This window comes from Methylobacterium sp. E-066, assembly GCF_022829635.1.
GTDB lineage: Bacteria > Pseudomonadota > Alphaproteobacteria > Rhizobiales > Beijerinckiaceae > Methylobacterium.
The window spans coordinates 1-55,865 of record NZ_JAKSYO010000033.1; the positions used below are offsets into that span (position 1 = coordinate 1).

General features: G+C 69.5%; 52 protein-coding genes, 1 tRNA gene and 1 pseudogene (1 of these 54 running past the window's edge). 21 read left to right on the forward strand and 33 right to left on the reverse strand.

The features are described from left to right. Nucleotides 1–103: 103 nt before the first annotated feature. From MKL20_RS02165 to MKL20_RS02175, 3 genes and pseudogenes are all read right to left on the reverse strand, one after another. Nucleotides 104–640, reverse strand: a pseudogene (locus tag MKL20_RS02165) (polysaccharide biosynthesis/export family protein); the annotation flags it as partial. Nucleotides 641–846: 206 nt separating this feature from the next. After that, the gene (locus MKL20_RS02170) at nt 847–2,340 is read right to left on the reverse strand and encodes an LTA synthase family protein (protein WP_244035294.1); all 1,494 of its coding nucleotides are present in this window, start codon (nt 2,338–2,340) and stop codon (nt 847–849) included. Between the two features lie 209 nt (nt 2,341–2,549). Beyond that, entirely contained in the window at nt 2,550–4,046 is a 1,497-nt protein-coding gene (locus tag MKL20_RS02175) for a capsular biosynthesis protein (protein WP_244035295.1), read from the reverse strand. Between the two features lie 348 nt (nt 4,047–4,394). On the opposite strand from MKL20_RS02175, the gene MKL20_RS02180 reads away from it, so the two are divergent. The 4 genes from MKL20_RS02180 (at nt 4,395) to MKL20_RS02195 (ending at nt 7,927) form a co-directional block, all read left to right on the forward strand. Next, nucleotides 4,395–5,702, forward strand: a complete 1,308-nt coding sequence (locus MKL20_RS02180; RefSeq protein ID WP_244035296.1) for a capsule biosynthesis protein — start codon at nt 4,395–4,397, stop codon at nt 5,700–5,702. Between the two features lie 121 nt (nt 5,703–5,823). Then, complete coding sequence (locus MKL20_RS02185) at nt 5,824–6,591, forward strand: SDR family NAD(P)-dependent oxidoreductase (RefSeq protein WP_243968865.1); 768 nt, start codon at nt 5,824–5,826, stop codon at nt 6,589–6,591. Beyond that, on the forward strand, nt 6,591–7,451 hold the full coding sequence (locus MKL20_RS02190) for a formyltransferase family protein (RefSeq protein WP_244035297.1): 861 nt from the start codon (nt 6,591–6,593) through the stop codon (nt 7,449–7,451). Before MKL20_RS02185 ends, MKL20_RS02190 begins: the two co-directional genes overlap by 1 nt. A gap of 65 nt (nt 7,452–7,516) precedes the next feature. Continuing rightward, nucleotides 7,517–7,927 (forward strand): flagellar biosynthesis protein FlgC, encoded by a 411-nt coding sequence (locus tag MKL20_RS02195; RefSeq protein ID WP_244035298.1) that lies wholly within the window; start codon nt 7,517–7,519, stop codon nt 7,925–7,927. On the opposite strand, the gene MKL20_RS02200 is transcribed toward MKL20_RS02195, so the two are convergent. From MKL20_RS02200 to MKL20_RS02220, 5 genes are all read right to left on the reverse strand, one after another. Further along, nucleotides 7,911–9,314 (reverse strand): amino acid permease, encoded by a 1,404-nt coding sequence (locus MKL20_RS02200; protein ID WP_244035299.1) that lies wholly within the window; start codon nt 9,312–9,314, stop codon nt 7,911–7,913. The two genes, MKL20_RS02195 and MKL20_RS02200, sit on opposite strands and share 17 nt — an antisense overlap. 71 nt (nt 9,315–9,385) lie before the next feature. Continuing rightward, on the reverse strand, nt 9,386–10,921 hold the full coding sequence (locus MKL20_RS02205) for a methyl-accepting chemotaxis protein (RefSeq protein ID WP_244035300.1): 1,536 nt from the start codon (nt 10,919–10,921) through the stop codon (nt 9,386–9,388). Further along, on the reverse strand, nt 10,849–11,256 hold the full coding sequence (locus MKL20_RS02210) for a hypothetical protein (RefSeq protein WP_244035301.1): 408 nt from the start codon (nt 11,254–11,256) through the stop codon (nt 10,849–10,851). Before MKL20_RS02210 ends, MKL20_RS02205 begins: the two co-directional genes overlap by 73 nt. Before the next feature lie 277 nt (nt 11,257–11,533). Beyond that, on the reverse strand, nt 11,534–12,154 hold the full coding sequence (locus tag MKL20_RS02215; protein ID WP_244035302.1) for a hypothetical protein: 621 nt from the start codon (nt 12,152–12,154) through the stop codon (nt 11,534–11,536). After that, complete coding sequence (locus MKL20_RS02220) at nt 12,151–14,160, reverse strand: hypothetical protein (protein ID WP_244035303.1); 2,010 nt, start codon at nt 14,158–14,160, stop codon at nt 12,151–12,153. The genes MKL20_RS02215 and MKL20_RS02220 overlap by 4 nt, the downstream gene beginning before the upstream one ends. A gap of 261 nt (nt 14,161–14,421) precedes the next feature. Here MKL20_RS02220 and rpsO point away from each other — a divergent pair, with 261 nt between their 5' ends. The 3 genes from rpsO to MKL20_RS02235 all read left to right on the forward strand — a co-directional run bounded on the left by rpsO (nt 14,422) and on the right by MKL20_RS02235 (nt 17,656). Next, nucleotides 14,422–14,691, forward strand: a complete 270-nt coding sequence (gene rpsO, locus MKL20_RS02225) for a 30S ribosomal protein S15 (RefSeq protein WP_007560136.1) — start codon at nt 14,422–14,424, stop codon at nt 14,689–14,691. A 208-nt stretch (nt 14,692–14,899) separates the two neighbouring features. Next, the gene (pnp, locus tag MKL20_RS02230; RefSeq protein ID WP_244035304.1) at nt 14,900–17,122 is read left to right on the forward strand and encodes a polyribonucleotide nucleotidyltransferase; all 2,223 of its coding nucleotides are present in this window, start codon (nt 14,900–14,902) and stop codon (nt 17,120–17,122) included. Between the two features lie 312 nt (nt 17,123–17,434). Next, nucleotides 17,435–17,656, forward strand: a complete 222-nt coding sequence (locus MKL20_RS02235) for a YgaP-like transmembrane domain (RefSeq protein WP_243945310.1) — start codon at nt 17,435–17,437, stop codon at nt 17,654–17,656. Nucleotides 17,657–17,745: 89 nt separating this feature from the next. On the opposite strand, the gene MKL20_RS02240 is transcribed toward MKL20_RS02235, so the two are convergent. After that, nucleotides 17,746–18,009, reverse strand: a complete 264-nt coding sequence (locus MKL20_RS02240) for a GlsB/YeaQ/YmgE family stress response membrane protein (RefSeq protein ID WP_243968846.1) — start codon at nt 18,007–18,009, stop codon at nt 17,746–17,748. Between the two features lie 180 nt (nt 18,010–18,189). Between MKL20_RS02240 and MKL20_RS02245 the strand changes: the two genes are divergently transcribed. Both MKL20_RS02245 and MKL20_RS02250 read left to right on the forward strand, forming a co-directional pair. Continuing rightward, nucleotides 18,190–18,546 (forward strand): RidA family protein, encoded by a 357-nt coding sequence (locus tag MKL20_RS02245; protein WP_244035305.1) that lies wholly within the window; start codon nt 18,190–18,192, stop codon nt 18,544–18,546. A 98-nt stretch (nt 18,547–18,644) separates the two neighbouring features. Next, nucleotides 18,645–19,733 (forward strand): polyamine ABC transporter substrate-binding protein, encoded by a 1,089-nt coding sequence (locus MKL20_RS02250; protein WP_244035306.1) that lies wholly within the window; start codon nt 18,645–18,647, stop codon nt 19,731–19,733. 40 nt (nt 19,734–19,773) lie between these two features. Here the strand turns inward: MKL20_RS02250 and MKL20_RS02255 are convergent, their stop codons facing one another. The 4 genes from MKL20_RS02255 to MKL20_RS02270 form a co-directional block, all read right to left on the reverse strand. Continuing rightward, nucleotides 19,774–20,181, reverse strand: coding sequence for a DUF3597 domain-containing protein (locus MKL20_RS02255; protein ID WP_244035307.1), 408 nt, complete (start codon nt 20,179–20,181; stop codon nt 19,774–19,776). A 100-nt stretch (nt 20,182–20,281) separates the two neighbouring features. Beyond that, nucleotides 20,282–20,449: a hypothetical protein gene (locus MKL20_RS02260; RefSeq protein ID WP_244035308.1), complete on the reverse strand. Its 168-nt coding sequence runs from the start codon at nt 20,447–20,449 to the stop codon at nt 20,282–20,284. A 308-nt stretch (nt 20,450–20,757) separates the two neighbouring features. Beyond that, nucleotides 20,758–21,081, reverse strand: a complete 324-nt coding sequence (locus tag MKL20_RS02265) for a hypothetical protein (RefSeq protein ID WP_244035309.1) — start codon at nt 21,079–21,081, stop codon at nt 20,758–20,760. A 26-nt stretch (nt 21,082–21,107) separates the two neighbouring features. Continuing rightward, nucleotides 21,108–22,961, reverse strand: coding sequence for a DEAD/DEAH box helicase (locus MKL20_RS02270; protein ID WP_279594475.1), 1,854 nt, complete (start codon nt 22,959–22,961; stop codon nt 21,108–21,110). 409 nt (nt 22,962–23,370) lie between these two features. Between MKL20_RS02270 and MKL20_RS02275 the strand changes: the two genes are divergently transcribed. Beyond that, nucleotides 23,371–23,454 (forward strand) — tRNA-Tyr (locus tag MKL20_RS02275). Between the two features lie 24 nt (nt 23,455–23,478). On the opposite strand, the gene ruvC is transcribed toward MKL20_RS02275, so the two are convergent. Then, on the reverse strand, nt 23,479–24,102 hold the full coding sequence (ruvC, locus tag MKL20_RS02280) for a crossover junction endodeoxyribonuclease RuvC (protein ID WP_243968833.1): 624 nt from the start codon (nt 24,100–24,102) through the stop codon (nt 23,479–23,481). Nucleotides 24,103–24,237: 135 nt separating this feature from the next. Here ruvC and MKL20_RS02285 point away from each other — a divergent pair, with 135 nt between their 5' ends. Next, entirely contained in the window at nt 24,238–24,813 is a 576-nt protein-coding gene (locus MKL20_RS02285) for a peroxidase-related enzyme (protein WP_244035311.1), read from the forward strand. 7 nt (nt 24,814–24,820) lie between these two features. Here MKL20_RS02285 and MKL20_RS02290 read toward each other — a convergent pair whose 3' ends face one another. Further along, entirely contained in the window at nt 24,821–25,144 is a 324-nt protein-coding gene (locus MKL20_RS02290) for a YnfA family protein (protein ID WP_243968829.1), read from the reverse strand. 184 nt (nt 25,145–25,328) lie between these two features. Here MKL20_RS02290 and MKL20_RS02295 point away from each other — a divergent pair, with 184 nt between their 5' ends. From MKL20_RS02295 to MKL20_RS02305, 3 genes are all read left to right on the forward strand, one after another. Continuing rightward, nucleotides 25,329–26,867, forward strand: coding sequence for a PAS domain-containing protein (locus MKL20_RS02295; RefSeq protein WP_244035312.1), 1,539 nt, complete (start codon nt 25,329–25,331; stop codon nt 26,865–26,867). Between the two features lie 57 nt (nt 26,868–26,924). Beyond that, entirely contained in the window at nt 26,925–27,893 is a 969-nt protein-coding gene (locus MKL20_RS02300; protein ID WP_244035313.1) for a tyrosine recombinase XerC, read from the forward strand. A 145-nt stretch (nt 27,894–28,038) separates the two neighbouring features. Beyond that, nucleotides 28,039–28,902, forward strand: a complete 864-nt coding sequence (locus tag MKL20_RS02305; protein ID WP_244035314.1) for a response regulator — start codon at nt 28,039–28,041, stop codon at nt 28,900–28,902. 21 nt (nt 28,903–28,923) lie between these two features. Here the strand turns inward: MKL20_RS02305 and lpdA are convergent, their stop codons facing one another. The 11 genes from lpdA to gloB form a co-directional block, all read right to left on the reverse strand. After that, entirely contained in the window at nt 28,924–30,324 is a 1,401-nt protein-coding gene (gene lpdA / locus MKL20_RS02310) for a dihydrolipoyl dehydrogenase (RefSeq protein ID WP_244035315.1), read from the reverse strand. 68 nt (nt 30,325–30,392) lie between these two features. Continuing rightward, on the reverse strand, nt 30,393–31,142 hold the full coding sequence (locus MKL20_RS02315) for an SDR family oxidoreductase (protein WP_244035316.1): 750 nt from the start codon (nt 31,140–31,142) through the stop codon (nt 30,393–30,395). An 8-nt stretch (nt 31,143–31,150) separates the two neighbouring features. Further along, nucleotides 31,151–31,465: a DUF2442 domain-containing protein gene (locus tag MKL20_RS02320; RefSeq protein ID WP_244035317.1), complete on the reverse strand. Its 315-nt coding sequence runs from the start codon at nt 31,463–31,465 to the stop codon at nt 31,151–31,153. Continuing rightward, the gene (locus MKL20_RS02325) at nt 31,462–31,716 is read right to left on the reverse strand and encodes a DUF4160 domain-containing protein (RefSeq protein WP_244035318.1); all 255 of its coding nucleotides are present in this window, start codon (nt 31,714–31,716) and stop codon (nt 31,462–31,464) included. Before MKL20_RS02325 ends, MKL20_RS02320 begins: the two co-directional genes overlap by 4 nt. Nucleotides 31,717–31,769: 53 nt before the next feature. After that, entirely contained in the window at nt 31,770–33,104 is a 1,335-nt protein-coding gene (odhB, locus tag MKL20_RS02330) for a 2-oxoglutarate dehydrogenase complex dihydrolipoyllysine-residue succinyltransferase (protein WP_244035319.1), read from the reverse strand. A 93-nt stretch (nt 33,105–33,197) separates the two neighbouring features. Further along, nucleotides 33,198–36,188, reverse strand: coding sequence for a 2-oxoglutarate dehydrogenase E1 component (locus MKL20_RS02335; RefSeq protein WP_244035320.1), 2,991 nt, complete (start codon nt 36,186–36,188; stop codon nt 33,198–33,200). Between the two features lie 158 nt (nt 36,189–36,346). Further along, on the reverse strand, nt 36,347–37,231 hold the full coding sequence (sucD, locus tag MKL20_RS02340; RefSeq protein WP_244035321.1) for a succinate--CoA ligase subunit alpha: 885 nt from the start codon (nt 37,229–37,231) through the stop codon (nt 36,347–36,349). A 2-nt stretch (nt 37,232–37,233) separates the two neighbouring features. Beyond that, nucleotides 37,234–38,430 carry an ADP-forming succinate--CoA ligase subunit beta gene (gene sucC / locus MKL20_RS02345; RefSeq protein WP_092041743.1) on the reverse strand — a complete coding sequence of 399 codons (1,197 nt, stop codon included), beginning with the start codon at nt 38,428–38,430 and terminating at the stop codon, nt 37,234–37,236. 115 nt (nt 38,431–38,545) lie between these two features. Then, nucleotides 38,546–39,508 (reverse strand): malate dehydrogenase, encoded by a 963-nt coding sequence (gene mdh, locus MKL20_RS02350; protein ID WP_244035322.1) that lies wholly within the window; start codon nt 39,506–39,508, stop codon nt 38,546–38,548. A 424-nt stretch (nt 39,509–39,932) separates the two neighbouring features. After that, nucleotides 39,933–40,550 carry a TetR family transcriptional regulator gene (locus MKL20_RS02355; RefSeq protein ID WP_244035323.1) on the reverse strand — a complete coding sequence of 206 codons (618 nt, stop codon included), beginning with the start codon at nt 40,548–40,550 and terminating at the stop codon, nt 39,933–39,935. A gap of 302 nt (nt 40,551–40,852) precedes the next feature. Then, entirely contained in the window at nt 40,853–41,629 is a 777-nt protein-coding gene (gene gloB / locus MKL20_RS02360; protein WP_244035324.1) for a hydroxyacylglutathione hydrolase, read from the reverse strand. 183 nt (nt 41,630–41,812) lie between these two features. Here gloB and MKL20_RS02365 point away from each other — a divergent pair, with 183 nt between their 5' ends. Continuing rightward, nucleotides 41,813–42,547, forward strand: coding sequence for a methyltransferase domain-containing protein (locus tag MKL20_RS02365; RefSeq protein ID WP_244035325.1), 735 nt, complete (start codon nt 41,813–41,815; stop codon nt 42,545–42,547). A gap of 51 nt (nt 42,548–42,598) precedes the next feature. Then, nucleotides 42,599–43,330: a MarC family protein gene (locus MKL20_RS02370; RefSeq protein ID WP_244035326.1), complete on the forward strand. Its 732-nt coding sequence runs from the start codon at nt 42,599–42,601 to the stop codon at nt 43,328–43,330. Between the two features lie 7 nt (nt 43,331–43,337). On the opposite strand, the gene MKL20_RS02375 is transcribed toward MKL20_RS02370, so the two are convergent. Beyond that, the gene (locus MKL20_RS02375; RefSeq protein ID WP_244035327.1) at nt 43,338–44,390 is read right to left on the reverse strand and encodes a hypothetical protein; all 1,053 of its coding nucleotides are present in this window, start codon (nt 44,388–44,390) and stop codon (nt 43,338–43,340) included. A gap of 1,056 nt (nt 44,391–45,446) precedes the next feature. Here MKL20_RS02375 and MKL20_RS02380 point away from each other — a divergent pair. From MKL20_RS02380 to MKL20_RS02395, 4 genes are all read left to right on the forward strand, one after another. Then, the gene (locus MKL20_RS02380) at nt 45,447–46,283 is read left to right on the forward strand and encodes an ArsA-related P-loop ATPase (RefSeq protein ID WP_243968792.1); all 837 of its coding nucleotides are present in this window, start codon (nt 45,447–45,449) and stop codon (nt 46,281–46,283) included. After that, nucleotides 46,280–46,717, forward strand: coding sequence for a hypothetical protein (locus MKL20_RS02385; protein WP_243968790.1), 438 nt, complete (start codon nt 46,280–46,282; stop codon nt 46,715–46,717). The genes MKL20_RS02380 and MKL20_RS02385 overlap by 4 nt, the downstream gene beginning before the upstream one ends. Before the next feature lie 326 nt (nt 46,718–47,043). Next, nucleotides 47,044–48,312 (forward strand): GNAT family N-acetyltransferase, encoded by a 1,269-nt coding sequence (locus tag MKL20_RS02390; protein ID WP_244035328.1) that lies wholly within the window; start codon nt 47,044–47,046, stop codon nt 48,310–48,312. Further along, the gene (locus MKL20_RS02395) at nt 48,309–49,469 is read left to right on the forward strand and encodes a M20 aminoacylase family protein (RefSeq protein WP_244035329.1); all 1,161 of its coding nucleotides are present in this window, start codon (nt 48,309–48,311) and stop codon (nt 49,467–49,469) included. The genes MKL20_RS02390 and MKL20_RS02395 overlap by 4 nt, the downstream gene beginning before the upstream one ends. 9 nt (nt 49,470–49,478) lie before the next feature. On the opposite strand, the gene MKL20_RS02400 is transcribed toward MKL20_RS02395, so the two are convergent. The 4 genes from MKL20_RS02400 to MKL20_RS02415 form a co-directional block, all read right to left on the reverse strand. Then, nucleotides 49,479–50,012: a TetR/AcrR family transcriptional regulator gene (locus MKL20_RS02400; protein ID WP_244035330.1), complete on the reverse strand. Its 534-nt coding sequence runs from the start codon at nt 50,010–50,012 to the stop codon at nt 49,479–49,481. Between the two features lie 26 nt (nt 50,013–50,038). Then, nucleotides 50,039–50,506: a DUF1348 family protein gene (locus MKL20_RS02405; protein ID WP_244035331.1), complete on the reverse strand. Its 468-nt coding sequence runs from the start codon at nt 50,504–50,506 to the stop codon at nt 50,039–50,041. 104 nt (nt 50,507–50,610) lie between these two features. After that, the gene (locus MKL20_RS33115; protein WP_244035332.1) at nt 50,611–51,390 is read right to left on the reverse strand and encodes an AraC family transcriptional regulator; all 780 of its coding nucleotides are present in this window, start codon (nt 51,388–51,390) and stop codon (nt 50,611–50,613) included. A gap of 10 nt (nt 51,391–51,400) precedes the next feature. Further along, nucleotides 51,401–52,300, reverse strand: coding sequence for an alpha/beta hydrolase (locus MKL20_RS02415; protein WP_244035333.1), 900 nt, complete (start codon nt 52,298–52,300; stop codon nt 51,401–51,403). 526 nt (nt 52,301–52,826) lie between these two features. Here MKL20_RS02415 and MKL20_RS02420 point away from each other — a divergent pair. Then, nucleotides 52,827–53,429: a PAS domain-containing protein gene (locus MKL20_RS02420; RefSeq protein WP_244035334.1), complete on the forward strand. Its 603-nt coding sequence runs from the start codon at nt 52,827–52,829 to the stop codon at nt 53,427–53,429. Nucleotides 53,430–53,829: 400 nt separating this feature from the next. Here the strand turns inward: MKL20_RS02420 and MKL20_RS02425 are convergent, their stop codons facing one another. Further along, a complete protein-coding gene (locus tag MKL20_RS02425; protein WP_244035335.1) occupies nt 53,830–55,479 on the reverse strand; it encodes a TadG family pilus assembly protein in 1,650 nt (549 codons plus the stop codon). After that, on the reverse strand, nt 55,476–55,865 hold the 3' portion of the coding sequence (locus tag MKL20_RS02430) for a TadE family protein (RefSeq protein ID WP_244035336.1). It continues 15 nt past the right edge of the window; the window shows 390 of its 405 coding nt (coding positions 16–405); its start codon lies beyond the right edge, outside the window — the gene reads right to left on this strand; its stop codon occupies nt 55,476–55,478. The genes MKL20_RS02425 and MKL20_RS02430 overlap by 4 nt, the downstream gene beginning before the upstream one ends.

Consider the following 55,865-nt stretch of genomic DNA (forward strand, 5'->3'; position numbering starts at 1 on the left):
GTGCGCGGGTGGCCCGCATGAGTAGGAGGGTGTCGTTGCAGACGCCCGAACGCGGAGACAGGGAACGGGCGGCGCTCTTGCCGGGAGGCGGGGCAGCCTAGGGCATCGGCCGGGTGAGCGAGACCAGCGCCTGGGGCTGGATGCCCTTACCGACGAGTTCGTTCTGGATCAGGGCATGGACGTCATGGGGCCGGCGGCCGGCGACCTTGATGCGCGCGGCATAGGGCACCGAGATCGCGCCGTCGCGGCCGACCGGCTGCTCGGGGATGAGGGCGGATTTGGACCCGGCGGAGAACCGGTCGGCGACCAGCGGTCCGGAGAACAGGCCGCCGGATCCGGCCTCCCAGACCGAGACCGAGACCATGTCGCCGACGCCGATGACCGGCTCGGTGGAGGGGCGGTGGTCGCCGAAGGAGGCGAGCAGGCTATCCAGCGGGCGTCCGCGCAGGGCCTCGATCACGGAGGGGGTGACGTCGATGATCTCGTAGCGGGCGAGCGTGCCGCCGTCTGCGGTCGCGACTTCCGCGCCCGCCTCGATCGCGCTCGCCGTCGGCCCCGCCGCGGGCAGGTAGGTGCAGCCGCCGATGGACCCCGCCGCGAGGGCGGCCATCAGCGCGGTGAGCGCCGTCTTACGCAGCATCACAGAGACTTCTCCTCGCCGGCCTCCGCGCCATCGCTGGCTCGGGCCGGGACATCCATGGTGACCGCCAAACGCTGCGATCGCTTTAACGGCCGCGTCGAACGGGCGGGTACCGCGCGGAACCCGCTTCTGGGACAGCCTTCGCTATCCGCCGGCAATGCGACACCAGCGTGGCACGGCCAAGCTCGAACCGATCAAGCTTAGCCTTATCGCGCCCTTGCCGGTGCCTCCGCAAGGGTGCGGGCCAGGGTCGCGCGCAGATCCCGCCCCAGGGCGTCGGCGGTGATGTCCAGGCGGCGCGGTGGGACCGGCGTGCCGCCGAACCGGAACAGCGCGTAATCGGTCGCCTGGCCGCCGAAGCCCGGCTTGCAGGTCGGCAGCGAGGGCGCGTGGTCGCCGAACACGCAGAGCGTGATGGACTGGCCCCGGTCCCGGGCGACGGTCTCGAGTCCCGCCACGAGGGTCTCGATCATCCGGCCGGTATTGACGACGTGATGAAGGTATTGCGCCTCCGGATCGTCGATCCCGGGCAGTCGCCCGGGCTTCCAGGGCCCGTGATTCTCCATGGTCACGCAGAACAGGAACAGCGGCGTGCGCCGCCCCCGGACCTCCTCCAGCAGGCGCTCGCCGAGTGCCACGTCCCCGACATAGGGGCCGACCCGGGGCGCAGCCTCGAACGCCTCGCCCATCACCAGGTCGGTGAAGCCGAAGGCCTGCATCACCTGGGCCCGGCGAAAAAAGTCCCTGTGGAACGGGTGCAGGAACAGGGTCTCGTAGCCCCTGCTGCCGGCCAACCGGGCGAGGCTGGTCGGCTCGTCGCCGCTGCGGGAGGTGTAGGGATCGTACCGGCCGAAGCCGAGGCTGTCGGAGGGCCGGCCGGTGAGCACGGCGTGCTCGCTGCGCATCGTGTAGGCGCCGTGGGCCGGGACCCGTAGGCGGCCGTATTGCGCGGCGTGTGTGTGGAACAGCTCCATCGCCGGCAGCGTCGGACCGCCGAGGCGCTCCGGGTCGATGAACGATTCGAGCTGGATCACCACAACCACGTCGTCGCCCGGGCCGGGCGGTAGGGTCGGCACCTCCGGAACCGGCGCGCTGCCCGCCAGCGCCCGGGCCGTGTAGCCGAGCAGGCTCGCCGGCAGGCCGACCCGAGCTACATCCGCCTCCAGGTCGGGCTCGGGGAACCAGCGCGCGATCAGCCCCGCCAGCGGCGGCCGGGACGCTGCACGGACCAAGAGCCATAGGGCCAGGGGCAGGCCGACGAGGGCGGCGATGCGTGGGATCGGCGCATCCGGCAGGACGCTCGGCTCGGTCCGGTACCAGATCACCGTCGCGATCAGGGTCAGGACCACCGGAACCGAGATGCGCGGATCCCAGAGCGGCGGGATGTAGTAGAGCTGCGGATGGCGCGGCACCTGCGGCAGCAGGACGAAATCGCTGAACAGCAGCGGCTCGCCGATCACCGAGCGCTTGGCCCGGCTGACATAGATCAGCGCCGCGACCGAGACGACGCAGGTCAGCCCGGCGAGCCAGGGGCGCCACGAGAAGACGAACCAGAACAGCAGGATCAGCAGGTAGCCGAGCAGCCGCAGGGCAAGATCGCGCGGCGCCAGGCGCGCCGGGCCGATCGAATCGCCGACGAACACCTCGAGGGCGAGGCAGAGGGCGAGCGCGAGGGCGGCGGCAATGAGGAACGTGGTCACGGTTCAGGAACTCGAAGAGGGGCGAGCGCGCCAGCGGATGGTACGGGATGCGACCCGGCAGGGAAAAACATGGTGAAACAGGGGCTTCGGGGCGTTTCCGGATGCGGATGCCTCGGAACCGAGATTTCGTCCGCCGCGATAGGAATCCGCTCTATCCTCTTGGGATCGTAAAAAGAAACCGGGACAGCGGGTGCCATGGATGCCCCCGCCTAGCGCGGCCCCGTCTCGCGGCCGACGCCGCGGCGGCTGCGGAGCGCCCGCACGATCGGATTGAACAGGCCGTAGCGCGCCCGCATGACGAGATGGGCGGTGCGGCCGATCGAGAGCGCGCTGCGCGGGGCCGCCTCCCGGGCGGCGCTGAGCCGGTCGAGGAGCTGCTCGGGGCTGCACGGCTTCATCGCTACGGGATCGAGGTAGCGCGCATAGAGGATCATCGCCCCGGCGACCAACTCGTCCAGGGTGAGGCTGCGGCCGCGGTCGGCCCCTGGCGCCAGATCCTCCGACAGGCCCCAGCCCGAGTAGAACGGGCGGCCATGGGTCGCCACGCTGAGCCCGCGGATCAGCGCCTCGAAGCCCGCGAGCGAGGTCATGGTCTCGACGTGGTGCACCCGGTCGAGCAGGTCGACGATGCTGATTCCCCCCACGATCCGGTCGGCGAGGGTGAGCGCTTCGGCCTCCGGGATGATACCGGGGCGGAACCCCGCCTCGACATCGGGATGGGGCTTGTAGAGCAGGAAGGCGTCGGGGTTGCGCCGCCGCGCGGCTTCCAGCAGCGCCCGGTTCGAGCGGACCAGCGGCGAGCCGTGCTGCACCGAGGCGTCGTCCTCGACCTGCCCGGGCACCAGCACGATCCGCCGGCCGGTCGGCCAGTCGAGGGCGGCGGCGTCGAGGCCGACATTGTACTTGCTGAGGCGGCGCGCGACGACCTCCTCGCGCAGACGCTTGGCCCGGCTCACCAGCTCGGGCGCGAAATCCGACTCGGCCAGCAGCCGCTGCAGGCGGCTCTCCCGGCGCGGGTCGTAGTAGATGCCGAGGTCGTCGACCACGATGGAGGCGCCGGGCTGCAGGCTCGCGCCGAGGCCGACCGAGCGCAGGAAACCGTCCTCCACCCGGGCGAGCGGCAGGCCGGCCTGGGCGCAGGCGTCTTCCAGCTTGCCCGGGGCACGGGTCGCCCAGGCGAGGATCCGGCCGTGATGACGCTGGCCGGCTTCGACCGCGGCCTCGGCCGTCATGGTGTGGACCGGGCGCCCGGCGGGACCGGTGCCGAGCACGTCGAGGGCCGGCCGCTTCCAGCGCGACATGCCGACATAGACGACGCGCCGGTCGTTCTCGGCGAAGCGCGCGGCGAGCCAGGCGATGTGTTCCGCGCAGGCTTCGCGGTCGATCAGCTGACGGGTCCAGGGATCGAGGTAATGGATCCCGCCCTCCCCGCCGAGCGGCTTGCCGTCGAGGCTGAGCCGCAGGGATGCGAACCCGGTCTCCGGTGTGTCGTACGGGCTGAGCAGCGGACCTGGTGTGACCACGAGCCGGCGGCGCCCGGTCAGCGCGAGCAGGCGCGCAGGCAGGCTTCCCGCCCCCCAGACGGTGCCGACCGCGCCGGGCCGAACCCGGTCGAAGGCGAAGCCCGTCGCGGCCTCGATCTCCGCCCGCAGGCGGCGGATCGTCCGGCCGGTCGCGTAGAGCGACGGGGTCGGTTCAAGGGACATGATGGGGCGCCCGGCTCCGGTCTGCTGACTCGTTCGGGCCGCCTGTAGCGCATTTTCGCCGCGGTGGGATGGCCGGCGCGGAATCACCGGGATCGCGGGGACAACCGTGGCCGATCACGCAAGCGTCACGGCTTGGAAAGGATTTGGACATATCGTCGCCGTGATTGCCCCTTCAATCCGCGTGGTGGCCGCAAACGTGCGACCGTTGCAGACGGGCCACGCCGGAGCGGAAACGCCACCCCGCGACGCGGCCTCGGATTGCCGGGCCGTGTTGCTGCGTGCCAACTCTGGTCACTCTTTCCGGTCCGGATCCGTCCGGCCGAGGGTCAAGGATAGAAGCGCCGCGGAATGCAAAAGACCGCCCCCGACGCCCTCCGCGACCGCCCTGCGACCTTTCTGTTCCTGCAGGGCATCGCCTCTCCGTTCTTTTCCGATCTCGGCAAGGCGCTGCGCGCCCGGGGACACGAAGTCCGCCGCATCAACCTCTGCCCCGGCGACTGGCTGTTCTGGAACGGCAACGCGGACAATTACCGCGGCCGCCGCGAGGCCTGGGGCACGTATCTCGAATCGTATCTCGACCGTGAGGCCGTCACCGACATCGTGCTGTTCGGCGATTGCCGGCCGTTCCACCGGGCAGCCCGGATGATCGCGGAAGTCCGCGGCCTGCGGGTTCACGTGTTCGAGGAAGGCTATATCCGTCCGAACTGGATCACCTGCGAGCTCGGCGGGGTGAACGGCTTCTCGTCCCTGCCGCGCACGGCCGCCGAGGTCCGCGCCTTGGCGCGGCGCCTGCCCCAGCCCGGACGGGCGATGCCCTCCACGGGCGACATGGCCCGGCGCAGCGTCTGGGACGTCGGCTACAACGTTGCCAACATCGCGTTTCCCTATCTCTTCCCGCATTTCCGCAGCCACCGGCCGACCCATATCGCGGCCGAATATGCGGGCTGGATCAAGAAGTTCAGCCGCCGCGCCCATACCCGCCGCGAGGCGGCGCGCTGTGACGAGATCTACCGCGCGGTCGGCTGCGATTACTTCCTGCTGCCGCTCCAGCTCGACAGCGACTACCAGATCCGGGTCCACTCGCCGTTCCTCGGCGTCGAGGGCTTCATGGACCGGGTGATCAAGTCCTTCGCGGACGCGTCCTCGGCCCCGACGCGCCTCCTGGTGAAGCTGCATCCCCTGGACAGCGGCCTGATCAACTGGCGGAAATTCGCCCGTGCCTCGGCCCGGCGCCACGGCGTCAGCGACCGGCTCGACTTCATCGACGGCGGCGACCTGCCGGCCCTGATCAAGGGCGCCCGCGGCGTCGTGATCGTCAACTCGACGGTGGGCATGCTGTCCCTGGAGATGGGACGCCCGACTCACGCGGTCGGCACCGCGATCTACAATATGGCCGGCCTGACCCATCAGGGCGACCTCGACGGCTTCTGGACGAACCCGACCGCGCCCGACATGGGCCTGATGGCCGATTTCCGCCGGGTCGTGCTGCACAAGACCCAGGTCAACGGCGGCTTCTTCTCCAAGGGCGCGATCGAGCGGGCCGTGGCCGGCTCGGTGCCGCGGATGGAATCCGCCCTGCCCGATTCGATGCTGGCCGCGGCCCGGGTGATCCGCGAGGGCGGCGAGAGCGACGGACAGCTCGCGCCTGTCTATTGAAGCGTGACGGGAAAACAGTCGGTTCTTCCTGACAGTTTCCGGGTCCTGGCGAGCCTTTAAGTCGCCGGTGAGCCTTTCCCGGCCTTGATTTGTCCGGGCTCCGCGGCGTAGCACCCGCACCATGCCCCGCATTCTGATCACTGGCGCGTCGAGCGGTATCGGCGCTGCGCTCGCACGCCATTACGCGCGTGCCGACGTGAGCCTCATCCTCATCGGACGCAATGTCGACCGCCTGGAAGCCGTGGCCCGGGATTGCCGGGCCAGCGGCGCGACCGTCGAGCCCGTGCGCCTCGACACCCGGGACCGGGCCGCCGCGATCGACCTGATCCACAAATCCGACGCGGCCCAGCCGCTGGACCTCGTCATCGCCAATGCCGCGGTGAACGGCGGCAACCAGAAGGGCGAGGTCGAGTCAGAGGAGACGGCGTTCGAGACCGCAGACATCAACTACACGGGCTCGCTCAACATCGTGCTGCCGACGCTGACGCTGATGCTCCAGCGCGGGCGCGGGCAGATCGTGCTGGTGTCCTCGCTCGCGGCCTACGCGCCGCTGCAGGATGCCCCGGCCTATAGCGGCGCCAAGGCTGCCCTGGTCGCCCACGGGCTCGCCCTGCGCCAGAAGGTCGGGCCGCGCGGCGTGAAGGTCAACGTCGTGGCGCCGGGCTACGTGAAGACCCCGATGGGCGGCGAGCTCAAGGGTTGGCGGCCCCTGGAGATGAGCGCCGACGAGGCGGCCCTGCACATCGCCAAGGGCGTCGCGAAGGACCGCGACGTGATCGCCTTCCCGTTCGTGCTGGCGGCCCTGGCGCGGACCGTGCTGCTCCTGCCCGAGAGCATCCGCCGAGCCGGCCTTTACGCCTTCCGGTTCCAGCGACGGCCGCGCCGCTGATGGCCCGCGCCCGGATCGCCCTGTTCGTCCTGGAGGCGCTGCCGAACGCGCGGGTGGTGCGCCGGTTCGTGGCCGATCACAGGGCCGACATCGCCTTGGTCGGGCTCTCGAACGCGGAGCGGCCGTCGAGCGGGGGGCTGACCGGGCAGGTCCGGCGCCATCTCGCCCGCTCCGGCGCCGGGATCCTGCCCTACCTCGCGGTGAATTTCGGGCTACCGGACCTGCTGCGCCCGCTGGCGCCCCTGACCCAGGCGGTCTCCGGCAGCGGCGATGCGCCGGAATCGACTCCGCTCAAGACCCTGTGCCGGCGCCTCGGCATCCCGACCCTGACGGTCGACGACGTGAACGGGCCTGAGGTCGCTCAGGCGCTGCGCGAGGCGGCCCCGGACCTGATCCTGACCTATCATTTCGACCAGATCCTGAAGGCCGAGACCATCGATCTGGCGCGGCTGGGCGGCATCAATGGTCATCCCGGGCTGCTGCCGCGCCACCGCGGCCCGGTCCCGACGATCCATGCGCTGGCCGACGGGCCCGGCGCCTTCGGCATGACCCTGCACCGGCTGGCCGCCACGATCGATACCGGGGCGATCCTGGCCCAGGAGGCTGTGCCCCTCCCCGCCGCCGCCACCGCCACCCGGGCGGCCGTGGCGCTCCACGCCCATGGGCGCGGCATGCTCGACCAACTGCTCGACGCGATCGCCCGCGCGGACCGCCTGCCCGAAGGCCGGACCACGGAGGTCCTGCCCTATTGCCCGTTCCCGGACCGGGCGCTGCTGGCCTCCCTGCGCCGCAGGGGCCTGCGGCTCACCGACGGGCGCGACCTGCGCGAGGCGGTCAGCCTGTCCGGCCGCGCTGCTTAACTGGCTCTTAAGGCTGTTTCGTAAAGGATCGTTCAGTCTTTCCCCGCGCCGACCGAGCCCGCCCGATGCCGGATACCAGCTCCCTCAAGGCGGCCACCGACGCGCTGGCCTATGGCCGCCGGATCCAGAACGGGCAGATCCGGGCCATCTCCGAGAACATCGCGAACGCCGATTCCACCCCGGCCGATCCGAGCGGGGCGCCCTATGCCCGGAAGATCGCCGTGTTCCAGCCGGTCGATGTCGACAGAGCGCGCGAACCGGTCGGCCGCATCGTGCGCGACGGCAGCGATTTCCGCCGGCGCTACGACCCATCGAATGCGGCGGCCGACCGGCAGGGCTATGTCCGCCTGCCGAACGTCAACGTCGCGCTGGAATCGGCCGACCTGCAGCGCGTGATCCGGAACTACGAGCTGAATCTCAGCGCGGAGGCCTCGATCGACGCGGTGAGCCGGGCGACGCTCAACCTGCTCGGGTGAGCCGGGTGTGGCGCCGGCCGTAGCCGGCATAGATCGCCAGGCCGATGACCAGCCAGATGGCGAGCCGGATCCAGGTATCGGCCGGCAGCGAGGCCATCAGCACCAGGCACGACAGGATGCCCAGCACGGCCATTGGCGTCGCCGCCGGCACGCGGAACGGCCGGGGCCGGTCGGGCTGGGTCCGGCGCAGGATCAGCACGATGCCGCAGACCAGGCTGAACGCCAGGAGCGTGCCGATGCTGACGAGCTCACCCAGGATATCGATCGGCACCAGCCCGGCCACCGCCGCGGTGAACAGCCCGATCACCACCTGGCTCGCCACCGGCGCCCGGGTCTTCGGATCGACCCGGCAGAACAGGGGCGGCAGCAGCCCGTCCCGGGCCATGGCGAAGAAGATCCGGCCCTGCCCGTAGAGCGCCGTCAGCGCCGAGGTGGTCAGCCCGATCAGGGCGCCGATCTTGATCACGATGGCAAGGCCGGGCATCGCGAGGCGGTCGATCGCCTTGGCGATCGGGTCGGCCACGTCCAGTTCCTGATAGGGAACCAGGCCGGTGAGCACCGCCGCCACCGCCACGTACAGGATCGTGCTGATGGCGAGCGAGCCGATCAGCCCGACCGGCGCGTCGCGCTGGGGCGCCCGGCACTCGCCCGCCGCGGTCGCGACGGTCTCGAAGCCGACGAAGGCGAAGAACACCACCGCGGCCCCGCGGAACACGCCGCTCCAGCCGTAGGTGCCGAACGAGCCGGCATTCTCCGGCACGAACGGGTGCCAGAGCTCCGGCTGGAGGTGGACCGCGCCGACGCCCACGAAGGCCAGGATGATCGCGATCTTGGCGACCACCAGCAGCCCGTTCACCAGGGAGGCCTCCCGGGTCCGGCGGGTCAGGAGAGCAGTCAGCACCAGCACGATCCCAGCCGCCGGCAGGTTGACCAGGCCGCCATCCCCCGGTGCCGAGGCCAGCGCGGCCGGCAGCGCCAGGCCGAAATCCGCCGCAAGCGACTGCGCGTAGCCGGACCAGCCCACCGCCACCGTGGCCGCCGCCATGGCGAATTCGAGCACGAGATCCCAGCCGATGATCCAGGCCGGCAGCACGCCGAGGCACGCCCGCGTGTAGGTGTAGGTCGAGCCTGCTTCCGGGATCATGGCGGCCAGTTCGGCGTAGCACAGGCCGACGAAGCCGCAGGCGATGCCGCCGATCACGAAGGACAGGCTCAGCGCCGGACCCGCATATTGGGCCGCGGCGGTTCCGGTCAGCACGAAGATGCCCGCGCCGATCGTGGCGCCGAGCCCGATGGCGACGAGGCCCGGGGCGGTGAGGCTCCGGGCGAGACTGGGATCGCCGGTCGCCGGGCTCTCAATCCGAGCGATGGCGGCGGTGTCAGACATGTCGAGGCTCACGGTCTTCAGTGACTGGTTGGATGGACAAGAAGCCGGAGAGCAAGAACCGAGCCGGGACCTTATGCCGCACGCACGGAGGCGAGGAAGCGGCCGACCTCGGCACGCAGGGTCGCGAAGTCCTTCGAGAGGTCCGAGATCGAGGCGAGGACGTGCCCCGCTTCGGACCCCGTGACCTGCACGTCGCCCGTGACATCCGTGAGCGTGGCGGTGATGTCGCTCGTGTCCGTGGCGGCCGCCGAGACGTTTTTCAGGATCTCCTGCGTGGCCGCACGCTGTTCCTCGACCGCGGCGGTGATCGCCGTGGCGACGCCGCTCATGTCGCGGATCCGGACGGTGATGCCGTCCACGGCCGCGACCGCCTGCCCGGTGGAGGTCTGGATGCGGTTGACCTGTGCGGCGATCTCCTGCGTGGCGCGCCCCGTCTGCTCGGCGAGTTCCTTGACCTCGGCGGCGACCACCGCGAACCCTCGGCCCGCCTCCCCGGCCCGGGCGGCCTCGATCGTGGCGTTCAGCGCCAGCAGGTTGGTCTGGCCGGCGATGTTCGAGATCAGCGCTACCACGTCGCCGATGCGTTCGGCCGCCGTGCGCAGCTCGGTCACGAGGGGCGTCGCCGCGGCGGCCTGCGTGGCGGCTTCGCGCGCCATCTCGGCCGACACGTCGACCTGCCGCCCGATCTCGCCGATCGACGAACCCAGCTCCTCGGCCGCTGCCGCGGTACCCTGGACCTTGCCGGCGACATCCCCGGCGGTGGCGGCCACCCCGATCGACCGGTCCGCGGTCGTGGCCGCCGTCGAGGCCATGCCGGCCGCGCGCGCCTCGACGGCACCGGCCGCTTTGGCGACGTGGTCGAGGATGCCGCCGATCGAATCCTCGAAGGCGCGGGCGAGCTGCTCGGTCCCGGACTTGCGCGCGGTCTCGAGCGCGGACCGGTTCGTGGTCGCCTCTTCCTCCAGCTCCATGGCCCGGGCGAGCTGCGCCTGCGCCTCGACCTCGGAGGTTGCGAGGGACTTGAAGGACCCTTCCACGGTCCGGCAGACCGCGATCAGGATGACCGTCTCGGCAAGCACCATCGCGGCGTGCAGCAGCACCCGGCCCAGATCGGCCGCCCCGCCCGGGAAAAGAAGAGCTGGCATCGCGAGATTGAGAGCGAGGTGATGGATAGCCGTAGTCGCCGCCGCCGCCAGGATCACGCGCCAGTCGCACCATCCGGCCAACACCGCCAGACAGGCGAAGAAGTACATGTGCATGTCGATCTGCCAGGGACGACCGGCACAGACGACCAGCAGGAGCGCGGCCATGCCCACGAAGGCCACGCCGCTCACGATGCGGGTGGCCGTGCTGACCGGGTCGCGCAGCCACAGAGCGGTCACGATGCCGGCGAGGCAGATGGCCCCGGCGATCGGGCCGAGTGCGGACAAGCCCCCGCTTAGAACGACCTCATAGGCGCCGATGATCGGGACATGGGCCCAGAGCAGCAGGATCAGGAAGCGGGCGAAGCGGCGCTGCAGGATATCGAGATGGCTCATTGCGGCGAGTTCCAGGCCGTTGCCGGGGTGGCGTTCGGCGAAGGCGTTGAGGCGGCGGACGGACCGCACCCCTCGGACAGGTGGCCGTCGAGGACGAGGCGGGCCCCCGCAGCGTAGAGGCGGCCGGCGAATCCCTCCCGGTCCGAGCGGGCCAGGAGGACGTTGTCCGGTCCGCCACGGTTCAGAAGGGTCCCGCCTGCTTCCGCGATGATCCGGATGGACTCGGCAGCGCCGCCGCCGGGCGGTCCGACGACCGCCACCACCTCCGATTGGGGCAGCGCCAGGATGGCGAACGGCACCAGCACGGCGACCAGGCAGCCGAGCGTTCCGAACGCCCACTCCGCCGCCTGCCCAACGCTGGCGTTGCGCTCGGGACGGGCGTTGCTGATGTGGGCAGGCGTCACCGCAGGGTCGCGCGGGCACTGATGACGGATCAACGTTTCGAGCCTTAAGTCTAAACAAAGTGTTTCTATGAAAGCGCCCGGAACGGTCATCGCGTTTCGATGAGTGGCTTCGAGATTCGATGGCAGACTTTCCTATCCGCGTCTTCGATCACAGTTGACGCTCTTTGCCTAGTTGGAGCGACAGGTTATTCCTGATCGTGACGGATCGGGATGTGTTGGCAGAATGGGCTCACGTGGGTCGCCCGGTCCGAAATGGAGCGGACGTCTGCCCGCGTGTTCAGTGCGGCGGTGCGTTCAGGGCGGGGGACCGGGCGTCGACCATTCGGGGATCGGTCTGGAAGACCTTGGCGACGAGTCCTGACAACCGGATGAAGGCACGGCCCTGCGGGGTGATGACGTAGCCGTCCCCGTCCGCAGCGAGGTTGCCCGATGCGGTCTGCTCCGCCAGACGCCGCTCGATCTGGCGGAACTCGCCGAGATAGACCGATTCGAACACCGCCCGCGCCCGCTCGGCGCTGAAACGCTCCTCGGGATGGGCCGCCATCTGCCCGAGCAGGAACACGCTGATCGAGCGATCGACCGTCACCGGGAAGATCACGAAGACGCTGAGGTTCAGGGCGAGCGACAGCACGCAGGCGCCGAGGGCATCGCGGCGGCGCAGCCCCCAGGCGCGGCCGAGCCCGGCCAGGGCCGCCGTCGCCACGACGCTGACCAGGAAGGCCACGACCAGCAGGATCAGGCCGCGATAGAACAGGATCGTGACGCCGGACCAGAGATCCGTCTGAAACAGCAGCACGAAGCAGCCGGAGCTGATGAGAAGCGCGCCCGCATGCAGCGCACCCTGGGCCGTGAGCCAGCGCAGCGCCTGTCGCGGACGCGAGGGGACGGCGTCTTTCATCGCGGTCCCCCATCCAGGTCGTTGACGGACAGGATCCGGACGAGCGGCGACGCGTAGAGCGGCCGGCTGCGCCAGACCCAGGACTCCGGGTTCGCCCAGGGGGCATCCTGCGCGGTGACAATCAATGCGCCGATACCGGCTCCGGCGGCCCGGTGGTGGACATCGTCTGTGGTGAGCACATCGGAAAAAATCGGCGCGACCTGAGCGAGACGCGCCGCGACGGCCTCCTGCGAGGCTCCGAACAGCCGCGCTTCCCGATCGGCCACCGCGACGGGTTGAAATCCATAGAGACCGAAATCGAACACCCGCGGCCCCCCGGGGGCCGCCTGCAACACCAGATCCCGGGGCAGCCGCTCCCCGGCCCAGGCGTAAGCGGCCCGCAGGGCGCGATCGATGTCGGGGCGGCCATTGAGGAAGGCGAAGTTCGGGAGGCCGGACGCGGGATAGGCCCGCATCCCGGCGAATCCGTAGAGCGTCGTCACGTAGCCGAGCAGGAGCAGCGCGGCGATCAATCCGGGCAGCCGGAGCCGCGCCCCGGCAATCCGCGTCAGGGCCGCCACACTCCAGGCCAGGGTGGCGACCTGCGCCAGCAGGACCACGCGCCAGCCCAGGTCGTTGTAGAGGATCGCCGAGCGCAGGAAGCCGCCGATCAGCAGGGAGGAGGCCGCCACGATCGTGAGCAACCGCCCCGCCTCGCGGGCATGGGCCTCGCTCCGGGGGACGATGCGCCAGAACAGGAACGCGCCGGCGGCGAGGACCCCGAAGGCCAGGTAGTAATTGATCGGCAGCAAGATCACACGGATCAGGCTCAACACCGGGCTGTCCGCCGCACCCTCAAGGGGACCGAAGCTCCGGACCGCAAACACGATGGCCTGCCCGGCCTCGCCCCGGCTCGACAGGAGACCGGACAGGTAGGGCGCGGCGAGGAGGGTGGCGACGAGCCCCGCCGCGACGAGCCGGCCGGCATCGCGCCAGCGCCGCTCGATCGCCAGCAGCGCCAGCCAGGTCCCGGCCGCCGCAACCGTGCCCAGGCAGACCCAGACCGACAGGCCCGCGCAGGCCGCGAACGCGATGCTTGCCACTGCGACCGTGGCGCCCGGGGGGCGCCGTGTCCCGTCCGCGGCCTCGGCGAGGGTGAGCAGCCCCAGCCAGCCGGCCAGCGCGCCCGCGACGTGGTGCGGAACCCAGACCAGGGAACTCGGCCAGTTCAGCACCTGCTCGTTCAGCCATTCCGGTATCGGGATCCAGATCCCGGTCTCGATGCGATTGCGGATGACCAGCAGGATGTCGAGCCCGCCCGCCGGCAGCAGCAGGAGCGTCGCGCCGCGGACAAGGCGCTGGGAGGCGTCCCGCACCAGCCCGGTGACGGCGAGCAGCCGGTCCAGCAGGCCGAGCAGCCCGATCCCGGTCCAGAAGGCCATCCCGGCGAAGGCGGTACGTCCGTCGACCAGCGCCCCACCGGCCCAGTCGATGAGCGCGCACAGCGTGTAGAAGAAGTAGTAGTAGCCGGCCCGTTCGGGTCGGGCGAAGAACGGATCGACCGGGGGCAGGCCGTCCTGGACGATCGAGCGGGTCAGGCTCGCGTGCTTGACGAGGTCGATGACGGTCACCGGCTGGTACAGGCCCGTGCCGGTGTCGATGTCGATCAGCGCGTAGGCGACGATGACGACCCAGAGCGCGGCGAGCGCCAGCCCGCGCCCCGTGGCCGGCAGGTCGATCCGGCCCCGAAGCCAGCGGGCCGCCGGCACCAGCGTCGCCAGCCCAAGCGCGCCGTTCGCCAGGGCGGCGGCCGGAACGCCCGCGGCCTGGACCAGCAGGCTGTCGAGGGCCGGCAGCAGGCCGATTCCCAATAGGGCAGAGCAGAGAAATCGGCCCCCGGGGGCGAGGGTGCTAAATCCCAAAATCCCGGTCAATCTGCCCAGTGCATAGCCCGGCAGCAGGACCAGGGGGACGCCGAGCAGCGTCGCCACCAAGACGCCGTACGCGTCCGTGAGACTCGCGTTCATCGCTGGGCCAACCTTCGTGCGCCCTCCGGCTAGCACGCGGATGTTAACCCTTCCCTCGGCGCGGCCCTGGGGGCCCGGGGCTGGCGTATCCGGCGGTTTCGTGTATGGATCGCGCGGCCTCAGCCCGGGTTACCGGGCGGGGCTTGAGCCGCTTGGCGCTGTGACCGTGCTGGACGACATCCCGGCACTGGCCGAACGCCGAGTCCGCGCGCCCTCCTCCGGGGCGCCGCATCCGAACCCGCACAACCCGAAAGGCATGCGATGTCGATCACGGCAGAGCGCAAGACCGCGCTCATCAAGGAACACCGCAAGGACGCCAAGGACACCGGGTCCCCCGAGGTCCAGGTCGCGATCCTCACCGAGCGGATCACCAACCTGACTGGCCACTTCAAGACCCACGGCAAGGACAACCATTCCCGCCGGGGCCTGCTGAAGATGGTCTCGCAGCGCCGTTCGCTGCTCGACTACGTCAAGCGCAAGGACGAGGCCCGCTACCGCGCCCTCATCGAGCGTCTCGGCATCCGCCGCTAAGGCGCACCACGCGCGGTTCCGAGCCCGGCTCGGGGCCGCGTTCTGCAATCTCGGGCTGCCGGAATGGGTCCGGCCGCTCGAAAAACGGGCCGCTTCGAGGCGCCAGCGTCGGGGCAGGATCGCGCGACACTTCCCCGGATGAAGTGTCGCGCCGTCTTGCCCCCGACGGCGCTGGGCCGGGCCCGCCGAAGGCAAGGAAGAGACAAGAATGTTCGACGTTCAACGCGAAGAGCTGATGTGGGGCGACCGCAAGCTCGTCCTCGAGACCGGCAAGGTCGCCCGTCAGGCTGATGGCGCGGTGCTCGCCACCTACGGCGAGACCTCGGTGCTCGCCACCGTGGTCGCCACCAAGGAGCCGAAGCCCGGCATCGACTTCCTCCCGCTCACCGTGAACTACCAGGAGCGCGCCTACGCCGCCGGCCGCATCCCGGGTGGCTACTTCAAGCGCGAGGGCCGTCCCTCCGAGAAGGAGACTCTGGTCTCTCGCCTGATCGACCGCCCGATCCGCCCGCTGTTCATCAACGGCTGGCGCAACGACACCCAGGTCGTCATCACGGTCCTGACCCACGATCTCGAAAACGATCCGGACATCGTGTCGATGGTCGCGGCCTCCGCCGCCCTGACCCTGTCGGGCGTGCCGTTCATGGGCCCGATCGGCGCCGCCCGCGTCGGCTACATCAACGGCGGCTACCGGCTGAATCCGCTGGTCACCGAGACCAAGGAGGAGTCGAGCCTCGACCTCGTCGTCGCCGGCACCCAGGACGCCGTGCTGATGGTCGAGTCGGAGGCCAAGGAGCTCTCTGAGGACGTGATGCTCGGCGCCGTGATGTTCGGCCACAAGCATTTCCAGCCGGTCATCGAGGCGATCATCCGTCTGGCCGAGAAGGCCGCCAAGGAGCCGCGCGACTTCCAGGCCCCCGAGAACGCGGACGTCGAGAAGGCCGTGCTGGAGGTCTGCGAGACCGAGCTGCGCGCCGCCTACACCAAGACGGTCAAGCAGGAGCGCTACGCCGCCGTCGACGCGGTGAAGGCGAAGGTGCTGGCCGCCCTGTGCCCCGAGGGCGCGGAGAAGTTCCCGGCCGAAAAGGTCAAGGCCGCCTTCAAGGAGGCGCAGTCCAAGGTCGTGCGCTGGAACGTACTCGATACCGGCTCGCGCATCGACGGCCGCGACCTGAAGACGGTCCGCCCGATCGTCTCCGAGGTCGGCGTTCTGCCCCGCGCCCACGGCTCGTCGCTGTTCACCCGCGGTGAGACCCAGGCCCTCGTGGTCGCCACGCTCGGCACCGGCGAGGACGAGCAGTTCATCGACTCGCTCGACGGCACCTACAAGGAGCGCTTCCTGCTCCACTACAACTTCCCTCCCTATTCGGTGGGCGAGACCGGCCGCATGGGTTCCCCGGGCCGCCGCGAGATCGGCCACGGCAAGCTGGCGTGGCGCGCGATCCGGCCGGTCCTGCCGCCGGCGCACGAGTTCCCGTACACGATCCGCGTCGTGTCCGAGATCACCGAGTCCAACGGCTCGTCCTCGATGGCCTCGGTCTGCGGCGGCTCGCTGTCGCTGATGGATGCCGGCGTGCCCCTGCGTCGTCCGGTGGCCGGCATCGCCATGGGCCTCATCCTCGAAGGTGAGCGCTTCGCGGTGCTGTCCGACATCCTGGGCGACGAGGATCACCTCGGCGACATGGACTTCAAGGTGGCCGGCACGGACGAGGGCGTGACCTCGCTCCAGATGGACATCAAGATCGCCGGCATCACCGAGGAGATCATGCGGGTCGCCCTCGACCAGGCGAAGGACGGGCGCGCCCACATCCTTCAGGAGATGGCCAAGGCCCTCACCGACGCCCGGCCGGAGCTCGGCGAGTACGCGCCGCGCATCGAGACGATGCAGATCCCGACCGACAAGATCCGGGACGTGATCGGCACCGGCGGCAAGGTAATCCGCGAGATCGTCGAGAAGACCGGCGCCAAGATCAACATCGAGGATACCGGCATCGTTAAGATCGCCTCGGCCGACGGCAAGGCGATCAAGGCGGCCTATAACTGGATCCGCTCGATCGTCGCCGAGCCCGAGAACGGCATGATCTATGACGGCACGATCGTGAAGTGCATGGAGTTCGGCGCCTTCGTGAACTTCTTCGGCGCCAAGGACGGCCTCGTCCACATCTCGGAGCTCGCCGCCCAGCGGGTCGCCAAGGTGACGGACGTCGTCAAGGAAGGCGACAAGGTCAAGGTGAAGTTCCTCGGTCAGGACGACCGCGGCAAGATCCGCCTGTCCATGCGCGTCGTCGATCAGCAGACCGGCGAGGACATCACCGAGAAGGTGAAGGCCGAGCGCGATTCCAGCCGCAGCGACCGGGACGGCGAGCCCCGGCGCGAGGACAATGGCGGCCGCCACCGCGGCGAGCGCCGCCGCGACTCCGCCGGCGAGTGATTGTTTGGGACTTTCCCGCGCGGGCTTCGGCCGGCGCGGGCCTGAGATGAAAGGCGCGGTCCCCGGGGGCCGCGCCTTTTTTCATGCGCCGAGCCCAATTCCCAGGAGCCGGAGCCTCGGAGTGTGTCTGTCCGGCAGATCCTGCTCAGGCGCTCGATGCGACGTTCTACCGTGGCGTCGACGGTCGTGCCCGCGCGGCAGCAGGTGCCACTCGGGCTCCTGCGCAGCCTGCACGCCTCCACCGTGCGGGACGGTTGGAACGCCCGCCCCGCGCCCGCGTTCGCACCGCGACCTCACAGCGGGAAAGCTTTCATGGCTAACGATATGATCCAGGACATCTTCAGCGGGCAGCCGAACCTCACCACCACCGAGCGGGCGGTATCGGTGGCTTTGGGCCTCGGGATCGCCGCTGCGGCCGCGCAGCCCCGGCCGAACAAGATCCTCAGCCTGCTGGCGCTGGTCGTCGGCGTCGGTCTGGCCGTGCGCGGCGCCACGGGCCACTGTGCCGTGAAGGCAGCGGCGGATCACTTCTAAGGGCTTCGCCCGGTCGACGGACTGAGACAGACCACAAAAAAGGGGCGCCCCGCGGGGCGCCCCTTCGCGTTCTAGCGCTCTGGAACCGGTCAGATCGTCGTGCTGCGGCGTCCGGCGATGAAGCCGTAGATGAACAGCACCACGACGGCGCCCACGATGGCACCGATGAAGCCCGCGCCCTGGTTCGGTCCGTACCAGCCGACGGCCTGGCCGATGAAGGTCGCCACAAAGGCGCCGACGATGCCGAGAATGGTCGTTAGGATGAAGCCCGACGGCTCGTTCGGTCCGGGCATGAGGAACTTGGCGATGATTCCGGCGAGGAACCCGATGACGATGGTCCAGAGAATACCCATGACGAACCCCAAGGCGTGACAAGCGATGCCGGATGAACGCACGGCGGCCGGCCACGGTTGCTCGCAACTGCACACGCCGGGGAGAATTTTCCGCTGGTTCCCGCGGCGCGTCGGCGCGCAGCCCTTTACGGCCGCACCGCTGCCACGGCAGATACCGACTTCCGCCGGCTGGGGACTGGAATGAGCATCAAACGGATCGAACCGGGAACGCGGATGTCGCAGGGCGCCATCCACGGCAACACCATCTACCTCGCCGGCCAGGTGGCGTCCGATCCGGTCGGCACTGGGGTCACCGCCCAGACCCAGAATATCCTGGTGCAGATCGACCGGCTGCTCGCGGTCGCCGGAAGCGACAAGGATCACATCCTGTCGGCGACGATCTACCTCGCCGACATCGGCCATTTCACCGAGATGAACGCCGCCTGGGATGCCTGGGTATCGCAGGAGCACCCGCCGGCGCGCGCCACCGTCGAGGCGCGGCTGTGCGATCCGCAATATCTGGTCGAGATCGTGGTCGTCGCCGCGAGGCAGGCGTGAGCGGGGCCGGGACGGGCCGGGTCGAACGATCGGTCCGGCGCCTCGTCCCGGTCCGGCGTCGGGCAGCCGCGCGCGCGAGAAGTGGCTTTCGTTCCCGGATGGCGGCGCTGCTCGTCGCCCTCCTCATCCTCGCCCCGGCTGCGCCCGTGCGCGCTGCGGAGGAGCGGGTCGTCAACATCTACAACTGGTCGGATTACATCGACCCGAAGGTGCTCGACGCCTTCACCCGGGAGACCGGCATCAAGGTCGTCTACGACACCTACGACAACAACGAGATCCTGGAGACCAAGCTGCTGGCTGGCCGGTCGGGCTACGACATCGTCGTGCCGTCGGGACCCTATTTGCAGCGGCTGATCCGGGCCGGGGCGTTCCTGCCCCTGGACAAGTCCAAGCTGAAGAACCTCGGCAATCTCTGGCCGGAGATTTCCAATCGGCTGGCCGTGTACGACCCCGGCAATACGTTCGCGGTCGATTACATGTGGGGCACCACCGGCATCGGCTACAACGTCGCCGCCGTCCGCGAGCGTTTGGGCGCCAACGCAGCGCTGAATTCCTGGACCGTCGTCCTCAATCCGGCTTCCGCGAACAAGCTCAAGGATTGCGGGATCATGATGCTCGACAGTCCCGAGGATCTGATTCCCAGCATGCTGCCGGTCTTCGGCGCCAAGGCCGATTCCAAGCGCTGGGACGACCTGACCCTGGTGACCGACGCCCTCTTCAAGGTCCGCGGCAGCGTCCGGAAGTTCCACGCCTCGGAATACATCCAGGCGCTGGCCAACGGCGATATCTGCGTGGCGGTCGGCTATTCCGGCGATGTGCTGCAAGCCAAGCGCCGGGCCGAAGAGGCGAAGAACGGGATCGAGATCGCCTACGTGGTCCCGAAGGAAGGCGCGCTGATGTGGTTCGACACCTTCGCGATTCCGAAGGATGCCGCCCACCCGGCCGAGGCCCTGGCCTTCATCGACTACATGCTGCGACCCGAGGTGGCGGCGGCCAACACCAACTTCGTGGCCTATGCCAGCGGCAACCTCGCGGCGAAGAAATTCGTGAAGCCCGAGATCCTGAGCAATCCCGGCATCTACCCGGACGAGGCGACGATGCAGCGCCTGTCGATCAACACCGCCTGGGACGACCGCACCCAGCGCTACGTCACCCGCCTCTGGACCCGGGTCCGCACCGGGCGCTGAGGAAGGCCCGGCGCGATCAGGCGCCGGGCCGTGCGCGGCTTTAGTTCTTGAGGTCTTCCGGCACCTTGCCGCCGTTCTCGGCGAGCTTCACCATCACCTGCTTGTGCAGCCAGATGTTCATGGAGGCCGAGTCCTCCTTGTCACCGGTGTAGTGCAACTCGTCGGCGAGCTTCTTGCGCTCCGACAGGCCCGAATCCAGGCCGAGCAGCTTCATCAGGTCGACGATGGAGTGGCGCCAATCGAGCGTCTGCGGGTTCTTCTCCGCGAGGCCGGTGAGCACGGCCTCCACGTCGACGGGCTCGCCGCCGCTGGCGCCCCCTGGGGCGGACGCGGTGCCCGTACCGGCCGAGCCGCTGGAGGAGCCCGACGTGGATGAGGGTGCGGCGTCCGCGGAACCGCCGCCGAACGGATGAAGGATCTTGCCGACGATGCTGCCGAGGAGGCTCATAGGTCCGCTCCGATAATCGAGGCCCGGCCTGCGCGCCGGGCGGGCTGTCAACCGGTTGTCGGCTCAGGCGTTCCGAGAATCGGTCTTCGCAGCCCTGAGACTATAAGCGGGCGCCGTGCAGGGCGACCCCGAGCAGGGACAGGCCGAGCACCAGGCAGATCCCGCTCAAGCGTTCGAGGGCGACCGCGCGCGTGGGGTGGCGCAGCGAAAGACCCGCCAGGCCCACACTGCAGACTAAACAGCTCAAGCTCATCACGATAACCAGCACGTTCCTTGTGATCCGAAATCGACGGGCCCAGCCTGACTCAGATTTCGCCGTTGCAGGATATCGAAGACCACGTAGACGGGGGGAAACGCACAGGCTTCTCAATTGTCACGGGCGATCAAGAGGGCATCATGCCCGATATCGATTTGCGGGCGCGATGTAAAATCAATCCTGCCACGCCAGGTATGGCCGACATGTCGCGCAGATATTAAATTTCGATCCGTGAGGCATAGTCTGTTTGCGTAATAAACGATCCTGCCGTCACGGCCGGTCGCGCGGGACGGACAGGTTCGGACCGGACGCCGCGGCGTTCAGCCCGCGCTCGCCAGGGCGGCGATCAGGGCCGCCCGCTCCTCGGCGAGCGTGCCGCGCGGCACGGGCTGGCCGGCGCGGCCATACCAGTAGCGGGCATTGCCGTCATCGCCCTCGATGCGGTGGAGATGCGCGTGCACCCAGGCGGCGTCGGGCCCGGAGGCGTCCTGGACCAGGGCATGCGCCCGCGCCCAGGTCGCGTCTGCGGTCTCGGTCGCGTCCTTGGCGAGCCACCAGAGGGCGGCGCGCGGCGCCGGCCAGGCCGCGGGCGGCTCAGGCTCGGTCAGCGTCGCCACGAAGGCGTCCGGCAGGGTTTCGGTCATCGCGCGCTCCTCCGATCCGCGACGGGTCAGCGGCCGGCGGCGCGCTCCGGCTGCCAGCGGCCGCGGCGCCGGCGGGCGGACCACGCGTAGCGGGCGTCACCGTCGAGGCGGTCGAGATGGTCCGAGAGCCGGTTGCGTTCAAGCCAGGCGAGCGCCGCCTCCAGCTCGGGCAGGGTCATGGTCGCGCGGCCCTTGCCGAGCACGCGCTTGAGCACCGCGTTGTAGCGATGCGCGAGGTTGCCGCCGCGGGGCACGCGCAGCGACGCCTCGTCCTCGACCGCCTGGCTCGCCACCGCGACTGCGAGCCGCTGGCGCAGGGTCCGCTCGGTGACGGACGGCGGTTCCGGCGCCGGCGCTACCGGGGCGGGCTCGGCGAGCCGCGGGCGCAGCAGGGCGTAGCGCAGCCCGATCGCGTTGCTCTCCAGCGGCGTGATGCCGCCGGGATCCTCGTCGCGCCACGGGGTCCGCTCCGGGACGATGGCGCTCGCCGGCCGCTCGCGCTTCGGCCGGACGCTGCTGCCCTGCTCGGTCTCGAGCTCCAGGCGGAAGCGCGCGAAGAGCGGGTCGTCCGGGTGGAAGACCAGGGCCTGCTGGTTGTCGTAGGGGCCGGCATGCGGATCGACCCGGGTGGCTCGCGCCAGCATCTGCTCCAGCCAGGGCCGGGAGCGGATATGGGTGAGAGCCGCCACCACGGCGACCTCGGGGGCGTCGAGCCCCTCATAGGCCATCGCCACCGTCACCAGCACCGCCGGCTCCGCGGTCAAGCGGAATGCCGCCAGGGCCGCGTGGGCGTCGCCCTGGCCGGAGGTCGCCAGCCGGACGTCACGCTCCCCCTGCTGGGCCGGCATCCAGCTCCGCAGGGTCGTCAGGTAGGTGCGGGCGCTCGCCTGGTCCGGAGCGACCACGAGGAGCTTGCCGAGTCCCCGGGCCATCTGGCCGGGCGGCAGATCGCGTTCGAGCCGGCGCCGGGCGCGCAGGCGTTTGGTCGCGAAGAAGGATTCGCTGAGGAGATCCCGGGCGAAGCCGGTGCGCAGGGCCGTGAACAAAGCCGGCCGGGTGGTGACCCGGACCGATCCGGCGCCAAGGCGATGCGGCCCGACCCGGGGGCTATCGCCGGCGATCCGCCCGCCTTCGAGCCAGCTCGCCTCGCCGTCGATCGCCCCGAAGGTGACCGGCAGCACCGCCCGCTCGGCCAGGGCCTGCGAGCGCGAATAGCCGATCACCGCCAGCCCCGGCGCGTCGAGGTCGAGTTCCGGGCCGCGGCCGAGGGCGGACGGCCGGTAGGGTAGGCCGAGGATGCGCCGGCCGTCGGCCCGCTCCAGGGTGCCGGACAGGAACAGGCCGATCTCGGCCGCCTCCATCACCGGCAGCATCGCCCGGGACCACGCCCCCGCCTCGGCTTCCTCCTCGGCGGAGGCGTCGTCCGCCCCAGGCCGCCCGGGGACCGGCAGGTGATGGACTTCGTCGACCACCAGCAGGGTCCTGTGCGCCCGCGCCTCGGCGAGGTGCAGCGCCGGGGCGGCCGCCACCGCCTGATAGGTGGTGACGTAGCCGGAGAGGCCGCGGGCCGGATCGCGCTCGTTGTCGGCGGCGCGCACGCTGAGCGCATGGCCGAACGCTGCGCGCCAGAGCGGGTCGGCGAAGGCTTCCTCCGCCTGGAGGCGCAGGGAATCCCGCGGCACCACCCAGACCACACGCTCGACCCGGCCCGCCGCGATCAGCGTGTGCGCCGCGATCACCGGCAGCAGCGACTTGCCGCCGCCTGGCGTCACCGCCGCCAGGATCTTCTGGACATGCCCCGCCTCCCCGCTCGCCATGGCCGCCACGAGGGCCATCAACGTACGCTGGTGGGACCGCAGGGACGGGGCGGGACGGGTCAATGGCCGGCGAAGCAGGGCGACATCCGCGCACCGTGGCCGATCCCGATTCCTTTGTGAATCCCTGGGGACGCGGAACGTTCGCGTTTTCTTCCCCAGCGATCAAGGTGCGGTCAGAATGAGCCGCTGCGCGACGCGTCGCATACTGGGTCCCGGGTCGCATTCCGCTGGCGCTGCACGTGCCCGGGAAAGGGCGTGGCGTTTGATCCTGCACCGCCCCTTCCCCGGATAGGTGGAGCGTAGCGGAACCTGATCCGGGACCCAGCACGGGACTGGCCGCGCAGCGGCCCCGTATCCTCAACCCCGGCGAAGCGCCCGAAACGTGGCCCGGGAGGCGGGATCGCACCACGACAAGCGTTGACACCCGGCCAGCCCCTCACCATAAGGGCGCCGCGGGTGAAAAACCCGCCTTGGGGGAATGTCCCGAGCGGCAAAGGGGGCGGACTGTAAATCCGCTGCGTAAGCTTCGTAGGTTCGAGTCCTACTTCCCCCACCAAGTTTTCTGGAAAATCCTGCCCGATCAGCCCTGCTTCGCCAGGGCCGCTTCGATACGCGCGGCGGCGGCGGCCGAGAACCCCTTCCCGGCCAGTCCCTGGCCCGCGGCCGCTTGGCCGGTGAGGCTGCGCTTCTTGCCCTCCGGCAGATGCGTCTTGCGCAGCGCGTGCGCGTCGCGGTGGCTGGCATGGGTGATCGCGATGGCCAGCGCGTCGGCGGCGTCGGCGACGCGGAACTCCGCCTTCGGCAGCAGGAAGCGCACCATCGCCTGGATCTGCACCTTCTCGGCGTGGCCGGAGCCCGCCACGGTCTTCTTGATCAGGTTGGCGGCGTATTCGAACACCGGCAACCCCGCGAGCGCCGGCACCACCAGCGCCATGGCCCGAGCATGGCCGAGCTTGAGCGTCGCCTGGGCGTCCTTGTTGACGAAGGTCTCCTCCACGGCGACCTCGTCGGGCTTCTGCGCGTCGACGATGCGGCCGATGCCTTCGAACAACTCGCGCAGGCGCAGGGCCAGCGGCAGGTCACCGTCCGAGGTCACGACGCCGCAATCGCCGTAGGTCAGCTTGCTGCCCTGCGCGGTGATGAGGCCCCAGCCGGTGCGGCGGAGCCCCGGATCGATCCCCAGAATGCGGACGATGCTGCTCATGACGCTCCAGGGCTTTTTTTCTCGTACATCGTCGTGTTCCGAAAGCTGGCCGCATCGTTATGGCCGGCTGCCCTCGACGATCGGCCCGAGCGTGCCGTACGTATCGTGAACGCCCGGTTTCACCAAGAGAGCACGATGACGAGCGAGAAGGCCCCGATCAGCCGCTTCCCGGTGCCGAAGCTGTCCGAGTTGCCCGACGACCTGCGCGCCCGCATCGCCCTGGTGCAGGAGAAGGCGGGCTTCGTGCCCAACATCTTCCTGGCGCTGGCGCACCGCCCGGACGAGTTCCGCGCCTTCATGGCCTATCACGACGCGCTGATGGACAAGCCCGGCGGCCTGACCAAGGCCGAGCGCGAGATGATCGTGGTCGCGACCAGCGCAGCCAACAACTGCCTCTACTGCGTGATCGCCCACGGCGCGATCCTGCGGGTCCGGGCCAAGAACCCTCTGGTCGCCGACCAGATCGCCGTCGCCTACGCCAAGGCCGACATCACCCCGCGCCAGCGCGCGATGCTGGCCTTCGCCCTCAAGGTCGCGCAGGCGGCCCACACGGTCGAGGCCGAGGACCACGCGGTGCTGGCGGGCCACGGGTTCAGCCCGGACGACATCTGGGACATCGCGGCGATCACCGCCCTGTTCGCCCTGTCGAACCGGCTCGCCAGCGTCGCCGAACTGCGGCCGAACGACGAGTTCTACACGCTGGGGCGATGAGGCCGCCTCACCCCCGCCGCCCGAGCAGGATGATCGCCGTGCCCGCCAGGCAGACCGCGCCCCCGGCCAGATCCCAGCGGTCGGGCCGCTGGCCTTCGGCGAGCCACAGCCACAGGACCGAGGCGGCGACGTAGACCCCGCCATAAGCCGCGAAGGCGCGCCCCGCTGCCGGGCTGTCCACCAGGGTCAGCAGGCCGGCGAAGGCCACGAGCGAGGCGATCCCCGGCAGCGCCCACCAGGCCGACCGGCCGAGCCGGAGCCAGGCCCAGAACGCGAAGCATCCAGCGATCTCCGCCAGGGCGGCACCGGCATAGGCGAGGAGCGTCATCACTCCAGCCTGGCATGGGGATCGGCGCCGGGCGAGCCGCGACGGACAATGCGCTTGAATATGCATCACCCGAAGACCTGCCCCCGAAGTGCAAGATGCTCATACGCCCAAGATAGGCTAAGACCGATCCCGATCGCTTCCGCGTGCTTTCTCCGGCCTCCGCCGCCCGAGCCTCCGCCCCCCGGCCATGTCAGACCCGATCGAGACCGCCCGCCTCCAGGTCCTCCACAGCTACGGCATCCTCGATACGCCGCGCGAGCCGGCCTTCGACGACATCGTCACGCTGGCGACGCAGATCTGCGCGGTGCCGGTGGGCCTCGTCAGCCTCGTCGCGGCCGACCGGCAATGGTTCAAGGCCGGGCTCGGCTTCCCGTCCTGCGAGACACCCTTGAGCCAGTCGGTCTGCGTCCACGCGCTGGACTCCGCGGACGGGCTGATGGTGATTCCCGACCTGAGGGCCGACCCGCGCACCCGCGACAACACCCTGGTGACGGGCGCGCCGTTCATCCGGTTCTATGCCGGCGCCGTGCTCCGGACCGAGGACGGCGTGCCGTTCGGGACCCTGTGCGTGATCGACACCGAGCCTCGGCCCGACGGCCTCAAGGCGGACCAGTCCTTCGCCCTGCGGGCGCTGGCGCGGCAGGCGATGGCGCAGCTCGATCTGCGCCGCGCGGTTCGGGAGCGTGAATCGGCCCTGGCGGCCGAGCGCCAAACCCGCGACGCGCTGGCGGTCTCTGAGGAGCGCTATCGGCTCTCGTCGCGGGCGACCACGGACCTGATCTGGGACTGGAACCCGCAGACGGGCCGGATCCACTGGGACGAGGGGCTATCCGCGCTCTACGGCTACCGGCCGGCGGAGATCGAGCCAAGCAACGCCTGGTGGTACGCGCATATCCACCCCGATGATCGCGACCGCGTCCGCCGCAGCGTCCAGGCGGCCCTCGAGGGCGCGCCCCTGCGCTGGAGCGAGGAATACCGGTTCCGGCGGGCCGACGGGACCTACGCGACGGTCCTCAACCGGGCGATCATCGTCCGCACCGCGGAGGGCACGGCCACCCGGATGACCGGCGTGATGCTCGATGCGACCCAGCAGGCCGAGGCCGACTCGCATCGGGAGATGCTCAGCCAGGAACTCAGCCACCGGCTGAAGAACACCCTGGCGATGGTCCAGGCGATCGCGTCGCAAACCCTGCGCGACGCCCCGGACGTCACGTCCGCCCGCGACGCCCTGCTGCAGCGCCTGCTGGCCCTCGGCAAGGCGCACGACATCCTGCTCGCCGGCAATGCCGAGCGGGCCGGCATGGAGGCGGTGATCCGCGGCGCGCTGGCGCTCCACGACAATGCCCGCGCCGGCCGCCTGCGGATCGAGGGGCCGGCCCTCGATATCGGGCCGAAGGCGGCCCTCGCCCTGGCGTTGATGATCCACGAACTGGCGACGAACGCGGCCAAGTTCGGGGCCCTCTCGGCAGAGGCGGGGCATGTCGGCGTCACCTGGCAGATCGAGACCCTGGCCGAAGGCCCGCAACTCCGGCTCAGCTGGATGGAATCGGGCGGCCCTCCGGTGGCCCCGCCCTCGCGCAAGGGCTTCGGCACCCGCCTGATCGAGCGCGCCTTCGCGGGCACCGTCGCCGGGAATGTGGCCCTGGAATACCGGGAGACCGGCCTGCGCTGCGTCCTCACCGCGCCGCTGGCCGGGTTCCAGGGCAAGGACGGGATCTTGAACTGAGCGGCCGCTCGGCGAGGCGTTAAGCCCCCGACAACAAAAAACCGGTCGAGTGAGGCCATGAGCGCGCGCGAGACGGCCGACGACCTGATCCTGATTCCGGGCGATTCGCGCCTGCGCGAGGCGGTCCATGCCTGGGCCGACGGGCTGGCGCGGGAGCGGCGGATGTCGCCCAACACCGTCGAGGCCTACAGCCGGGACCTGCGCCAGTTCCTGATCCACCTCGCGTCGCGCCAGGGCACGCCGACCATCCCGATGCTGGTGGCGCTGAAAGTGCGCGACATCCGCGCCTTCATGGCGGCGCGCCGGGCCGACGAGGTGTCCGGGCGCTCGCTGATGCGGATGCTGGCGGGTTTGCGCTCGTTCGGGCGCTTCCTGGAGCGCGAGGGCTACGGCAGCGTCTCGGCGCTCGGCGGCGTGCGCGCGCCCAAGGTCCCGCGGCGCCTGCCCCGGCCGCTGCCCGTCGCAGCCGCGGTGGCGCTCACCGACACGGCCATCCGGGCCGGCGAGGAGCGTGAGCCCTGGGTGCTGGCCCGAGATGCCGCGGTGCTGGCGCTGCTCTACGGCGCGGGTTTGCGCATCTCCGAGGCCCTGGGCCTCACCCGGCGCGACGCGCCGCTTCCGGGCAGCGATCAGGTCACGGTGCTCGGCAAGGGCGGCAAGCAGCGCATGGTGCCGATCCTGCCGGTGGTGGCGCGGGCGGTGGCCGACTACATAGCCGCCTGCCCGCTGCCGCTGCCGCCGGAGGGGCCGCTCTTCGTCGGCGCCCGCGGCGGCCCGCTCTCGCCGCGCATCATCCAGTACACGGTGGCCCGGGCCCGAGGGGCGCTCGGGCTACCTGAGAGCGCGACCCCGCATGCTCTGCGCCACTCCTTCGCGACGCATCTGCTCGCGCGCCAGGGCGAATTGCGGGCGATCCAGGAACTGCTCGGCCACGCTTCCCTGTCGACCACGCAGCTCTACACCCAGGTCGACGCCGCCCGGCTCATGAGTGCCTACACGGCGGCGCATCCAAGAGCCGGCCGCTAATCTAACGGTGGGATACCAGTGCTGAGAGCTGTTTCCAGGAATATGTCGAGCAGACTATCCCCTATAGTGGTTTATTGGGCTGCCTTTTAAGAGCTTCGTCACGATCTCCATCCATTCTCCACATCGGGGAATGGGATTGCCGGGCATGGCCATGGAGCTTGACGAGGCGCGGTCACCCGCACGTGTCGTGATCGCGGATTGCAATGCGGGGCGGCGTAGCGCCCTGAGGGCGATCGTCGAGCGCTTCGACCCCCAGGCCGTGATCGACGAGGCGACGTCGGGTCAGGCTTTGTGCGACATCCTTCTCCAGAAACGCCCCAGCCTCGCCTTCGTGGGTCTCCAACTCGAAGACCTGAGCGGGCCCGAGGCGGTCGCGGTGGCGCGTCGGGCGGGCGCAGAGCCGCCCTGCCTCGTCTTGGTCGCCACGCGCGTGCTGGCGCATTGGCAGGATATCGCCCAGAGTCTGGGCGCCTACGAGGTGCTGAAGACGCCGCTCGATCCGGGCCATATCGAGCAGCTCCTGCATGCCGATGCCCGCCGCCGCACCCCGACCCGGGCGCTGCTCGCCTGCTCGTCCCCCGCCGGGCGCACGGCGATCAGCCGGGTGGTGGCGCGCAGCGGCTTCGCGATCCAGCTCGAAGAGACCAATTGCGGGCGCCACGCCCTGAGCCAGCTCAAGCTCGGCGCCTACGACTTCGCCTTCATCGATGTGAAGCTCGGCGGCATCGAAGGGATGGAGCTCGCCTGCCAGATCCAGCCCCTCGGCCTCCCGACCCGGATCACCCTGCTGACCACGTCGGAGCTGGAGCCGATCGCCCAGGCCGGGCGCTATTTCGGCGTCGACGCGGTGCTGCGGATGCCGTTCTACGCCCGCGACATCGACCTGGCGCTGCACAACGCCCTGGGCCTGCGCCGGCCGTATCTCCTGAACGCGCTCACCGCCCCGCCGGCGCCGAGCGCGCTCCTGCGGATCGCCGACCTTCCGAACGCCCGGCGCAAGATCGCCTGATCCCGCGCCGGGTGCTGCCGCTCAGACGTGGATGGCGCGCTTGGACACGGCGAGCGCCGCTTCCTTGACCGCCTCGGTGAGCGTCGGGTGCGCGTGGCAGGTCCGGGCGATGTCCTCGGAGGAGGCGCCGAACTCCATCGCCACCGCGACCTCGGCGATCAGGTTGCCGGCATCCGCCCCGACGATGTGCACGCCGAGCACCCGGTCGGTCTGGGCGTCGGCCAGCACCTTCACGAAGCCCTCCGTGGTGCCATTCGCCTTGGCCCGGCCGTTGGCTGTGAACGGGAACTTGCCGGCGTTGTAGGCGATGCCGTCCTTGGTCAGCTCCTCCTCGGTCTTGCCGACGGAGGCCACCTCCGGGAAGGTGTAGACCACGTTCGGGATCACGCCGTAATTGACGTGGCCGGACTGGCCGGCCAGCATCTCGGCGATGGCGACGCCCTCGTCCTCGGCCTTGTGGGCGAGCATCGGGCCGGCGATCACGTCGCCGATCGCGTAGATGCCGGTGACGTTGGTGGCGTAGTGGGAGTCGGTGAGGATCCGGCCCTTGTCGTCGCGCTGCACGCCGACCGTGTCGAGGCCGAGACCCTCGGTGTAGGGCACCCGGCCGATCGCCACGAGGACCACGTCCGCCTCCAGGCTCTCCGCCTCGCCGCCCGCGGCCGGCTCCACGGTGACGTTCGCGCCCTTCTTGCCGACCTCGACGCCGGTCACCTTGGTGGACAGCTTGAACTGGATGCCCTGCTTGGTCAGGATCCGCTGGAACTGCTTGCCGACCTCGCCGTCCATGCCGGGCAGCACCCGATCGAGATATTCCACCACGGTGACCTCGGCGCCGAGCCGGCGCCAGACCGAGCCGAGCTCCAGCCCGATCACGCCGGCGCCGATCACCAGGAGCTTCTTCGGCACCCGGTCGAGCTCGAGCGCGCCCGTGGACGAGACCACCACCTTCTCGTCGATGGTCACGCCCGGCAGGCGCGTCACGTCCGAGCCGGTGGCGATGACGATGCTCTTGGTCTCGAGCATCTGGTTGCCGCCATCCTCGGACACGACCTCGACCCGGCCGGCGCCCGCGATCTTGCCGGTGCCGTGGAAGGTGTCGACCTTGTTCTTCTTGAGCAGGAACTCGACGCCCTTGGTGTTCCCGGCCACGCCTTCGGCCTTGAAGCTCATCATCTTCTTGAGGTCGAGCTTCACGCCGCTGACCTCGATGCCGAGATCGGCGAAGTGCTTGGTCGCCTCCTCGAAGGCTTCGGAGGCGTGGAGCAGCGCCTTCGACGGGATGCAGCCGACATTGAGGCAGGTGCCGCCGTGGGTCGCGCGCTTCTCGACCACGGCGGTCCGCAGGCCGAGCTGTGCCGCGCGGATCGCGCAGACATAGCCCCCGGGGCCGGTGCCGATGACGACGAGATCGTAGGACATGGGAGTTCGCTTCCGGTCGGTCATGCCGCCTGGGGCGGTCGGAGAGAAGGGAGTCTGAAAGGGTGGGGTCAGCGGCCGCCGCCGACATCGAGGATGGCGCCCGTGGTGTAGGACGCCTCCTCCGAGATCAGCCACGCGATCGGCGCGGCCACCTCCTCGGCGGTGCCGGCGCGGCCCATCGGCACGCCTGGCCCGAGGCGCTCGACCCGGTCGGGCTCGCCGCCGCTGGCGTGGATCTCGGTGGCGATGATGCCGGGCGCCACGGCGTTGACGCGGATGCCCTCCCCGGCGACCTCGCGGGCGAGCCCGATGGTGAGCGAGTCGATCGCGCCCTTCGAGGCGGCGTAGTCGACGAACTGGCCGGGACCGCCGAGGCGGGCCGCCACCGAGGACAGGTTGACGATGGCGCCCCCTGCCCCGCCGCGCTTGGTCGACATCCGCCGCACCGCCTCGCGGGCGCACAGGAAGCTGCCGACCACGTTGGTGTTCATCATCCGCTGGAGCCGGGCCGCGCTCATGTCGGCGACGTCGGACTTCATATCGACCACGCCGGCGTTATTGACGAGCGCGGCGAGCCGGCCGAGCCCGTCGGCCGCCTGGAACAGGGCGATCACGTCCGCCTCGACGCCGACATCGCTGCGCACCGCCAGCGCCTTGCCGCCCTTGGCGGTGATCGCATCCACCACCGCCTGCGCCGCGGCCGAGTCGGAGACGTAGCTCAGGCAGATGGCGTAGCCGCGCTCCGCCAGGAGCAGCGACACCGCCCGCCCGATGCCGCGGCTGCCGCCGGTGACGATGGCGACGTTGGGTCCGTTCATGGGCTCACTCATGCGGCTGCCGCGTGGGCCGACGCGTAGCGGCTCGCGAGGTCCTCGACGATCTGGGTCTCGATCCGGATCCGCGTTGCGTCGGGGCAGAAATCGATCTCGTGCCCGACGGCGTCGAGGTTCCAGCCGAAGGTCCGCCCCTGATCGCCGACAGCCACCGTCCGGAAATAGGCTTCATCCCTTAGCGGCGCGAAGATCGCGCCCGTCGCGATCGAGTCCGAAAGGTCCAGGATACCCGCGATGCCGTCATCGAACGTGACGCGGAGAGTCGGATACTGAAGCGGCTCAACGAAGGCGATTCGATGCGACGTCATTCGATCATTCCCCCGTTGTAGCGACCGGCCCGGATCTCTCGCCAGACATAGGAAACCTGTTCGCGGTTCGCATCCAGCCACGCCCGGATGCCCTTGAGTTTCGCACGCGGCAAAGCCCCGCTGAGGACTTCGCCCGTGACGATCGAAAGCTTCGCCTCCTGGCCGGAAAAGAATGCGTGCAGATGAGGCGGCAAATGATCGTTGAGATAGATCGTGATCCGAACGCCCTCGACGATGGCGATGGTCGGCATCGATCAGCAAGACTTTCCGATCGAGCCCACGATCATTCCCCAGCCAACCCGGATCACAGATCCAGCACGAGCCGGGCCGGATCCTCCAGCGCCTCCTTCACCCGCACCAGGAAGGTCACAGCCTCCTTACCGTCGACGATCCGGTGATCGTATGACAGCGCGAGGTACATCATCGGCCGCGCCTCGATCTTGCCGGCGCGGACCACTGGGCGCTCCTCGATGCGGTGCATGCCGAGGATGCCCGATTGCGGGGCGTTGAGGATCGGGGTCGACATCAGCGAGCCGTAGATGCCGCCGTTGGTGATCGTGAAGGTGCCGCCCTGCATGTCCTCGATGGACAGCTTGCCGTCGCGGGCCTTCTTGCCGAAGCCGGCGATGGTCTTCTCGATGCCCGCGATCGACAGGTCGTCGGCGTTGCGCACCACCGGCACGACCAGTCCCTTATCGGTGCCGACCGCGATGCCAATGTGGTAGTAGTTCTTGTAGACGAGGTCCTGCCCGTCGATCTCGGCATTGACCGCCGGCACGTCCTTGAGGGCGCCGATCACCGCCTTGGTGAAGAAGCCCATGAAGCCGAGCTTGGTGCCGTGCTTCTTCTCGAAGATGTCCTTGTACTGGCTGCGCAGGGCCATCACGGCCGACATGTCGACGTCGTTGAACGTCGTCAGCATCGCGGCGGTGTCCTGCGCGTCCTTGAGGCGGCGCGCGATGGTCTGGCGCAGCTTCGTCATGCGCACGCGCTCCTCGCGCGCGGCATCGTCCGGCGCCGAGGGGGCGCGCGGCAGGGTCGGGCGGGCCTCCTTGGCGGGGGCGGCGGCCGGGGCCGGCCCTGGTCCAGGCCCCTTCGAGATCGCGCCGAGCATGTCGCCCTTGGTGACGCGGCCGTCCTTGCCGGAGCCGTTGATGCCGGACGGGTCGACGCCGCTCTCCCGGGCGAGCTTGGCCACCGCCGGGCCGTTATCGCCAGTCGGGCGCTGCTGGGACGCGGGGGCGCCCGCGTCGCCGTGGTTGCCGTAACCGGCTGAGGATTCGTGAGCTGGCGCCTCGGCCTTCGCGGACGAAGCGGGCTTAGGCGCCTCGCTGCGGCTCTCGGCCTTGGTCTCGGCGGCCTCCTTCGCGGCGGCCTTCTTACCGCCGGCGGCCGCGGACCCGGCCTCGACGATCGAGCCGAGCAGCGCGCCGGGCTCGACGGTCTCGCCGTCCTTGACCAGGATCTCGCCGAGCTGACCAGCCGCCGGGGCGTTGACCTCCAGGGTGACCTTGTCGGTCTCGAGCTCGACGATCGGCTCGTCGACCGCGACCGTGTCGCCGGGCTTCTTGAACCAGCGGCCGATCGTGGCCTCGCTCACGGATTCACCGAGCGTCGGGACGAGGATATCGGTAGCCATGTTGATCTGCACTTCCGGATCGGTTGGGCCGTGCCGGACGGCCTGGAAAGTGGCGGCGACGGCCTGGGAAGGCCGCCGCCAGGTCCTGGAAAATCAGACCGCCAGCGCCTCGTTGAGGAACGCCTGGAGCTGAGCCTGGTGCTTCGACATCTGGCCCACGGCCGTGGATGCGGAGGCCGGGCGGCCGACGTAGCGGGCACGCTTCACCGCGGAGCCGGCCTGGCCGAGCACCCATTCGAGGTAGGGCTCCACGAACGACCAGGCGCCCATGTTCTTGGGCTCCTCCTGGCACCAGATCACGTCCGCGTTGCGGAACCGGCCCATCTCGGTGGCGAGCGCCTTGAGCGGGAACGGGTAGAGCTGCTCGACGCGCATCAGGTAGACGTCGTTGAGCCCGCGCTTCTCCCGCTCCTCCAGCAGGTCGTAATAGACCTTGCCGGAGCACAGCACGACGCGGCGGATCTTGTCGTCGCGCACCAGCTTGTTGGGCGCGCCCTCCTCCTCGGAATCGTCCCACAGGACGCGGTGGAAGGTCGACCCCTCGGCCAGGGCGTCCAGCGTCGAGACCGCCCGCTTGTGGCGCAGCAGCGACTTCGGCGTCATCAGCACCAGCGGCTTGCGGAAGTCCCGCTTCAGCTGCCGGCGCAGGATGTGGAAGTAATTGGCCGGGGTGGTGACGTTGGCCACCTGCATGTTGTCCTCGGCGCAGGCCTGCAGGTAGCGCTCCAGGCGGGCGGAGGAGTGCTCGGGACCCTGGCCCTCGTAGCCGTGCGGCAGCAGCAGCACGAGGCCGGACATGCGCAGCCACTTGCGCTCGCCGCTCGCGATGAACTGATCCATCACCACCTGGGCGCCGTTGGCGAAGTCGCCGAACTGGGCCTCCCACAGGACAAGCGCGTTCGGCTCGGCGAGCGAGTAGCCGTACTCGAAGCCGAGCACCGCCTCCTCGGAGAGCATCGAGTTGATGATCTCGATCGAGGCCTGCCCCTCGCGGATGGCGTTGAGCGGCGTGAAGCGCTGCTCGTTCTCCTGGTCGATCACTACGGCGTGGCGCTGGGAGAAGGTGCCGCGCTCGACATCCTGGCCGGAGAGCCGGACCCGGTTGCCGTCGAGCAGCGTCGCCCCGAAGGCCAGGGCCTCGGCGGTCGCCCAATCGATGCCGGCACCGGTCTCCACGGCCTTGGCGCGGTTGTCCATGAACCGCTGGATCGTGCGGTGCAGATGGAAGCCGGGGGGCGCCTGGGTAATCTTGCGGCCGATTTCCTGCAGGGTCTCGGCCGGCACCGCGGTGCGGCCGCGACGCGGATCGTCGACATCCTCGTGCACGGCTTTGAAGCCGGACCAGCGGCCGTCGAGCCAATCGGCCTTGTTGGCCTTGTAGTTGGTGGCGACGTCGAGCTCGCTGTCGAGGACCTGGCGGAACTCGGCCTTGCGGGTGTCCAGCGCCTCCTGGTCGAGGGTTCCGTTCTCGACGAGCCTGCGGCCGTAGGTCTCCAGCACCGACGGATGCTTGCGGATCCGCTGGTACATCTTCGGCTGGGTGAAGGCCGGCTCGTCGCCCTCGTTGTGGCCGAAGCGGCGGTAGCACAGCATGTCGATCACGACCGGCTTGCCGAACTTCTGCCGGTACTCGACCGCCACCTTGGCCGCGAAGGTCACGGCCTCCGGATCGTCGCCGTTGCAGTGGAAGATCGGCGCCTCGACCATCTTCGCCACGTCCGACGGGTAGGGCGAGGAGCGGGAGAAGCGCGGATCGGTGGTGAAGCCGATCTGGTTGTTGATGATGAAGTGCACCGAGCCGCCGGTGCGGTGACCCTTCAGGCCCGACAGGCCGAAGCACTCCGCGACCACGCCCTGGCCGGCGAAGGCGGCGTCGCCGTGGATCAGCAGCGGCAGCACGCTGGAGCGCTGGATATGGGGCTTGGCCCACTGGTCCTGCTTGGCCCGGACCTTACCGAGCACCACCGGATCGACGATCTCGAGGTGGGACGGGTTGGCGGTGAGCGACAGGTGGACGTTGTTGCCGTCGAAGGCGCGGTCCGAGGAAGCGCCCAGGTGGTACTTCACGTCGCCCGAGCCCTCGACCTCGGCCGGGGAGGCGGAACCGCCCTTGAACTCGTGGAACACCGCCCGGAACGGCTTCGCCATCACGTTGGTGAGCACGTTGAGCCGGCCGCGATGGGCCATGCCCAGCACGATTTCGCGCACGCCGAGCGCGCCGCCGCGCTTGATGATCTGCTCCAGCGCCGGAATCATCGACTCGCTGCCGTCGAGGCCGAAGCGCTTGGTGCCGGTGTACTTGAGGTCCAGGAACTTCTCGAAGCCCTCGGCCTCGATCAGCTTGTTCAGGATCGCGCGGCGACCTTCGGGCGTGAAGGAAATCTCCTTGTCCTTGCCCTCGATGCGCTCCTGGATCCACGCCTTCTCGGCCGGATCGGAGATGTGCATGAACTCGACGCCGAGCGTCTGGCAGTAGGTCCGCTCCAGGATGTCGACGATCTCGCGGATCGTCGCGAATTGGAGGCCGAGCACGTTGTCGAGGAAGATCGGGCGGTCCCAGTCGGCCTCCTCGGTGAAGCCGTAATGCTGCGGGTGCAGCTCCTCGTGGTCGCCGCGCGGCGCGAGCCCCAGCGGATCGAGCTTGGCGTGCAGGTGGCCGCGCATCCGGTAGGAGCGGATCAGCATGATCGCCCGCACGGAATCCTTGGTGGCCTGCTCGACGGAGACGCCGGTGGTGGTGGCGACGCTGTCGACCGGCTTGCCGGGCTTTGGCTCCTTGGCGTCCCGGGCGACGATCTTGTCGCCGATCGCCTTTTCCAGCGCGCCCCAATTGCCGTCCAGCGCTGAGACCAGCTCGCCGTTGAGCGGCACCGGCCAGTTCGGCTTCTCCCAGGAGGCCCCGGCGGCGTTCTTCTCGACCAGGGTCTCGTCCTCGCCGAGCCCCTTGAAGAAGGTCTGCCATTCCTGGTCGACCGAGGCCGGATTGCGGGCGTAGGCCGCCTGCAATTCCTCGATGTAGGCGGCGTTGGCGCCGTAGAGGAACGAGGTTTCGAGGAGCGCTTCGTTCACGTCCTGGCGTGCCATGGTCCGTTCATCCTGTCGCGCGGGCAGGCTCTCCTGCCCTTCCGGCGACCCGCTCGCGGGGCGGATCGCCCTGAAATTGAACCGGGGCGGCAGACCGCCCCGTCCCGTCGATATGGGGGTCGCGCGCCTGCGCCGGCCGCGACCCAGACGCGCGGTCCTCAGCCCTTCAGGACTTCGACCAGCGTCGAGCCGAGCCGGGCCGGCGACGGCGAGACGCGGATGCCCGCCGCTTCCATGGCGGCGATCTTGTCCTCGGCGCCGCCCTTGCCGCCCGAGATGATCGCGCCCGCATGGCCCATGCGGCGGCCCGGAGGCGCCGTGCGGCCGGCGATGAAGCCGACCATGGGCTTCTTGCGCCCGCGCCTGGCCTCGTCACGCAGGAACTGCGCGGCCTCCTCCTCGGCCGAGCCGCCGATCTCGCCGATCATCACGATCGACTCGGTCTTCGGATCGGACAGGAACAGCTCCAGCACGTCGATGAACTCGGTGCCCTTCACCGGGTCGCCGCCGATGCCCACGGCCGTGGTCTGGCCGAGGCCGGCATTCGAGGTCTGGAACACCGCCTCGTAGGTCAGCGTGCCCGAGCGGGACACGATGCCGACAGAGCCTTGGCGGAAGATGTTCGCCGGCATGATGCCGATCTTCGACTGGCCGGCGGTGACGATGCCGGGGCAGTTCGGGCCGACGAGGCGCGACTTCGAGCCGGTCAGCGCCCGCTTCACCCGCACCATGTCGAGCACCGGGATGCCTTCGGTGATGCACACGATCAGCGGGATCTCAGCGGCGATTGCCTCGCAGATCGCGTCGGCGGCGCCGGGCGGCGGCACATAGACCACCGAGGCGTCGGCGCCGGTGGCCTCGCGGGCCTCCGCGACCGTGTCGAAGACCGGCAGGCCGAGATGGGTCGCGCCGCCTTTGCCGGGGCTGGTGCCGCCGACCATCTTGGTCCCGTACGCGATGGCCTGCTCGGAGTGGAAGGTCCCGTTCTTGCCGGTAAAGCCCTGGCAGATGACCTTGGTATTGGCGTCGATCATCACCGACATGATCAGGCTCCCTTCACGGCGGCGACGATCTTCTGGGCGGCGTCGTCGAGGTCGTCCGCAGGGATCACGTTGAGGCCGGAGCCCCGGATGATGTCCTTGCCCTCTTCGACGTTGGTGCCTTCGAGGCGCACCACCAGCGGCACCTGCAGGCCCACCGCCTTTACGGCGGCGATGACGCCGCGGGCGATGACGTCGCACTTCATGATCCCGCCGAAGATGTTGACGAGGATCCCCTTCACCTGCGGATCGGCGGTGATGATCTTGAACGCCGCCGTGACCTTCTCTTCGGAGGCGCCGCCGCCGACATCGAGGAAGTTGGCCGGGCTCTCGCCGTAGAGCTTGATGATGTCGAGCGTCGCCATGGCGAGGCCAGCGCCGTTGACCATGCAGCCGATCGTGCCGTCCAGCGCGATGTAGGCGAGGTCGTACTTCGACGCCTCGATCTCCTTGGCGTCCTCCTCGGTCTCGTCCCGCAACGCGACGATGTCGGCGTGCTTGTAGAGGGCGTTCGAGTCGAACGAGATCTTGGCGTCGAGGCACTTGAGATGGCCGTCGCCGGTGAGCACCAGCGGGTTGATCTCCAGCATGCTCATGTCCTTGGACACGAACGCGGTGTAGAGCTTTTCGGTGAGCGAGGCGGCTTCCTTGGCCTGGGCGCCGGTGAGGCCCAGCGCTTTGGCGACCGCGCGGCCGTGATGGGGCATCACGCCGGTGGCCGGATCGACCGGGATCGTGTGGATCTTCTCGGGCGTGTCGTGGGCGACCGCCTCGATATCCATGCCGCCCTCGGTGGAGACCACGAAGGCGACGCCGCCGGTGGCGCGGTCGACCAGCATCGAGAGGTAGAATTCCTCGGCGATCTGGGCGCCTTCCTCGATGTAGAGGCGGTTGACCTGCTTGCCGGCCGGCCCGGTCTGGATCGTCACCAGGGTCTGGCCGAGCATCTCGCCGGCGTATTGCTTGACCTCATCGATGGACTTGGTGACCCGCACCCCGCCCTTCGCGCCCTCGGGGGCGCCCTTGAAGGTGCCCTTGCCGCGGCCGCCCGCGTGGATCTGGCTCTTCACGACCCAGACCGGGCCGCCGAGCTCCTTGGCGGCGGCCTCGGCCTCCGACGGATCGAAGATCGCCACGCCGCGGGAGATCGGCAGGCCGAACTCCTTCAAGACGGCCTTGGCCTGGTATTCATGGATGTTCATCGGGGCCTCTTGATGAGGAGCGAGTAGCCAATGGCGGGAAGCGTTCGTCCGGCCTGCGCGGGGACCGTGTCATGGTCCCCGATTCGCAGCGTCGGCGCCGCGTGACGCCCGTTGTTCAGGCGAGGTTGCTGTCGACGCCCTTGCAGGCCTCGATCAGGCCGGTCACCGAGGCGACGGACTTCTCGAACATCGCCTTCTCGGCCGGGTCGAACGTGACTTCGAGGACGCGCTCGACGCCGCCGGCGCCGATGACGATCGGCACGCCGATGAACATGCCCTTCACGCCGTACTGGCCGTCCAGATAGGCGGCGCAGGGCAGGACCCGCTTCTTGTCGCGCAGGTAGCTCTCGGCCATGGCGATGGCGGAGGCCGCCGGCGCGTAGAAGGCCGAGCCGGTCTTGAGCAGGTTGACGATCTCGCCGCCGCCCTTGCGGGTGCGATCGACCATGGCGTCGAGCTTCTCCTGGGTGGTCCAGCCGAGCTTGACCAGATCCGTGAGCGGCACGCCCGCCACCGTCGAGTAGCGGGTGAGCGGGACCATGTCGTCGCCGTGGCCGCCGAGCACGAAGGCGGTGACGTCCTCGACCGAGACCTTGAATTCGTCCGCGAGGAAATGGCGGAAGCGGGCCGAGTCGAGCACGCCGGCCATGCCGACGATCTTGTTGGTGGGCAGGCCCGAGAACTTCTGCAGCGCCCAGACCATGGCGTCGAGCGGGTTGGTGATACAGATCACGAAGGCGTCCGGGGCGTAGCTCTTGATGCCCTCGCCGACCGCCTGCATGACCTTGAGGTTGATGCCGATCAGGTCGTCGCGGCTCATGCCGGGCTTGCGCGGCACGCCGGCGGTGACGATCACCACATCGGCGCCCTTGATGGCGGAATAATCACTCGCACCCGCGTAGGTCGCGTCGAACCCTTCGACCGGGGCGGCCTCGGCGATGTCGAGCGCCTTGCCCTGAGGCACGCCGTCGACGATGTCGAACAGCACCACGTCGCCGAGATCCTTCAGGCCGGCCAGGAGGGCCAAGGTGCCGCCGATCTGGCCGGCACCGATGAGCGCGATCTTGTTGCGAGCCATGTCGGATCAACCTCCGCTGCGTGTCGTCTTCGGTGGGATCGGCGAGGTGCCGGGACCGTTGGATTGTCGGCTCCGACGCGGGATTCGCCGCTCAAGAATCTGCGCGGCTGTGTGGCCGAAAAGCCTCGTCGCTTCAACCCGATGGGCGGTTGCAGACGTGGGCGCTCGGGCCGCGGGAGCGCTCGGATGTCGCAGGCCCGGGCACTGAAACGCCAATGAAGCGAGGGTTTTAGGTGCAGTGCACCGTGCGTCGGCGGTGCGGCAAAGCTCAGATGACAGATCTGAGAGCCTGTCATTTCGCGAATTTCGTGGCCGCCTGCAGGGCTGAATCGCGCCGCCCTGGTGAGCCCTGAAACGCGAAAGGCCCGGATGCGATATCCGGGCCTTTCGACGTGTTGCCGACTTTCTGAAGGGACCGTTGGCCTTAGAGGATTCCGGACCGCAGGACCCTCTGGATCGCGTGGATGACGGCCCCGAAGCGGGCTTCGATCAAGTCACGCGGCACCTCTGCATCGTGCTGGATCGCCAGCGGATGCGTGAAGCGATAGCTCGCGTCGAAGATGTAGGCGATCGCCCGTTCCCGGTCCCGGGCCGAGAAGATGCCCGAGGTGATACCCTCCTCGACCACGCGCTCGACCAGGCTGCGCAGGCGAACCCGGTGCCGCCGGGCGATCGGCCGGGCCGAGACCGTGGCATCGAGATGGACCGCGAACAGGTTCGGCTCGTCGAACAGGGCGTCGCGCTGAACCGTGGCGAGGGCGGTGAGCAGCCGCTCGATCTTGTCGTCGGCCGGATCCGGCGCGTCGGCGATGCCGGCGAGCCGGGCTTCGACCTCGCGCAGCCAGCGGCCCGCCACCGCGTCGAGGAGCGCGTCCTTCGACGGAAAGTAGCGGTAGACGTTGGCGTGCGTCATGCCGGCTTCCGCCGCGACGGCGACGACCGTCACGCGCTTCGGGCCGAGACGGGAGAGATGCTCGGTGGCGATGCCGAGCAACCGCACATCGGCCGCAACCGGCGCGCGGGGACGCGAGGTGGATGCCACCTCGCCGGTGTCGCGAAGCGCCTCGGTGGCGTCGGTTCCAGGAACCTTGGACGCAACGCTGAGCGCTTCTTCCTTGGCCCCGTCGGACTCTGGCTTTAGAAACGGAAGCGGAAGGCGGGAGGTGGATAGGTGGTAGGGCGAGACGGACCCCCATCAGACCGGCGGAAGCGTCCCGGCGCTTCGCGTTGACGTTACGGCTTCCCCCCGGGAGCCCGTTGACCTAGCGGGTTGGTACCGCTTGCACAGGGTATGTGTCAGTTCGGCTTGAGAACGCAACAAAATTTTCTTGGTTATCACCGTCCTTAGAAGCGGTCCTTCCACGCGCGCAGCGCAACAAACACCGCTTCCGGATCTGTGCCGGGCGCTAAATCGACTGATTTAGCCAAGGTCGGCAGGCTCGCGCGCAGGAAAGGATTGGTCGCCCGCTCCGCACCCAGCGTCGATGGAATCAGGAAGCAGCCCTCGGCCTTGGCTCGCTCGGCCTCGGCTTTGCGCGCCATCAGGTCGCGGTTCTCCGGGTCCGCCGCCAGGGCGAAGCGGGCATTGGACAGGACGTAGTCGTGGCCGCTGAACACCCGCGTGGCGTCGGGCAGAGCCTCGAACCGCCGCAGGGAGCGCCACAGGGTCTCGGGCGGGCCCTCCAACACACGGCCGCAGCCGAGGGTGAACAGCGTGTCGCCGGAGCAGACGATCCCGGCCTCGGCGAACCAGTAGGTGACGTGGTCGGTGCAGTGGCCCGGGGTCTCCCAGACCTGGGCCTTGAGCCCGCCGACCTGCACGGTGTCGCCCTCACGGACCGTGACATCCACGTCCGGGACCGCGTCCCCGGCCTTGGCGGGGGCGACCACCCGGGCCCCCGTGGCGCGCTTCACCGCGGGGATGCCCTCGATGTGGTCGCCGTGCCGATGGGTGACGAGGATGTCGGTGAGGCGCCAGCCGGTCTCGTCCAGGGCCTTCAGGACCGGGCCGGCCTCCGGCACGTCGATCGCCGCGCAGGCACCGGTGGCGGGGTCGCGGATCAGGACCCCGATATTGTCGCTGCGGCACAGGAAGGTTCGAATCTCGGTCTCGGGAGCCATCGGAGTCCCTCGTCAGGAGGCGCGAAGATTCGCACGGCGCGGCGATGCGCTAAATCTGCTGCCGTGAACCGGCGGCGATCAAGCCGAGTTCCGTCAGCGTAACATCCCGTGATGCTTGCCGTGGGCATCGCGGCCTACCATTGAGTTAGGATCGTCGTCCCGGGCTCGGTGTCCAGTTTCTCCATGCGTCTCGACGTCAACGGTCTGCGGGCCTTCTATGCCAGCCCTTTGGGGGCCGAGACGCACCGCGTCGTCGCCCGCGCGCTCCACGGGTTCCTGGGTTCGGTCTCGGGCCTACGCGTCCTCGGGATCGGCTACGCGACGCCGTATCTCGGGCCGATCCACTGCATCGCCGAGCGCACCCTGGCGTTCATGCCGGCGACGCAGGGGGTGGTGAACTGGCCGGGGACCGGCCGCTCCTGCACGGCGCTCGCCGATCCGACCATGATGCCGCTGCCCGAGGCCGCCATCGACCGGGTCGTGCTGGTCCACGCGCTCGAATCGGTCGAGAGCCCGACGGAACTGCTGCAGGAGGTCTGGCGCACGCTCACCCCGGGCGGCCGGATGATCCTGGTGGTGCCCAACCGGCGCGGCGTCTGGGCCCGTCGCGAGGCGACGCCGTTCGGGCACGGCCAGCCCTACAGCCGCTCGCAGCTGGGCCGGCTGATGCGCGACACGCTGTTCTCCCCGGAGGGCTGGGCCGAGACCCTGTACATGCCGCCGGTGCGCTCGCGGCTGATGCTGCGCACCGGCCCGGCCTGGGAGCGGCTCGGCTCCGGCCTCGCTCTGCCGTTTGCCGGCCTGCACGTGGTCCACGCGACGAAGCAGCTCTACCGCCCGATCGCCATCCAGCAGGTGCGCCGCGCCCGCCGCCTCGCCCCGGCACGGGTGCTGGTGCCCGCCCCGTCGCCGGGCTAACGCGCGCGACGGCTGGTCGTCGAAGGCCGCTTGCTCTAGGCGGCAGCCCTGATGAGCATCGATTTCACCATCCAGCAGTTCCTGCTCGCCCTCTCGGGCCTGATCGCGATCGTGAACCCGATCGGCGGGGCCTTCATCTTCGCGCAGGTGACCAGCGCCTACAGCCATGCCGAGCGGGTGCTGCTGTCACGCAAGATCGGGGTCTACGCCGCCCTGGTGATGCTCGGCGCTCTCTGGGCCGGCACGCCGATCCTCAACTTCTTCGGCGTGACCCTGGCGGCCCTGCGGATCGCGGGCGGCCTCGTGGTGATGTCCTCGGCCTGGACCCAGCTCAACCGACCCGAGGCCCGCGAGGCGCGCAAGCAGGCCGAGGCGTCGGGTTCGAAGGATCGGGTTTCCAAGGATCCCGGTTCGACGACCCTGATCGAGACCGGCCGTGCCCCGGGGCCGGGACCGCTCGCCGAGATCGCGTTCTTTCCCCTGACCCTGCCGTTCACCACCGGGCCCGGCACCATCGCGGTGGCGATCACCCTGGGGGCGAACCGGCCCGCCGCCTACGCGGATCGGTTCGGCTTCTTCATCGGCGTCACCCTCTCGGCGCTCGTCGTGGCCCTGGCGGTGTCGCTGATCTACGCCTCAGCCGACCGGGTGGTGGCGCTGATCGGCCCGGCCCGGGCGCGGGTGACCGGGCGCCTGTTCGCCTTCCTGCTCCTGTGCGTCGGGACCCAGATCCTGATCACCGGACTGACCGACGTGTTCGCGCCGCTGATCGCGGCGCAATGACGGACCCTCAGATCACCGGCAGCGTACCCAGCCCGCCGAACAGAGCCGCGTGGCCGGCGTAGTAGAGGAAGAGGAAGACCGCGAGGGCTGCCCCGTACCAGGCCGGCGCCAGCACCACGTGCCGGGCGCGGACCGCCATCCGGACATCGTCGGCGGCGATGGCGAGCAGCACCACGATGATCCCGGAATGTCCGATCGCGTCGACCTTGCCGAATTCGAACACCGCCGAAACGAAGATCGCCGCCAGGATGATCGCCGCGACGCGCCGCACCAGCGGCGTCCAGAGCAGCGCGAAGGCCAGGGTGAACTCGATGACGCCGGCGGCCTGCATGAACAGCTCGGGGGTGGCGCCGAGCGTCATCTGCGGCTTGGCGGCCAGCAGGGGCGCGGTCCATTCCGGATAGGCCCACTTCTCGATCGAGGCCCACATCAGCGTGATCGCGGCGGTCCAGCGCACGAGGTCGAGGGGGCGGATGTCGAAGGGCGCGAGGTCGAGGCCGCGGCAGATCAGGTAGACGGCGACCCCGAGGAAGATCGGATAGTCGGCGAGGTGGAACACGCCGTATTGCGCGGTGGCGAAGCTGAACAGGAAGACGATGCCGAGCCCGGTGAGCGGCATGGTCCGCCGCCAGATCAGGCAGGCGGCGAGCGCCAGCTGGAACCACGGGATCCAGGCGACGTCGGTCTTGAGTTCCGGGGTCAAGATGATGCCGCCCAGGTCCCAGAGCGAGACGAAGAAGAAGCCGAGGGTGGCGCGGACCAGCAGCTCGGTGTCGGTCCGGATCCGGCTGGTCACCCGGTCGAGGGCGTTGAGCAGGGCGCCGCCGAGCGGCGTGCCCTCGGCGAGGCACCCGAACATCAGGCACACCAGGGCAAGCACGGTCAGCCCCTCGAAATTCGTGCAGAGCACCTGCTCCAGGCCCTGCGGCTGCCCGGCGACGTCGTAGGCGCAGAACCACTTGACGTGGGCCTGGGCCTCCCCGGTGGCCGCGAGGCTTGCGACCCCTGCCACGGCGAGGGCGTATCCGGCGGGAGCGCGCTTAGTCTTGAATGCTAGCATCGGAGCCTCGCCGGTGCATGTCGAACCGTGGTTACCGGCCTATTTAGATAGATTAATAGGCTCTTCGCCAATGGTTTATTAACGAATATGAGTGGAAGGTTAACGCTGTGGATTTCGCTCGAAAACGGCCGAATTCCAGTTGACCCGCGGATTCGCGGCCTGACTTCAGGATTGACGGACCGCGTCTGATCGCGCGTTCGGCAGGCGGCCGCGGATGGGTGCCGCGATCCGAGAAGAACCTGACGGTGCACGTCGCGCCGCCGTCTCAGGTTGCGCCAGCTGCGGTCCGCGGCCGGATTTTCATTGCCGGCCACCCGAGACGCCGCTGATCGGCCCGGAATGCGCTACCGCCAATGGTGTGAGCGCCCCGTCTCGAAGGCCGGATCGCAATCTCAGTTGAATCGATGATTATTCGTCTTCGACGTGCGTTTATCAGAGCTTTCTGAAGTCATCTACGATGCATATCGATCGGAAATTTGTTCATTCTGGCAATTGATGCGGCTGTGACGCGAAAGTTTTATGGAAATGATTCTCCTGTTTGGCGATCATAACAGCGGATAAGCTGTCAACATCTTTGCTCTGAGGCTTGCCTATCGCCTTCAGCTGGGCGAACTCTCGGCCCTGCGCGACGCTGGCGAGACGAAGACCGGATCGGGTCTCGCCGCGGCACCGAGCCCGCAACGGAGTGCAAGTTGTGAAGAGGGCGACGTTTCCGGTTTCCGGCCTGCCCGGCGTGAGGCCCGGCCGGGGCATCATCCCGCGGCCATACGCGGCCCTGGCCTCCCGTCGGTCCGGGCTCGGCCCGCTTCGGCGCGGTGGGTCCCGGATCGCGGCGGCCGGCGGCGTCGATCTCCGGCGCGCGATCGGATCGGCGGCTTGAGGGGCCCCTGCCCTCTTGCGCGCAGCCGCGTCGTCGGCCCCCGGGCGCCGTCGCGGGACCGGATCCCCGCGGACCGACCCCACGAACCCTGACACCCCTGCAGGACCCTGCCCGCGCGCCGCAGCACCGCACGCGTGGACGCCGGCCTGCGCCCATCAAGCCAAGGAGACTCATTGATGACCGACGCCACGCAGCTCAAGGTTCCGGCCTGGTACAGCCCGACCGAGCTTCAGGAGATCCAGCAGGATCTCCTCGGGCCGGGGAACACGAAGGTCCTGATCCTGTGCCTCGGCGGCAAGGGCGGCGTCGGCAAGACGACCATCGCCCTGCAGATCGCCGATCTCGCCGCCGAGGTCGGCCCGGTCCTGGCGATCGACACCGATCCGGCCAACCGGCACTTCCACACGGCGCTGATGCGGGAGACGGAGCCGGGCAGCCAGAACTTCGTGCCGCGCCGTCCGGGCGTGTCCTCCTTCCGGCAGCGCCTGCGCGCGGAAGATTCCACCGGGCGCGTCGACCCGACCCTGGTCCAGGACCTGATCGAGCGCGTGTCCGACGCCGCCGAGCGCTTCGTGGTGGTCGACTTCCCGGCCGGCGACACCGAGACGACCCGGCGCAGCACCGAGATCATCGTCGAGAGCTGCCGCGAGGAGAAGATCCGCCTCTGCGTGGTCGTGGCCGCCGGCGCCGTCGATCCCACCGCCCTGGACGTGCTGCGCGAACTGCGGCCGCTGCTGCTCGAAGCCGACCGGGCGATCCTGGCCAAGAACACCGCCCAGGCGACCAACTTCGACTATCTGGAAGCCTCCGACGTGGTCCGGCAGCTGCGAGCGCAGCCGAACTTCCGCGCCACCGAGATCGAGCGGATCGGCGAGCGGCTGATCGAGGCGCTGCGGATCCAGCACACGACCTGGCTGGAGCTGGCCACCACCGCGCCGATGCGCCTGCGCGTCGAGGCGCGGCGCCTGCGGCGCAACTTCCACACGGCCTGGCGCGAGGCCTTCCGTCCGTGAACAACCTCGAGCGGTTCTACCGGACGGTTCACGGCCGGGAGCTCCTGCCTTGGGAGCGGCAGCTCGCCGTGCGCGTCGCGGCCGCTCTCAACACCACCACGGACGACGACTTCGTCGTCCACCTGCTGCTGCTGTACAACGCCACCCACGTCATCAGCGAGATGCACAACGAGCTGGTCGCTTCGAGAGATTCGCTCTCTCAGAGCAACCGGGAACTCGTCCACGACCTGTCGATGGAAGTGCGGCGCAACACCCGGACGGTCTACGTCCTCCTCGGCGTGGTGGTGGCGAGCGTGCTGGGGAGCGTGTGGATCATCCTCAGCCTCGCGAACCTCTCCCATCAATACGCGGTCGGTGAGGCCCGCATCGCCGCCGCCCTGCAGGCCATCGAGCGCCGGGCGCCCAGCGTACCCCAGCCGGGGCTGGCGCGCTGATGATCGACGTTGAACGGCCGTGATGAACCAAGCGGCGGGGCGCCTCACATTACGCCCGTTCGTAAAAATGGAGCCTCTGCCCAGGGCTGCTGTTTCGAGCTGCTGACAGCTGAGCGAGGAGGTGTGCGGGGCCTGATCCGCCGCGATGACCGGCAGGATGACCGAGCAGAACGGTCCGCTGCGGTGCCGATTTCTTCACCCTCATCGACACCGATCGCTCCGGCAAACCGAAGGGTGTGACGCCGCCGCCCATCTGACAAGTCTGCCATGGCAGCCGCGCGCATCCGCCCGCTTGCTCGTCCGGCTGCCCCGGCTAGATTGGGCCCATGAAGCAAGCACCCGGGCCGGCGCCGGAGACCCCCACGCTCACCGTGCGGGCGATCACCGGCTTGAAGGAGATCGGCGCAGCGGCCTGGGACGCCTGCGCGTTCTCCCCCGAGACCCTGGCGGCGGGCGACGAGACCCACAACCCGTTCGTCTCGCACGCCTTCCTGTCGGCGCTGGAAGATTCCGGCTGCGTCTCGCGCAAGACCGGCTGGCTGCCCCTCCACATCTCCGTGGAGCGTGACGGCACGCTGCTCGGCGTGGCGCCGTGCTATCTGAAGTCGCACAGCCAGGGCGAGTACGTGTTCGATCACGGCTGGGCCGACGCCTACGAGCGGGTCGGCGGCTCCTATTACCCGAAGCTTCAGGTGAGCGTGCCGTTCACGCCGGTCACCGGCCCGCGCTTCCTGATCGCCCCGGGCGCCGATCCGGACGAGGCCACCGCCGGCCTCCTGGCCGGCCTGCGGGCGCTGCGGGGCGAGACCAAGGCGTCCTCGATCCACGTCACCTTCATGCGCGAGGCCGAGTGGGACCGGGCCGGGGCCGCGGGCTTCCTGCAGCGCACCGACCAGCAGTTCCACTGGGAAAACGCCAGCTACGGCAGCTTCGACGATTTCCTGAATGCCCTCGCGTCCCGAAAAAGAAAAACCATCCGCAAGGAGCGGCGCGACGCGCTCGCGCCCGGGATCACGGTCGAGCACCTCACCGGCGCCGACATCACCGAGGCCCATTGGGACGCGTTCTACGCCTTCTACATGGACACGGGCGCACGCAAATGGGGGCGCCCCTACCTCAACCGCCGGTTCTTCTCGCTCCTGTCCGAGCGCATGGCCGACCGGGTGCTGCTGATCATGGCCCGCCGGGACGGCGCCTACATCGCCGGGGCGATCAACCTGATCGGCGACACGGCACTCTACGGGCGAAACTGGGGCTGCATCGAGGACCACCCGTTCCTGCATTTCGAGGTCTGCTACTATCAGGCGATCGATTTCGCGATCCGTCGCGGCCTGAAGCGGGTCGAGGCCGGGGCGCAGGGGGAGCACAAGCTCGCCCGCGGCTACCGGCCGGTGCTGATGCACTCCGCCCACGACATCGCCGACCCGGCTTTCCGCAGGGCGGTGGCCGATTACTTGCAGCGGGAGCGCGCCCACGTCGCCGAGGCGGTGGACGTCCTCGACACGCTCACGCCGTTCCGGCGCACCGAGGCGGACGCGGTCTGCGAGGATGCGGCGCCGTCCACGTCATCGTCCCCCGAGAGCCCGACCACATGAGCCCGATCGACTATATCAAGACCTATGCCGATGAGCTGACGGCCCTGCGCCGCGACCTGCACGCCCATCCGGAGCTCGGCTTCGAGGAGGTTCGCACCGCCGGCATCGTCGCCGACCTTCTGGAGCAGTACGGTTGCGAGGTGCATCGCGGCGTCGGCGGCACCGGCGTGGTCGGGCTCCTGAAGGGCCGCACCGACAACGGCCGCCGGATCGGCCTGCGCGCCGACATGGACGCCCTGCCGATCGAGGAGGAGACCAACCTCCCCTATCGCTCCACCTATGCGGGCAAGATGCACGCCTGCGGCCATGACGGCCACACCACGATGCTGGTGGGCGCCGCGCGCTACCTCGCCGAGACCCGCGCCTTCGACGGTACGGCCGTCTTCGTGTTCCAGCCCGCCGAAGAGGGCCGCGGCGGCGCCCGGGCCATGCTGAAGGACGGGCTGTTCGAGCGCTTCCCTTGTGACGAGATCTATGGGCTGCACAACCAGCCCGGCGGCGGCCCCGGGCGGATCAAGCTGCGCCCGGGGCCGCTCATGGCGGCGGCCGACTTCTTCGACATCAACATCCGCGGCAAGGGCGCCCACGCCGCCCATCCGCACGGGGGCATCGACCCGATCGTGATCGCCACCGGGCTCGCCCAGGCGCTGCAATCGATCGTCTCGCGCAACGCCGACCCGCTGAAGTCGATCGTGCTGTCGATCACCCGGATCTCGGCCGGCTCCGCCTACAACGTCATCCCGGAGACGGCGCACCTCGCGGGCACGATCCGCACCTTCGACCGGGAGCTGCGGGCGCTCGCCGGGACCCGGATGCGCGAGCTCGCCGCGGGCTTCGCGGCCGCCTACGGCGCCGAGATCACGGTCCAGATCGAGGACAAGTTCTCCGTCCTGGAGAACGCGCCCGAACAGGCGGCCGCCGCCACCGCGGTGGCAACCGAGCTCCTCGGGCCCGACCAGGTCGAGGCGAACGCGGCCCCGAAGATGGGCAGCGAGGATTTCGCCGACATGGCCCAGGCGGTGCCGGCCGCCTATGTCTGGCTCGGCTCGAACCCCGGTCCGGGCCTGCACAATGCCAGCTACAATTTCGACGATTCGGTCATCCCGATCGGCAGCGCCTTCCTGGCCCGGATGGTCGAGAGCCGCACCGCCGCCTAAGACGCGGCCTCAGCCCGCTGCGGTCGCGATCCGTGACTGCAGCGCGGCCAGCGCGCGGGTGAAGACCGCCGGCTCGTCGAGCGCCCGCGCCAGCACGATCGCCCCCTGGATCTGCGCGACGACCTCCTCCGCCAGCGCCGCGCTCGCCGCCGCGTCGTGCCCCGTGCGTCGCAGGGCGTCGTCCAGGGCGGCGACCCAGCGGACGAAGTAGCCCCGCACCGCCTCGGCGAACAGGTCGCGGCCGCCGCCGAGCGCCAGGACGCCGACGAGGCAGACCCGCCGCCCGGACCGGAAGTAGGTCTGAACGGCCTCGAACATGTCTGAGATGGCCGTCTCGGGCCGTTCCGCCGCGCGCAGCGGGCGATACAGGTTGGCCTCGAACCAGGCGTCGATCTCGGCGAGCACGCAAGCCGCCATCTCGGCCTTGCCCCCCGGGAACAGGTGATACAGGCTGCCCTTGCCCAGGCCGGTCGCCCGGCTGATCAGCGCCAGGCTGGCACCTTCGTAGCCGTGCTCGCGAAAGACCTCCGCAAGCGCCGGCACCGTCTCGGTCCGCGTCGTCACCGCGGCTAGAGGCCGAGATCGCTCAGGCCCGGATGATCGTCGGGGCGCCGGCCGAGCGGCCAATGGAATTTCCGGTCGGAGGCGGCGATCGGCAGGTCGTTGATGCTGGCGATCCGGCGGCGCATCAGCCCGTGCGCGTCGAACTCCCAGTTCTCGTTGCCGTACGAGCGGAACCATTGCCCGGCCGCATCGTGCCACTCGTAGGCGAAGCGCACCGCGATCCGGTCCCCGCCGCAGGTCCACAGCTCCTTGATCAGCCGGTACTCGCGCTCGTGCGCCCATTTGCGCTGGAGGAACGCCACGATGGCCTCGCGCCCCGTCAGGAACTCGCTGCGGTTCCGCCAGACGCTGTCCGGCGTATAGGCGAGTGACACCCGCTCGGGATCGCGCCCGTTCCAGGCATCCTCGGCCATCCGGGCTTTTTGGGTAGCGGTCTCCGCGGTGAAGGGCGGAAAGGGCGGGCGGTCCGACATGGGCGTGTCCTCGCTGTTTGTACCGATCGGTACAAACTTGGACGCGTGGCTTTGCCAAGTCAACGGGAATGGCGCCCGTGATGGACGCCTGACGCCATCCGCGATCATGGCGGCGCTGGATCCGCGTTGCGGGCCCGGTAGGCGGCGGGCGCGGCGCCGATCATGCGCCGGAACATGGATGCGAACGCGCTGGGGCTGTCGTAGCCCAACGTGAGGGCCGCTTCCGTCACCGAGCCGCCGCCGACCAGCATGGGCAGCGCGGCCAGGACGCGCGCCTGTTGCCGCCAGACCGAGAACGGAACCGCCAGATCCCGCTCCGCCAGCCGCGCCAGCGTCCGTGGCGAGGCTCCGGCGATCCGGGCGAGCGCCGCCATGTCCTGCCGGCCGCCGGGATCGGTCAGGACGGCCTCACAGGCGCGCTGGAGCCGCGGATCGGTCGGCATAGCGAGGCGTAATGGGCAATGCGGGAGCGCGGCTACCTCGTCGAGCAGGACGTCGAGCAGGCGGCCCTGCCGTCCGTCCTCGTCGACCACCCCGGCGCCTTGGATCGCCCGCAGGATCAGCTCGCGCAGGAGCGGCGTCACCGCGAGACTTGTGGGTTCGGCCGGCAGGGTCGCCGGCACGGCATGGTCGGCGATGTAGAGGGTCCGGAGTGAGACCGCGCCGCGGGCGCGCAGCGCGTGATCGATCCCGGCCCCGACCCAGAGCGCCCGCTGCGGCGGCACGAGCCACAGGCTGCCCGCGGCGCGGATCTCCATCACGCCGGCCGTGGCGTAGATCAGCTGCGCGCGGGCGTGACAATGCGGGCCGACGATCCCGCCATCCGGGTAGTCGCACGCAACGCAGACGACCTTCGGGTCGCGGAAACAGGGGGAACCGAGCACGGCCGGATGGTCAGGCGGTCGCGCCGAGATGGGCGACGAAGAAATCGCGCGCGGCGATGCTGGTGCGGTCGAAGTGCTGGAGGTACGGGTCGAAATGGCCGCCCGGCACCATCACGAGGTTCTTGGGCGGCAGGGCGCGCTGATAGGCCTCCAGGCACAGATCGGTGGCGGTCAGGCGATCGTCCTCGGCGACGATCATCAGCAGCGGCGTCGGGCTGATCCGGGCGATATGTACGCCCGGCTCGTTCTCGCGGGACAGTTCGGCGCTGCGCAGCGTCACTTCGTTTCGCCAGGTCGGCGCAAAGTCGTGCGTGCCGATGAAGAAGGCGTGACCGTCCGCTCCCGGCATCGCGCAGGGCTGGAGTGGATCGGCCGACACCGCCGGCAGCGTGGCCGGCGCCTCGCCGCGGAACCGGGCGGCGCGGTCCGCCTCGAAGCGGCGCAGCTGGGCCGGGACGAGATCGGATCGGGTCCGGCGCTGCGCCGAGAGGGCGCCGCTGATAAACGGCACCTGCGCAACCACGCAGCGGACCCGGCGGTCGATCGCCGCCACCTCGATCACATGGCCGCCGCTGTAGCTCGTGCCCCAGATCCCGATGCGCGCGGGATCGATCCACGGGATCGTCTGCGCGAAGCTGATCGCGTCCCGGTATCCACGCCTTTGCAGCACCGGGTCGACCTCCTGCCGGGGCAAGCCCTCGCTGGCGCCGAAATGGGCGTGGTCGTAGACCAGGACGCCGAAGCCCGCCGCCTGGAAGACCTCCGCGTAGCGGTCGAGATACTGCTCTTTGACCGCCGAGAAGCCGTGAGCCATCACCACGGCGGGCGTCGCACCGTCCTGCACGTCCGGCTCGTAGAGCCAGCCGCGCAGCGTCCGACCCTCCGAACGGAACTCGACATCGCTTCGCATCGGTCGCTCCCTGAAACACCGGGGCATCGTGCCGGATCGTCCATAGGTCGGCACCGCGGAACCGGTCAAAAGCCGCTTCGTATCGGCCAACGCGCCGTTCCGCTCGATCCCCCGCCGTCGACAGGCAAGCCGATCGGTGCGACTTTGACGTTCAAAGTCGCGCACCATGACCCGCCGAAGCGGGCAGGACGATCGGGGAGGCCTATGGCGCCGGAAATACGGGAATCGCGGGCCGCGCTCATCCTGCTCGCTGTCGTCGTCGGCGCGGTGCTGGCGTTCGGGGCGTTTACCCTCATCACGCAGATCGGCTGAAGCCTCGCCAGAAAGTACAACCTACACGCGTTTGCGGATCAGATAGAACAGGCAATTCTGCCCTCCGATCGGCCGAAATTGTCTCTCTCGGTCAGTAGAATGACCTGCACAGAAGCTAGGTTGCGGTGTTGAGTTAACCACCTCTTAATTCCATCATGGGTTGTATAGCGACGAAAGATGCGTGCGAGGGGCACGCCGGTTTCGGAGATCGCCCATGGTTGTCGACGCGATCAAGCGCACGCGCGGCCTGCCGGTCGATCTGCCCGCGGCCCTCGACGCCTCCGGCGTCATCGGTGCCTGGTCGTGGTCGCCCCGCTCCGATCGCTGCATCCTGGATGCCGGCGCCGCGGACGTGCTGGCGGGCGATCCCGGCCTCGCCGGCCGCCCGATCCCCCTGGAGATCGCCCGATCCTGTATCCATCCCGAGGACCGGCCCGCCGTGGTGCGCCACTTCCAGGCGGTGTGCGAGCGCGGCGGCCTGTTCGTGGCCGAGTACCGCACGCTGTCGCCGTCCGGTCAGGTCCGCTGGATCCTCGACCGCGGCCGGGTGCCGGCGAGCGCGTCGAGCCGGCGGACCGGGCACGGCCTGATCATCGACGTGACCGACGATCGGCGCGAGGACGAGGCGGATGCTCCGGCGCGCGTCGAGCCCCTGGACGCGCTCTCGGTGGCGATCGACCGGGCCCTCGAGTGCCGAGATGCCCTCGACGGCGTGGCGGATTCGGAGCTGCAACTCCTCGTGGATATGCTGCTGCTGCGCCTTGGGCAGAGCATCGCCAAGACGCCCGCCGGCGACGGGGGCCGGCGCGGTCACTGAGGGGTCGGAAGCCGGCGTCTCGCGGCGTGGAGCGACCCGGCCCGAAGCCGGATCGCCAGAGCCGTTCCCGCCCTCTCAAGGTGTTTGGCGCAGCGCTTCAGGGGAGACGCGACGCGCTCTCCTCCCCCTTGCGGGGAGGAGTTGGAGGTGGGGGTGGTGCAGAAGACACCGTAACGCTTGATTCTGCACCACCCCCACCCCTGACCCCTCCCCGCAAGGAGGAGGGGAAAGCGCCCCTTTTTTAACGTGTTGGCGGCAAGCGGAGACGGATGCATCCGGTTGGCGAAACGTCTCGAACGCGACCCTATCCAAACACCTCGAAAGGGCTGGCTTTAAGTCCTTGATTGAACGCGCTTGCTGACGCCGAACCGGTATCCACGTCGGCGGCGAGCGCTCTCAGTCACTGCACCAGCACGGCCTGGCTGCAGAGGGTGCCGTCCATCTCGACATCCGCATAGCCGATCCGCAGGCCGAGGCTCTGCAGGACGCCGTTGAGCACCAGATCGAGGGGCGCGGCTGCGAGACTGAGCGTCGTCGCGAGGGAGGTCTGGAGCAGCGGGGTCAGGCCGAAGCCGTTCAGGTTGAGGCTGAGATTGCCCAGCAGGCTGCCGGTCAGCGACTGTGCGACGTTGGTCGACGACACCGTGCGCACGGTGTGGTTGGCGATATCGGCATCCGTGAAGGTGAGCGTCTGCGTGTTCGTGCCGATATTCGTCACCGTCCGGCCGCCGATGTTCACCAGCGGCAGCGCGATCAGCACGGCCGGCTGCGACAGGTCCGGGCTGGTCGTACCGCCGTTGATCGAGGCGCGGTTCACCGCGGCGATGGCGAGGGTCGCGAGCCCGGTCTGGGCCTCGATGGTGGCCTGGCGGCCGCCGCTGGCCCCCGAGCAGGTGAGCGTGCGGAGTGTCGCCTGGGCGGAGGCGACCTCGGCATAGATCGGTATGGAGACGGTCCCGAGGCCGAGCGGGGCCGAGACCGTGGCCTCGATCAGCAGCCGGGTCTGGGCGGTCTTCACCGTGGCGTTCAGGCTGCCGGGCCGGACCCAGCCGGAACTGCGGCGGCGCTCGCCGATCGCCAGGGTCAGCCGGGTGGAGAGCAGCCCCGGCACGGTGGCTCCGAGATCGATCGCCACCTGGTTCTGCCCGTTGGCGAGCGACGCGGTGGCAGCCACGAGGTCCATCAGACTCAGCGACGGGCCGGCCAGGCCGCGCCCAGGGGCCAGGGCCGCCACATCGCCCAGCGCATCGACCTGGCCGACCGGTACGAGGTTGCCCGCATTCGGCAGCGCGTTGAGGATACCTGAGAGGGCCGAGACCGCGGCGGAATTGCCCTGCGCGGCGACCCGCATTGCCATCAGCAACTGGCCGACGCTGGCATTCGCCTTGACGATGTCGGTGTAGTTCGCCGCCTGCAGGTTGAGGCTCGCCGACAGCGCGTCGAGGACGCGCAGGCTGTCGACATGGGCGCCGGCCAGCGCGTTGTAGTCGCCGACGCCCAGCGACAGCTTGGCTCCGAGCAACGCGCCGAGAACGGCGTTGGCGATGCCGCCGCTCAGGGCCGCGGTGCCCGAGCCGATCGTGAACGCCGCAAATTGCGCACTGGCGGCGGTGCCGGTGACCCGGATCGGCACGCTGCCCGGCAAGCCGATCGCCCGGCCGAAGGTCACCGGTACATTGGTCGACAAGCCGACCCGCACGGCGTTGGCTGGGCTCGCGCCAGAGTTGAAACGGCTGCCCGGGGCGACGTTGGGGGTGCTGGCATCGTAGCCGCCGGTTGCAACCGTCGCGCGCGCCGGGTCGAAACCGTTATCGACCAGGGAACGGCGCGCGACCGTGTCCGCCTTGGTCGGGTCGACGGCCGCCAGCATCGCGGCGATATCGGCCGCGCCCTGCGCCTTGCGCCGCGCCTGGAACACCTGCCCGAGATCGATCCCGACGGCTCCGGCGCCCATCAGCAGGGAACTGCCGAGCGCCACCAGGATCACGACGTTGCCGCCCTGGGCCCGGCCGAAGCGCCGCGCCCGGATGGCGGCCCGCCATCCGGTCACAGGCCGCCCTTCCGGACGCTGATGCTGCTGCGCAAGACCGTGGGCAGCATCGGGATCAGCTTGGAGAAGACGTTGATGCCCAACGAGTTGGCATCCAGGGTCACGGTCACGGTGTAGAGCGTCGCATCGTTCGGATCGGGGCCGACCGTGACCTTGATGCTGTCCGGACGGAACATCGCGCCGCTGCTGAGGCTGCGGGTCACCATGGTCTGCGCCAGGGTCGCGCGCTCGGTATCGGTGACACCGGCGATGGAGGCGCGGGCTGCCTCGGCTGCGATCTGGCGGAGATTGTGGGCCGCGCCCAGGCAGATGCCGAAGGCGGTGATGCCGGCAAACAGCATCAGCACCACCGGCGCGACAAGGGCGAATTCGACCGCCGAGCTGCC

Excerpts from the sequence above, each read along its gene's own strand:
- MKL20_RS02250 (WP_244035306.1), top strand. The coding sequence starts at position 18,645 with ATGGCGGCGCTGCTCGTCGCCCTCCTCATCCTCGCCCCGGCTGCGCCC.
- MKL20_RS02415 (WP_244035333.1), bottom strand. The coding sequence starts at position 52,300 with ATGCGAAGCGATGTCGAGTTCCGTTCGGAGGGTCGGACGCTGCGCGGC.
- MKL20_RS02235 (WP_243945310.1), top strand. The coding sequence starts at position 17,435 with ATGGCTAACGATATGATCCAGGACATCTTCAGCGGGCAGCCGAACCTC.
- MKL20_RS02375 (WP_244035327.1), bottom strand. The coding sequence starts at position 44,390 with ATGCTAGCATTCAAGACTAAGCGCGCTCCCGCCGGATACGCCCTCGCC.
- MKL20_RS02245 (WP_244035305.1), top strand. The coding sequence starts at position 18,190 with ATGAGCATCAAACGGATCGAACCGGGAACGCGGATGTCGCAGGGCGCC.
- MKL20_RS02315 (WP_244035316.1), bottom strand. The coding sequence starts at position 31,142 with ATGAACGGACCCAACGTCGCCATCGTCACCGGCGGCAGCCGCGGCATC.
- rpsO (WP_007560136.1), top strand. The coding sequence starts at position 14,422 with ATGTCGATCACGGCAGAGCGCAAGACCGCGCTCATCAAGGAACACCGC.
- MKL20_RS02185 (WP_243968865.1), top strand. The coding sequence starts at position 5,824 with ATGCCCCGCATTCTGATCACTGGCGCGTCGAGCGGTATCGGCGCTGCG.
- MKL20_RS02255 (WP_244035307.1), bottom strand. The coding sequence starts at position 20,181 with ATGAGCCTCCTCGGCAGCATCGTCGGCAAGATCCTTCATCCGTTCGGC.
- sucC (WP_092041743.1), bottom strand. The coding sequence starts at position 38,430 with ATGAACATCCATGAATACCAGGCCAAGGCCGTCTTGAAGGAGTTCGGC.
- MKL20_RS02175 (WP_244035295.1), bottom strand. The coding sequence starts at position 4,046 with ATGTCCCTTGAACCGACCCCGTCGCTCTACGCGACCGGCCGGACGATC.
- sucD (WP_244035321.1), bottom strand. The coding sequence starts at position 37,231 with ATGTCGGTGATGATCGACGCCAATACCAAGGTCATCTGCCAGGGCTTT.
- MKL20_RS02195 (WP_244035298.1), top strand. The coding sequence starts at position 7,517 with ATGCCGGATACCAGCTCCCTCAAGGCGGCCACCGACGCGCTGGCCTAT.
- MKL20_RS02220 (WP_244035303.1), bottom strand. The coding sequence starts at position 14,160 with ATGAACGCGAGTCTCACGGACGCGTACGGCGTCTTGGTGGCGACGCTG.
- MKL20_RS02265 (WP_244035309.1), bottom strand. The coding sequence starts at position 21,081 with ATGACCGAAACCCTGCCGGACGCCTTCGTGGCGACGCTGACCGAGCCT.
- MKL20_RS02335 (WP_244035320.1), bottom strand. The coding sequence starts at position 36,188 with ATGGCACGCCAGGACGTGAACGAAGCGCTCCTCGAAACCTCGTTCCTC.
- MKL20_RS02405 (WP_244035331.1), bottom strand. The coding sequence starts at position 50,506 with ATGTCGGACCGCCCGCCCTTTCCGCCCTTCACCGCGGAGACCGCTACC.
- gloB (WP_244035324.1), bottom strand. The coding sequence starts at position 41,629 with ATGGCTCCCGAGACCGAGATTCGAACCTTCCTGTGCCGCAGCGACAAT.
- MKL20_RS02285 (WP_244035311.1), top strand. The coding sequence starts at position 24,238 with ATGACGAGCGAGAAGGCCCCGATCAGCCGCTTCCCGGTGCCGAAGCTG.
- MKL20_RS02420 (WP_244035334.1), top strand. The coding sequence starts at position 52,827 with ATGGTTGTCGACGCGATCAAGCGCACGCGCGGCCTGCCGGTCGATCTG.
- MKL20_RS02305 (WP_244035314.1), top strand. The coding sequence starts at position 28,039 with ATGGCCATGGAGCTTGACGAGGCGCGGTCACCCGCACGTGTCGTGATC.
- MKL20_RS02380 (WP_243968792.1), top strand. The coding sequence starts at position 45,447 with ATGACCGACGCCACGCAGCTCAAGGTTCCGGCCTGGTACAGCCCGACC.
- mdh (WP_244035322.1), bottom strand. The coding sequence starts at position 39,508 with ATGGCTCGCAACAAGATCGCGCTCATCGGTGCCGGCCAGATCGGCGGC.
- MKL20_RS02390 (WP_244035328.1), top strand. The coding sequence starts at position 47,044 with ATGAAGCAAGCACCCGGGCCGGCGCCGGAGACCCCCACGCTCACCGTG.
- MKL20_RS02295 (WP_244035312.1), top strand. The coding sequence starts at position 25,329 with ATGTCAGACCCGATCGAGACCGCCCGCCTCCAGGTCCTCCACAGCTAC.
- MKL20_RS02240 (WP_243968846.1), bottom strand. The coding sequence starts at position 18,009 with ATGGGTATTCTCTGGACCATCGTCATCGGGTTCCTCGCCGGAATCATC.
- MKL20_RS02365 (WP_244035325.1), top strand. The coding sequence starts at position 41,813 with ATGCGTCTCGACGTCAACGGTCTGCGGGCCTTCTATGCCAGCCCTTTG.
- MKL20_RS02215 (WP_244035302.1), bottom strand. The coding sequence starts at position 12,154 with ATGAAAGACGCCGTCCCCTCGCGTCCGCGACAGGCGCTGCGCTGGCTC.
- odhB (WP_244035319.1), bottom strand. The coding sequence starts at position 33,104 with ATGGCTACCGATATCCTCGTCCCGACGCTCGGTGAATCCGTGAGCGAG.
- ruvC (WP_243968833.1), bottom strand. The coding sequence starts at position 24,102 with ATGAGCAGCATCGTCCGCATTCTGGGGATCGATCCGGGGCTCCGCCGC.
- MKL20_RS02300 (WP_244035313.1), top strand. The coding sequence starts at position 26,925 with ATGAGCGCGCGCGAGACGGCCGACGACCTGATCCTGATTCCGGGCGAT.
- MKL20_RS02200 (WP_244035299.1), bottom strand. The coding sequence starts at position 9,314 with ATGTCTGACACCGCCGCCATCGCTCGGATTGAGAGCCCGGCGACCGGC.
- MKL20_RS02190 (WP_244035297.1), top strand. The coding sequence starts at position 6,591 with ATGGCCCGCGCCCGGATCGCCCTGTTCGTCCTGGAGGCGCTGCCGAAC.
- MKL20_RS02180 (WP_244035296.1), top strand. The coding sequence starts at position 4,395 with ATGCAAAAGACCGCCCCCGACGCCCTCCGCGACCGCCCTGCGACCTTT.
- MKL20_RS02370 (WP_244035326.1), top strand. The coding sequence starts at position 42,599 with ATGAGCATCGATTTCACCATCCAGCAGTTCCTGCTCGCCCTCTCGGGC.
- MKL20_RS02320 (WP_244035317.1), bottom strand. The coding sequence starts at position 31,465 with ATGACGTCGCATCGAATCGCCTTCGTTGAGCCGCTTCAGTATCCGACT.
- MKL20_RS02325 (WP_244035318.1), bottom strand. The coding sequence starts at position 31,716 with ATGCCGACCATCGCCATCGTCGAGGGCGTTCGGATCACGATCTATCTC.
- lpdA (WP_244035315.1), bottom strand. The coding sequence starts at position 30,324 with ATGTCCTACGATCTCGTCGTCATCGGCACCGGCCCCGGGGGCTATGTC.
- MKL20_RS02395 (WP_244035329.1), top strand. The coding sequence starts at position 48,309 with ATGAGCCCGATCGACTATATCAAGACCTATGCCGATGAGCTGACGGCC.
- pnp (WP_244035304.1), top strand. The coding sequence starts at position 14,900 with ATGTTCGACGTTCAACGCGAAGAGCTGATGTGGGGCGACCGCAAGCTC.